Source organism: Pseudomonas sp. 3B-A001-10F, from assembly GCF_056313565.1.
In genome coordinates this window covers 1-57,671 of record NZ_JBQYFW010000009.1, presented here as the reverse complement: position 1 = coordinate 57,671, position 57,671 = coordinate 1, and the positions used below count along the sequence as shown (strand labels likewise).

The window sequence follows — 57,671 nt, the reverse complement described above, 5'->3', positions numbered from 1 at the left end:
CGACACCGATGCCTCGACCCCGTCAACAGCGGTGATGCGTATCGTCCGTGCGCAAGACCCGGTGGCCAGCGACAGCACCAATACCTACATCGCTACACGCCCCGGGCGCTCGGAGCCGATCATTTACGATGCTCGCGAAGGCTGGCTGGGAACGGCGGTCGGGGGTGCCGGCGGCATGTTCCGCAGCGAGCCAGGCAGCCCCGCGCATCCTGGCCTGCTGCAACGGTTTGCCAGCGCGATCAATCATTTGCGCACGCCAGAGTCCCGCGCTCGAAAGCTCTTCCCGGCCCTCGACAGCGATGAGATCACCCGGCTTCTGCATTCGCACGGGGATGACGTCCGCGGCTATCTGTCCCAACGCGAGGCCAGTTACAGGGCGCTCAAGGCGGATCTCGCTTCCTGGATCAGGAAGACATCCTCACAGGCCCCCAACGAAGCTGCACATCCCGCGGTGGAGCGTGCTGTAGAAGAAATAAAACGTTGCTGGAAACGGCAGACGGGGACGACGCTGAAACTTGATTTGGGAGAGGCAATCCTTGCGCCGCTGACGGCTGATTTCAGCCATGTAAGAACTCTGGAGCTGAAAGCGGTCGCCTGGTCGGACACCGCCGATACCTTCCTTGGCAGTTTTCCCAACCTTGAGAAACTGTCGGTGACTCACTCCACCCTGGATAAGCTGCCGCCCGATATCGCGCCGATGACCGTTCTCAAGGCTCTGGAGCTGAGCTCGAACCGAATCCAGCTCAATGAGCAGGCAGCAGTAAAACTGGGCGCACTCAAGCAGCTTGAACACCTCGACCTGTCGAGCAACCCGCTTGGCAGAATCCCGGACTTTCGCGGCATGTCGCAACTTCGGTCATTGAACCTGAGCAACACCGGACTGGATCACTGGCCCAGCGGTTTACGCGATCAGGTGGCACTGGACGTGGTCGACTTGCGCCATAACCAACTGCGCGAAATTCCACAGCCGATCCTTGACCCGTCAAACAATGAACTACTGGCGATTGCCCGTATCAACTCGGTCACCCTGATTGAAGGCAACCCCTTCCCGACCGGTTACTGGCGAACGCTTGAGGTTTATTGGCGCCGCGTAGTGGCCGACTACCCGGCGATGCGCACGGGCTCCCGCGCAGACGCGTTCAGACTGGATGGCGACATTCCCGAAGTGGCGATGGTGCGGCGTATGTATCCAGACAAGAATCCGCAAGCCGCCAGGGAATATTTGCTCGCCCTGGGGGATGGCGCCGAAGAGCAGATCGCGCGACGCATTGCCGGTTTCGAGTTACTGGAAACGCAACTGCAGGCCTACATCGCCGACAGCCAACCCGGACCGGCCCACGCCGTGGGCCCGGAAAGAGTCAACGCTACCCGCCTGGCAAGAATCATCAGAGGCTGCTGGCTGGGCGATTCGGACGGCGAACTGAAACTGCCAGCGCTGTACGGTCCATTACCCCTGCTGACCGTGGATTTCAGTCACATCAAATCCCTCAGTCTCGACTCGGTAATCTGGTCGGACACCGCCAATACGCTTCTGTCCAATTGCCCCAATCTGGAAAGCCTGACCATCGTTAACTCCGGCATCGATAAACTGCCGCAAAAAATCGCCGAGATGGACAAACTCAACTATCTGGATCTGAGTTCAAACCAGATAAAACTGGATGAACAAAGCGCTTTGGCACTCGGTGCATTGCACCAGTTGAAACAGATCGATCTGTCCAACAATCAACTGCGGGCAGTGCCCGACTTCAGCGCCATGTCCGGGTTGCAGGCATTGAACCTGAAAAACACGGGCCTCAGTCAGTGGCCTGCCGGGCTGCTCGACAAAACCGCTTTAAACCACCTGGACCTGCGCGACAATCGCTTGAGCGAGGTTCCCCAGGCCAATCTCAACCCGACACCCGAGACACTGGCTGTCGTCGCGCGGATCAACAATGTCACGCGCCTTGAAGGCAACGACTTCCCCTCCGCGTACTGGCGAAAATTCGACGGCTACTGGCGACGCCTTAAACAGTCTCACCCCGAGCTGATGGAGCCGGCCCATCCCGCCGTATTCGATAGCGAAGACTCCAGGGCGCAGCGTTATCGAAACCTGTTCCCGAGCAAAACCATCAAGGAGTGCAGGGAGTTCATCTGGAATCATGACAAAGGCACCGTGGCACCACGCTTGCTCGCACTGGAACAAGAATTCGATCTTCTGAAAACCCAGCTCGACGACTGGGTCTTTTCCGGGGGCGGCAACCGCCTGCGTTATGTGCGTGCCAATCAGCTGCAAATCAACGCCACCACCCGTAATGACCGCACTGCAGCGCGGGATCGGATCATCAGTTGCTGGCGCCGCGAGACGGCGCAAAAACATGCTTTCGACGGCACACCGATCGGTCTGGAACTGGACTTGAGCGGCCTGACCTTGCCGACCCTGCCGGATCTGAGCATCGATTTCAGCCATGTGGGTTCACTCAGATTGAGCGGCATGAACCTGACGGAGTCACCGGAAGGCTTCCTCACCCGTTTTCGTCATGTGCGCTGGCTGGACATGTCGAACAATCGCCTCAGGGACTTGCCCCCGGCAGTAGGAGAAATGCACGGGATGACGCGCCTCTTCCTGCAGCACAACCAACTTGAACTCAATGCAGAAACGGCGCGGATACTGGCCGGACGCACAACGCTCAGAGCACTTTGGATCGACAACAATCCCCGGCTCGGTGTGATCCCGGATTTCAGCCTGATCACCGATATGCGCGAGGTCACCCTGGCGAACACCGGCATCACGCAGTGGCCAACCGGGCTGTTTGATCAACCCCTGCTGACCCGGATCGATCTGAGCAACAATCAGATCACCACGATTCCTGACTTTGTCACTGCTCCGCCCCCGGAGCGCTTGGCGCATTCGGTCCAGGTGAACAGTGGCACGTTACTGACGAATAATCCGATTACCGATGAGACGCGGATACAAATGGGCGTCTATCGCAGGCAACTGGACGAAGCCCAAACCGGGCTTCACAACAGATCCAACCTGTTCACAACGTCATTCACCTTGGCACAACGTCCCAGTGCAAGGGCAGCCGCGGACCCTGCCCCGATCTGGACCACCGGACTACCCGCTGATCAAGCGATCGCCAGAAACACTCAATGGCGCACGTTGCGCGAGCAGCAAGGCTCGGACGGCTTCTTCAACATCCTCGCGAGCCGTGCGCACCATGCCGACTTCCGGCGCCAGGTCTGGGACGTGATCGATGTCATCAGCCAGGACAATCCACAGTCGCGAACCTTGCGTCGAGAACTATTCGATCGCGCGTGCGAAGCCGGCTGCACTGACCTTGCCGCAGCCACCTTCACTGATCTGCAAGTCCTGGTCATGACTCACAAGGCGCGCATACAGGCCAGGCTGGATATGAATGGCGCCCCCTTGGTGGCGCTGTCCAAAGGATTGTTCCGGCTAAAACAGGTCGACGACATCGCGGCGGCAGAGATCGCTTCAAGCAGGGCAATCATTGACGATCCGGCAACCTCCCGGGAGCTGCGAAACAGCCACAACCTGCGCATACGCGATCCCCATGAAATGACCATGGCCTACCGCTTTGGTCTCAGGGATCGGCTGCAATTGCCGTTTCAGCCACAGACACTCTCGTTTATCGGCATGGCCGGCGTTACCCCGGCAATGCTGGATGCGGCATATCGCAAAGTCTCGACGCTGAATGGTTCGCCTGAAGAGTTTCAGGCATTGGTGTCGATGAATTTCTGGCAGGACTTCATCATTCACAAATACCAGGCGCAATTCGATGCGAGTCGCCAGCCGTTCCAGGATCGCCAGGAAATTCTCGACAGCCAGTCATCACAAAGACTGCTGAGCGAAGCTCAATACAAATCGCAAACCGATGATGTGACGGCGCAGTTGGCGATTGTCGAAGCGACATTGATCCAGACGCTGACGCGGCAGGAATTGCAGCCTCGAACAACGATCGAGGCGCCTCCTGCCAACGTCACGCCTGCGCAGGAAACCCAGGGGGCGAGTGGCGCAACGCTGTAATCGATACAGCGTCGCAGCAGGCCGATGAACTTCGGCCTGCTGTCACTCGTCGTCGTCGAAGTTGTAACTGCCCGGCGCGAGGTTTTCAAAGCGCGTGTATTTGCCGATAAAGGCCAGACGGATAAAACCGATCGGGCCGTTACGTTGCTTGCCGATGATGATTTCGGCGATGCCTTTGTGTTCGGTTTCCGGGTGATAGACCTCGTCGCGGTACACGAACATGATCACGTCGGCGTCCTGCTCGATCGCTCCGGATTCGCGCAAGTCGGAGTTCACCGGGCGCTTGTTGGGACGCTGTTCGAGGGAGCGGTTGAGCTGCGACAGCGCCACCACCGGGCAGTTGAATTCCTTGGCCAGCGCTTTCAGGGATCGCGAGATTTCGGAAATTTCGTTGGTGCGGTTGTCACCGCTGGAACCGGGGATCTGCATCAGTTGCAGGTAGTCGATCATGATCAGGCCGACGTCACCGTGTTCACGCACCAGACGTCGGGTCCGCGCACGCATTTCCGACGGACTGATGCCGGCAGTGTCATCGATGAACAGCTTGCGGTCGTTGAGCAGGTTGACCGCCGAAGTCAGGCGCGGCCAGTCATCGTCTTCCAGTTGGCCAGAACGCACCTTGGTCTGGTCGATGCGCCCAAGCGAGGAGAGCATACGCATGATCAGCGATTCGCCTGGCATCTCGAGGGAGTACACCAGAACCGCCTTCTCGCTGCGCAACACGGCGTTTTCCACCAGGTTCATTGCGAAGGTGGTTTTACCCATCGACGGACGGCCGGCGACGATGATCAAGTCGGACGGCTGCAGGCCGCTGGTCTTCTCGTCGAGGTCGGTGTAGCCGGTGGACAGGCCTGTGATGGCGTTGTCGGTGTTGAACAGGGTGTCGATGCGATCAATGGCCTTGGTCAGCAAATCGTTCACACCTACCGGGCCGCCGGTTTTTGGCCGGGCCTCGGCAATCTGGAAGATCTGGCGTTCGGCTTCGTCGAGAATCTCGGCGGCGGTGCGGCCTTCGGGGTTGAAGGCGCTGTCGGCGATTTCGGTGCTGATGCCGATCAACTGGCGCAACGTCGCTCGCTCACGAACGATCTGCGCATAGGCCTTGATGTTGGCGACGGACGGCGTGTTTTTCGCCAGTTCACCGAGGTAACCGAGGCCACCGACCTGCGAGGTCTGGCCTTCCTTGTCCAGTTGTTCAGACAGGGTCACCACGTCGATCGGCATGTTCTGATCGGCCAGTTTGGCGATCGCACGGAAGATCAGACGGTGGTCATGTCGATAGAAATCGCCGTCGGAGACTTGATCGAGCACGCGTTCCCAGGCGTTGTTGTCCAGCATCAGACCACCGAGTACAGCCTGTTCGGCCTCGATGGAATGCGGCGGCACCTTCAGGGCAGCGGTTTGCAGATCGTATTGCTCGGGAGCGGAGATATCGTTCATGGCCACTTGTGTAATTTGGAAAAACAGGGAGTTCAGAAAGACAAAGGGCACGACCTGTAAACAGGATCGTGCCCGATGTTAACCGTCTGACGGACAAGCCGCCAGCCGATCAGGTGTTACTTAAGCTGCTACCACGACAACGCGTACGGTGGCTTCAACTTCGGCGTGCAGGTGCACAGCCACGTCGAATTCACCCACGTTGCGGATGGTGCCGTTCGGCAGACGAACTTCGCTTTTCGCAACTTCAACGCCGGAGGCGGTCAGTGCGTCAGCGATGTCGTGAGTACCGATCGAACCGAACAGCTTGCCTTCGTCGCCAGCGGTGGCAGTGATGGTCACTTCCAGCTCGGCCAGTTGGGCAGCACGGCTTTCAGCCGATGCTTTACGGTCTGCGGCAGCTTTTTCCAGCTCAGCACGACGCTCTTCAAACGCAGCCAGGTTGGCAGCAGTTGCAGCGGTAGCTTTGCCGAAAGGCAGCAGGTAGTTACGGCCGTAACCGGCCTTAACGTTTACTTTGTCGCCCAGGTTGCCCAGGTTGGCGATTTTTTCCAGAAGGATCAGTTGCATGTGGAAATCCTCTTAACTTTTAACCTTCACCGTTCGCGTTATCGGTGTCTTTCGACACGTGACGACCGCGAAAATCAATCAGGCTGTCGACAATGGCCAGGACCACGAGCAACGGATAGATCAGCTGCATGAACAACAACAGCGTGACGTACAACCCCACCAGCCAGAAACCGGCCAGTCGCTTCTGCCCGACCAGCCCGTGAATCAGGGCAAGTCCGGCGAACACCAGCGGTACACTGCACAACGGCGTCAACATGGCCATCTGTGCACCGAGATTCGGGCCCAGAAGCATCAACGCCAGCAGCAACATCGCCGGCCCCAGCGGGATCCGGATGGCGCGAAACTCGCGACCAAAACCACCCGGGTTGTACAACAACGCCTGCCAATGCCGCCCGACAATCAGGCTCAGCACGCTGACGATCTGCAACAGCGCCGCAATCAGTCCGGTCAGGACCGGTGCAATCAGGGACGCGAAACGCGCTTGCTCATCGACCGACAATTGCTTGTAGGTTTCACCAAGAAGCGCCGGCATGACCTTTATCAAGGCCTGCGCGAGCATCTCGATCTGGGCCGCAAACGCCGCCCCGAGCACCACCGAAAACACCACTCCAATCACTACGCTGACCAGCAGCGTGCGGACCCAGGATTCACTTGCGCGCAAAACCAACGCAAGCCCCGAAGACCCCAGCAGCACCAGAAGTGCCCGTGGGTCATCGGCATACAGCCACCAGATCAACGCCGGCAGCAGCCCCAGAGACAGAACACCCAGGGCGTCCGTCAGTCCGCGCCGCAGCAGCACAAGGCTCCCCGCGGCAGCACCCAACCAATACAACAACGGCAATGTTGCACATCCGGCCACCACGAGAGTGGCCTGCATACGGCCTCGCATGATGAACTCAGCTAAGGCACGCATGCATTCAATCCTTTGCTACTTGTCGACTGCCCGGTCTCAGCGGCCGTGGCTGTCGGTGTAGGCCAGCAGGGCCAGGAAGCGGGCGCGCTTGATAGCGGTGGCCAGCTGACGCTGATAACGAGCTTTGGTACCGGTGATGCGGCTTGGAACGATTTTGCCGGTCTCGGATACGTAGGCTTTCAGAGTGTTGAGATCTTTGTAATCGATCTCTTTCACGTCTTCAGCGGTGAAGCGGCAGAATTTACGACGACGGAAGAAACGTGCCATTTGATAGGCTCCTTAATAAGGTCCGTGGATTACTCGTCAGCGTTATCGCTGTTGTCGCTGTCATCACTATCGGTGCCTTCGGCGCCTTCGTGCTCAGGACGGTCGCGACGCTCACGGCGCTCACTGCGGTTTTCTTCAGCCTTGAGCATCTCGGACTGGCCAGTTACGGCTTCGTCGCGACGGATGACCAGGTTACGGATCACTGCATCGTTGTAGCGGAAGTTGTCTTCCAGCTCGGCCAGGGCCTTGCCAGTGCACTCAACGTTCAGCATCACGTAGTGAGCCTTGTGAACATTGTTGATTGCGTAGGCCAGTTGACGACGGCCCCAATCTTCCAGACGGTGGATTTTGCCGCCGTCTTCTTCGATCAGCTTGGTGTAACGCTCAACCATGCCGCCGACTTGCTCGCTTTGATCCGGGTGGACCAAAAAGATGATTTCGTAATGACGCATGAATGCTCCTTACGGGTTGTAGCCTGCCGCTCAAAAACGGTCAGACAAGGAGTGAATGACACTTATGGACTTGCTGGCGCGGGGCACATGCGTGCCTGCCGTCACAGCAAGGGGCGCAATTGTAGAGAAGGGACAGAGGAGGTGCAAGGCAATTGGTGATTATTTGAACAATCACTCAGTTATGCCACACCACAAAACAATGTGGGAGCGAGCTTGCTCGCGAATGCAGTTTGTCAGGCAACTTTTATGTCGACTGATACTCCGCTATCGCGAGCAAGCTCGCTCCCACATTTGAATCGAGTACGACTCAGGATTTCTTTGTGGCGGCCTTGGCTTTTGCACCGCGCTGACGCTGCGCTTCGAACAGGCACACGCCCGTCGCAACCGAGACGTTGAGGCTGCTGACGCTACCGGCCATCGGCAGCTTCACCAGATAGTCGCAGTGCTCGCGGGTCAGGCGACGCATGCCTTTGCCTTCAGCGCCCATGATCAGAATGGTCGGGCCAGTCAGATCCTGGTCGTAGATGCTGACCTCAGCCTCCCCCGCAGTACCGACAATCCACAGACCGCGCTGCTGAAGCTTTTCCAGCGTACGAGCGAGGTTAGTCACGGCAACCAATGGAATCACTTCTGCCGCGCCGCAAGCGACTTTACGCACGACCGGCGTCAGGGTCGCCGACTTGTCTTTCGGCACTATCACCGCGAGTGCACCGGCCGCATCCGCCGAACGCAGGCAAGCACCAAGGTTGTGCGGATCGGTCACGCCGTCGAGCACCAGTAGCAGCGGCGCACCTTCAGTGCGATCGAGCAGCTCGTCGAGCATGGCTTCGCCCCAGACCTGACTCGGGCTTACTTCCGCGACCACGCCCTGGTGCACGCCTTCAACCCAAGCGTCCATTTCGCGACGCTCGGCCTGACCGACCTGAACACGGTTTTCGTTGGCCAGCTCAACCAGGGTCTGCACGCGCGGATCGTTGCGGCTTTCCGCCAGCCAGATCTGCTTGACGCGTTTCGGGTGGTGACGCAGCAACGCTTCTACCGCGTGAACGCCGTAGATTTTTTCCAACTGACTCATGACTTCGCCTTCGGTTTACGTGCCCCGCCACTTTTGGCTGGAGCGGAGCCCGCTTTGGGCGGCCCCTTACGGTGTTTGCTCGGTTTCGCTGGCTTGCCGCCGGAGGCCTTTTCAGGCGCCGACCGTCCGGTCTTTCCCCCGGACGCCGCTTTACCACCGTTTTTAGCGTCGGAAAGCAGAGCCTTCTTCATTTCACGGCTTTTGCGCAGCTCGGCGTTTTTCGCCACGGCGTCGCTTGGGCGATAGGCTTCTGCCGCTTTTTCCTTGGCCGGACGACGGCTGGCGGATTTAGCTGGAGCCTTTTCTTCCGCAACCTTGGCCGCCGGAGCAGCGGTTTCAGCGCCACGTTTTTTGCGACCGATCGGTGCGCTGATGGTTTTTTCGGCCATCTCGAAGTCGATCTTGCGCTCGTCGAGGTCAACGCGCATGACGCGCACTTCAACGGTATCGCCAAGACGGAAGCTGCGACCGGTGCGCTCGCCCGCCAGGCGGTGATGCACAGGATCGAAGTGGTAGTAATCGCCCGGCAGCGCCGTGACGTGGACCAGACCTTCGACGTAGATATCGGTCAGCTCGACGAACAGGCCAAAACCGGTTACCGCTGTGATCACACCCGGGAACGACTCGCCCACGCGATCCTTCATGAACTCGCACTTGAGCCAGTTGACCACGTCGCGGGTGGCTTCATCGGCACGGCGCTCGCTCATCGAGCACTGTTCGCCGAGCTGCTCCAGCGCCGCCTCGTCGTACGGATAGATGCGCGCCTTCGGAATGGTCATCGCCCCGGCACGGCGAACGTGCGGAGTGTCCTGCTTCGAATGGATCACGCTGCGGATCGCGCGGTGCGTCAGCAGGTCCGGGTAACGACGGATCGGCGAAGTGAAGTGGGTATAGGCTTCATAATTCAGGCCGAAGTGGCCCTGGTTGTCAGCGCTGTACACCGCTTGACTGAGCGAGCGCAGCATCACGGTCTGGATCAGGTGGAAATCCGGACGATCCTTGATGCTTGCCAGCAACGCCTGATAATCCTTCGGCGATGGACCGTCCTTGCCTTTGTGCAGGGACAGGCCGAGCTCGCCAAGGAAGGCGCGCAGTTTTTCCAGACGCTCCGGTGGCGGGCCGTCGTGGACACGGTACAACGCAGGGATTTCGTGCTTCTTGAGGAATTCGGCGGTGGCCACGTTGGCCGCCAGCATGCATTCCTCGATCAGCTTGTGCGCGTCGTTACGGGTGGTCGGACGGATTTCGGCAATCTTGCGCTCGGAACCGAAGATGATCCGGGTTTCCTGGGTCTCGAAATCGATCGCGCCGCGCACGTGACGGGCAGCCAGCAACACTTTGTACAGCGAATAAAGCTGCTTGAGGTGCGGCACGACGTCGGTGTACTCACCACGCAGTTTGCGTGCTTCGGCCACTTTCGGCGTTTCCAGCATCGCGCTGACTTTGTTGTAGGTCAGACGCGCGTGGGAATGGATCACCGCTTCGTAGAAGCAGTAGTCGGTCATTTCGCCGGACTTGGAGATGGTCATCTCGCAAACCATGGCCAGACGATCGACGTGCGGATTCAGCGAGCACAGGCCGTTGGACAGCTGCTCAGGCAGCATTGGCACCACGCGCTCAGGGAAGTACACCGAGTTGCCGCGCACCTGCGCTTCGTTGTCCAGCGCCGAGCCGATCTTCACGTAGCTGGAAACGTCAGCAATCGCCACGTACAACTTCCAGCCGCCGGAGAACAGGCGCAGCTTGCCCGGCTTGGCTTCGCAATAAACAGCATCGTCGAAGTCGCGGGCATCTTCACCGTCAATGGTGACGAACGGCAAATGGCGCAGGTCGACGCGCTTCTCTTTGTCTTTTTCTTCGACTTCCGGCTTGAGCTTGGCCGCTTCTTTCAGAACGGCTTCGGGCCAGACGTGCGGAATGTCGTAGGTGCGCAGAGCGACATCGATTTCCATGCCCGGCGCCATATAGTTGCCGACCACTTCAACCACGTCGCCTTGCGGCTGGAAGCGCGGCGTCGGCCAGTGGGTGATTTTCACCTCGACGAACTGACCGATCTGCGCGTTGGCGTTGCGGCCCGGGGTGACCAGCACTTCCTGCTGGATCTTCGGGTTGTCCGCGACGACGAAGCCGATGCCGCCTTCTTCAAAGTAGCGACCGACGATGGTTTCGTGAGCACGCGAGACCACTTCAACGATCACGCCTTCGCGGCGACCGCGACGGTCGAGACCGGACACACGCGCCAGCGCACGGTCGCCATCGAACACCAGACGCATTTGCGCGGGGCTCATGAACAGGTCGTCGCTGCCGTCGTCCGGCACCAGGAAGCCGAAACCGTCACGGTGACCGCTGATGCGACCGAGGATCAGGTCGAGTTTGTCGACCGGCGCATAAGTGCCGCGGCGGGTGTAGATCAGTTGGGCGTCGCGCTCCATGGCGCGAAGGCGGCGGCGCAGGGCTTCGATCTGGTCTTCTGTGGTCAGACCAAACTCTTCCACCAGTTGCTCGCGGGCAGCCGGCGAGCCCCGATCGGCGAGATGCGCCAGGATCAGTTCGCGGCTAGGAATAGGGTTTTCATATTTTTCCGCTTCACGAGCGGCCTCGGGATCGAGGGACTGCCAATCGGCCATTAGAGAGTTTTCACCTTGTCTATATGCGGGTTAGTTTGGCATAGGCGCCATGAAACGGGAAATTTCCGACTATATAAGGCCCTTATGAGGGTCTGTATCGTCGCTTGAAAGCCGTTTTGAACACCGCCGGTAAAAAAAATCATATTTTTTGCTGACAGGGGTTTACAGTTAAAAAGACGCTCCGTATAGTGCGCGCCATCGACGACGCACAAGCGTTAACGATACTGCCCAGATGGTGAAATTGGTAGACACGCCAGCTTCAGGTGCTGGTGACCTTACGGTCGTGGAAGTTCGAGTCTTCTTCTGGGCACCAATTTCGAGTTTGAGACTAGATCAGTTTCAAGACTCACACAAAACCCGCGAAAGCGGGTTTTTTGCATTCTAAGCCCGGCTTTTCTTAAAACTGATTTATTAAAATTAAATCAGGGGTTTACAGATCAAAACGCGCTCCGTATAGTGCGCCACATCAACAGCGGCAACGCTAGCGATGATTGCCCAGATGGTGAAATTGGTAGACACGCCAGCTTCAGGTGCTGGTGACCTTACGGTCGTGGAAGTTCGAGTCTTCTTCTGGGCACCAATTCAAATTCAAGGTTACGACCTTGGATTTCACAAAAACCCGCGAAAGCGGGTTTTTGCGTTTCTGGCTTCCAGAAATTTATCACTACCCCGCCTATCAAAATGCCAGCCCCGCCGCAAGGCGCACTTGAGAAACAATATCGTTTATCATTGTTGCAAGTTTTTGCAATGCGACAGTGAGGAACCCTGCGAATGACGTTTCGAAATACCCTGCGCCGAGGCTTGACCTTCACCCTCCTCGGCCTGGCGCTCGCCACTCCCCTCACCCAGGCTGCCGATGCGGTTTCCCTGACTCTCTACAACGGCCAGCACAAGGAAGTCGGCGACGCGATCGCCAAAGCCTTCGAATCCAAGACCGGCATTCACGTCAACGTGCGCAAGGGCAGCAGCAATCAGTTGGCCAGCCAGATCATCGAAGAAGGCGACCGCTCCCCTGCCGACGTGATCTACACCGAAGAGTCGCCACCGCTCAATAATCTCGGCGAGCTGGGCTTGCTGGCCAAAACCGATGACGCCACGCTGGCTGTTCTTCCGGAAAAATATGTGGCCGGCAACGGCACCTGGATCGGCGTGACAGCGCGGGTTCGTGTGGTCGCCTACAACCCGAAACTGGTCGACGAAAAAGACCTGCCGAAATCGGTGATGGAGTTCTCCGATCCGCAGTGGCAGGGCAAAGTCGGCTTCGTACCGACCAGCGGCGCCTTCCAGGAACAAGCCGTAGCGATCATCAAGATGCACGGTCGCGACGCCGCCGAAGAATGGCTGACCGGTCTGCGCGCATTCGGCAAGACCTACAGCAACAACATGGTCGCCCTCAAAGCCGTGGAAAACGGCGAAGTCGCCACCGTGCTGGTGAACAACTACTACTGGTTCGCCCTGCAACGCGAGAAAGGCAAACTGGATTCGAAGCTGCATTACTTCACCGGCGGTGACGTCGGCGGCTTGATCACTGTGTCCAGCGCGGCCGTGCTGAAATCCAGCAAACATCCAAAAGAAGCCCAGCAGTTTCTTGCCTACATGGCCAGCGAAGAAGGCCAGCGCGTGATCACTCAGACGACCGCCGAGTATCCGCTGCACAAAGGCATGGAATCGGATCGCGGGCTCAAGCCGTTCAGCGAACTGGAAGCGCCGAACGTGACCCCGGCCGATCTGGGCAATGCTGAAGAAGCGCTGGAGCTGGAACGCGAAGTTGGCTTGAACTGATGACCGCATCGTTATCCGCCCCTGCCGCGCGCGGGGGTTACGTACCAAAGCGCAAGCGGCCATCGATCTGGCTGGTATTGCCAGTTTTGTTGCTTGTGGTACTGAGCCTGTTGCCGCTAGCCTATGTCGGACTCAAAGCCTGGCAGGCCGGCTGGGCCGAGGCACTGCATTTGTTGTGGCGCCCGTATGTATTCGGCCTGCTGCGCAACACCTTGTCTTTGATGGTTGGCGTAACCCTCACCTGCGGCGTGATAGGTCTGTCGCTGGCATGGCTGTTGGAACGCAGCAATTTGCCAGGGCGACGCCTGTGGGGTGTGATTCTGTGCCTGCCGTTCGCGGTGCCCGCATTCGTCAGCAGCTTCACTTGGGTGTCGTTGAGCGCGCAGTTCGAAGGCCTTGGCGGGGCGATTCTGGTGATGAGCCTGTCGAAGTATCCGCTGATCTTTCTGCCGGTGGCGGCGACGCTGCGCAATCTTGACCCTTCACTTGAGGAGTCGGCTCGCACCCTTGGGCAGAATCGCTGGGGCGTATTTTTCCGCGTCACGCTGCCGCTGCTCTGGCCATCACTGCTGGCCGGTTCGCTGTTGATTGCCTTGCACATGCTGGTGGAGTTCGGCGCACTGTCGATCATCGGCCTGCAAACCTTCACCACAGCGATCTATCAGCAATTCGAACTGGAATTCAGCAACGCCAACGCAGCGATGCTTTCGGCCGTATTGCTGGCGCTGTGCCTGGTGCTGTTGTGGCTGGAGTTGCGCGTGCGCGGCAAGGGCCGGCATGTGCGCACCGGTCAAGGTGCAGCGCGCCAGGCTGAACAGGTTCGGCTAGGGCCATGGGCCACGGTCGGTCAGTTGTATTGCCTGATGCTGGCAGTTGTCGGCAGCGGCATTCCGCTGGGGATGTTGGCCTATTGGCTGGCGGTAGGTACGTCGGCGGCATTCCCGGTCGCGGCAATTACTGAAGCGCTGCTTTCTTCTTTGGCGCTTTCTCTAGGCGGCGCTGCGTTGTGCCTGGTGCTGGCTGTGCCGGTCGGTTTGTTGGTGGTGCGTTACAAAGGCCAATTGGCAATCTGGGCCGAGCGTTTGCCGTATCTGCTGCATGCGCTGCCGGGCCTGGTCATTGCGTTGACGCTGGTGTATTTCGCCCTGCACTACGTGCCGGCGCTGTACCAGACTTCGGGGTTGCTGCTGATCGCTTATGCGCTGCTGTTTCTGCCATTGGCGCAGGCGCCGATTCGCACGGCACTGAACAAGGCTGCGCCGCAACTGGAAGAGGCTGCGCGCACACTGGGGGCTTCGTCGTTCACGGCGTTTTGCCGGGTGACGCTGCCGATCATCTTCCCGGCATTGGGCGCGGCGTTTGCACTGGTGTTTCTGGATGCGATGAAGGAATTGACCGCGACACTGCTGTTAAGTCCGACAGGGCTTAACACGTTGGCGACTGAGGTGTGGGCGCATACCGCGAATGTCGAGTTTGCGGCAGCGGCGCCTTATGCGGCGTTGTTGATTTTGGTATCGGGGTTGCCGGTTTATCTGCTGACGACGCGGATGTATTTGAGCCGTTGAAATAGCTATCGCGAGCAGGCTCACTCCTACATTGGAATGCGTTCCCCCTGTAGGAGTGAGCCTGCTCGCGAAGAGGCCCGACCAGACAACATCAAGCCCTGAACTGCCCCAGACTCGCCTTGAGCTGCGCAGCCAATCCATCCAGCACCTTGCCACTAGCCGTGGTTTCCACCACCGCCTGCGCCGCTTTCTCAGCCTGCGCGTGAATCGTTTCGACTCGTCCACGCACCGCCTGCGCACCTTGCGCCTGATGTGCAGCGGCCTGCGTTGCCAAGCCAATCGCCGCATGCACTTGCTCGACCGACGCCTGCACTGATTGCTGCAACCGCGCACTGTCACGCAACACCAGCAACCCTTCGCTGGCCTGACGCCCGGCCTGGCCGATCGCCTCGACCGCCTCACGCGCGCCCTGCTGCAACGCGACGATATGCGCCTGAATATCGCCAGTAGAACTTTGTGTCTTGCTCGCCAGTGCACGTACTTCGTCGGCCACCACGGCAAAGCCACGCCCGGTTTCGCCAGCGCGCGCCGCTTCAATGGCAGCGTTGAGCGCCAGCAGATTGGTCTGCTCGGCAATCCCGTGAATCACCGTCAGCACCACCTCAATCTGCTCACTCTGCTGAGCCAGCCGCTCGATGACTTTCGCGCCGGTATCGACTTGCCCCGCCAGCGCCTCGATCAGGCTGCCGACCTTGGCGGACGTCCGGGTGTTTTCGTCGGTGGCCTGGCGAATATCCACAACCTGTTTCAAAGCCGCTTGCATCGCATGGCTTTCCGACTGCGCCTCATCAGCCATTTGCGACAGTGCGCGCAGGCTTTCCGCCACTTCATCACGCTGCATGCCCGCCGCCGCATCGGCACCGGCATTGCGCAGGGTCATCGCGCCGATTTCTACGCCGGTACGCTGCGCAACATCGCCCGCCTCGCGCACGATCGGCTGCAACTTATCCACAAAGCGATTGACCGCCGAAGCCATGTCGCCGATTTCGTCCTTGCTGTTGATCTGCACACGCTTGGTCAGGTCGCCCTCGCCCGCCGCCAGGTCATCCATCGCGGCGTTGAGCATCTTCAGCCGATTGACCACGCGATGACCCAACACTACCGCCAGCAACAGCAGCACACCGCAACCGACCAGCGCCAGACCCAGGCCAATGCGCCAGCGCAAGGTTGCCGCTGCTTCCTGAACGGTATTGGCGGTATTGGATTTCATCTCGGTCGCAGTGGACTGCGCCGACTGCAGGCGCGACTGCATGGCTTTGGCGCTGTCTGCGGCGGCGCCCTTGAGACTGTCGCCGACCAACTGATCACTGCTGGCGATCAACGCCGAGAAGCGCTTGTCCAGCGCCGCCAGATCGGTTTCCACCGACGCAGTGGATACACCCATCAGCACTTTGCCGATTTCCACGCCGTTGGGGTTGATCGAAGCTTCGAGGTAGTAAACCGACGGATCGTTCTTGGCCGCATCCAGCACTTTATCCAGCGCACGCTCGCCCTGGCCTTTTTCCAACAGGGCCTTGTTGATCGGGTTTTCGCGATTGAGATAGCGGGTCAGGTGCTGGCCGGTGGCGTCATCGTAGACCACGAACAACACATTGGGATTGCGCTGGGCACGGCGAGCGAACTCGGACAGGGTCGGTACGTCGCTGTCCCACATGGCACGCGGGGCTACGGAGGCCAGTAACTGCGCCATGTCATTGGCCGAATCTTTCAGATCCTTTTCCAGCGTCGCACGCAGTTGCGCCTGCTCTTCTTTCAGGCGCGAAGACAGGCCGGCGGTAAGCCGCTGACGAGTACTGGCGGACAAGGCATCGAGGCTCGAGGTGACTTCACGCCCGGCCTGCTCCAGTTCACCGGAGAGCTTCTGGCTGTCGGCGCCGAGGCGCACCGCCAAGTCAGCTTCCAGCGCCGTGACGGTGCTCCGCGTCAGGGCAACGGCCACCAACACTTGCACCAAAAGGGCGATACCAAGGGTAACGAACACGGGGCGCAACAAACGGCTTTGTAACAGTGAGAGAACGGCCGACACTGTGAATACCTCTACTTCTGACGCCATTAATTTGCTGGCACTCTTGTAGACAGATTCACAGCAAAGGTCATGCCGTCCAACAGGCATAAACGACAAAGGCCCCGATGAAGGGGCCTTTGTGTTTTTACATCAACGACTTATCAAGCAAACGGATGACGCAGAACGATGGTTTCGTTGCGGTCCGGGCCCGTCGAAATAATGTCGATCGGCGCGCCGATCAGCTCTTCAACGCGTTTGATGTAGGCGCGAGCGTTAGCCGGCAGCTCTTCCAGGGTTTTTGCACCCACGGTCGATTCGGTCCAGCCCGGCACTTCTTCGTACACAGGCTGCAGGCCTACGTAGCTGTCAGCGTCGGTCGGAGCAACGGCATTGCCTTCGGCGTCTTTATAGCCAACGCAGATGTTGATGGTTTCCAGACCGTCGAGCACGTCCAGCTTGGTCAGGCAGATACCCGAAATGCTGTTCACATCGATAGCGCGACGCAGGATAACGGCGTCGAACCAGCCACAACGACGGGCACGGCCGGTGGTCGCACCGAACTCGTGACCTTGTTTGGCCAGGTGAGCGCCGACGTCGTCGAACAGCTCAGTCGGGAATGGACCCGAACCGACACGAGTGGTGTAAGCCTTGGTGATGCCCAGGATGTAGTCGAGGAACATCGGGCCAACGCCGGAACCGGTCGCTACGCCACCGGCGGTGGTGTTGGAGCTGGTCACGTACGGGTAGGTACCGTGGTCGATGTCGAGCAACGAACCCTGGGCGCCTTCGAACATGATGTCTTTGCCGGCGCGACGCAGGTCGTGCAGCTCGGCAGTGACGTCCAGCATCAGCGGCTTCAGCAGCTCAGCGTATTCCTTGCACTCGGCCAGGGTCTTTTCGAACTCGATGGCCGGCTCTTTGTAGTAACCAACCAGCATGAAGTTGTGGTAATCCACCAATTCACGCAGTTTGTCCTCGAAGCGCGGCATGTTCAGCAGGTCGCCAACACGCAGGCCACGACGAGCAACCTTGTCTTCGTAAGCCGGGCCGATGCCGCGACCGGTGGTACCGATCTTCAGCTCGCCACGGGCCTTTTCACGGGCTTGGTCCAGCGCCACGTGGAAGGACAGGATCAGCGGGCAGGACGGGCTGATACGCAGACGCTCACGCACCGGTACGCCTTTCTCTTCCAGCTTGGTGATCTCGCGCAGCAGGGCGTCAGGTGCAACCACCACGCCGTTGCCGATCAGGCACTGCACGCCTTCGCGCAGCACGCCCGACGGGATCAGGTGCAGGACGGTTTTCTCGCCGTCGATCACCAGTGTGTGGCCAGCGTTGTGGCCACCTTGGTAGCGCACTACGGCGGCAGCATGTTCGGTCAGCAGATCAACGATCTTGCCTTTGCCCTCATCACCCCACTGGGTGCCCAGGACTACGACATTCTTACCCATAACACTTGTCCTCATTCGCGCAAACTTGGTGCCGGCGATGGCCGGCAGGAAAACTCAAGAAGCCAGTGGCGATACTTGCCAAAGCCCGTTCTGCTGAATCAATTGCCGGTCGCAGTCCGCATCACGGGCGGCGGCCAAAGGTTGCCCAGGCAAAGCCTGAACGACACGCTGACCCTCACTGCGCAACTGGCAAACCTGCTGCCAGAGTGCCGCATCCGTACTGTCAGGCATCCAGATACCGCCAGACGGTAGCTCGATCTCAGCACGCCCCAGGGTCACCAGGGTTTTCAAATCGGTGGAGAAGCCTGTCGCTGGACGGGCGCGGCCAAAGTCCGCGCCGATGTCGTCGTAGCGACCGCCCTGAGCGATGGACTGGCCAACGCCCGGCACGAACACCGCGAACACCACACCGGTGTGGTAGTGGTAGCCACGCAGCTCGCCCAGGTCGAAGTACAACGGCAGGTCCGGGAAACGCGCCGAGAGGCGCTCGGCGATCGCCAGCAAATCTTCCAGTGCCGCCAGAACCGGCGCCGGCGCATTGGCCAGACGCTCACGGGCAGCGCTTAAGACTTCACGGCCGCCGCACAGATCAACCAGCGCACGCAGCATGCCGGACAAATCGGCCGGCAGGCCTTCGGTCAAGGTAATGACCTCGTCGATGGCTTTGCGTTGCAGCGCATCGAACAACTGCTGTTCGACTTCACCGGACAGACCGGCGGCACGCGCCAGACCACGGTAGATGCCGACATGACCAAGGTCCATGTGCACATCCGGCACATCGGCCAGTTGCAGCATGGCCAGCATCAGGCTGATCACTTCAACGTCGCTGCTCGGGCTGGCGTCGCCGTACAACTCGGCGCCCAACTGGATCGGGCTGCGCGAGGACGACAGTGCACGCGGCTGAGCATGCAGCACACTGCCGGCGTAGCACAGACGGCTCGGACCTTCGCGACGCAGGGTGTGCGCATCGATGCGCGCCACTTGCGGCGTGATGTCGGCACGGAAACCCATCTGCCGGCCCGATTGCGGGTCGATGACCTTGAAGGTACGCAGATCCAGGTCCTGGCCCGCGCCGGTCAGCAGGGATTCCAGGTACTCGATATGGGGAGTCACGACAAACTCGTAACCCCAGCTCTGGAACAGATCCAACACCTGACGACGCGCGACTTCAATGCGCGCCGCTTCCGGTGGCAGTACTTCTTCGATGCCATCTGGCAGCAGCCAGCGGTCTACCGTTGCCATTACGCCATTCCCCTTTGATCCGGGCGGCCAGCCTGCGGGCGAGCCTTGAGTGAAGCAGAAAATGACCGAACCGTTCAAAACGCACGCGCATGAACGACGCGGCGAAAGGCCTGTTAGCGGCTTCGCCCATCACTTTCCTCGAAATACTCTCGGGCCATTCAACCCGATGCCTGCAACAAAAAACAGCAATCAAACGTGCAGACGCAAAAAAGCCGGGAATTTCCCGGCTGCCGCATCATACACACGTTTTCCCAAAGGATCACCCCGCCCGAGGTTTTAGCCGCCGGGCGGAATGATTCAGGTCAACGGCGTATCAAGGCTTGGCCTTTTCCAGGTAGTGGAAAAAGTCGCTGCTTGGGTCGAGGACCAATACGTCGGATTTGTTCGCGAAGCTTTCACGGTAGGCGCGCAGGCTACGATAGAAACTGTAGAACTCCTGATCCTGACCGTAGGCCTTGGAGTAGATCGCAGCGGCCTGGGCATCACCATCACCGCGAACCTCTTCGGATTCACGATAGGCTTCAGCCAGCAGCACGCGGCGTTGACGATCGGCGTCGGCACGGATGCCTTCCGCTAGCTCGTTACCCTTGGCGCGGTGCTCGCGAGCTTCACGCTCACGCTCGGTGCTCATACGTTCGAACACACTGCGGTTCACTTCTTTCGGCAGGTCGATGGTCTTGACCCGGACATCGACAACTTCGATACCCAGCTCCTTTTCCGCCATTTTGTTCAGGGATGCGGTGATGTCAGCCATCAACGCGTCACGCTCACCCGACACTACTTCGTGCAGAGTGCGCTTACCGAACTGGTCACGCAGACCGGATTCAAGACGACGGGAAAGACGCTCGTCGGCGATTTGCTTGAGGCCGGAAGTTGCGGTGTAGAAGCGCTCGGCATCTTTCACGCGCCACTTGGCGTAGGCATCGACCATCACGGCTTTCTTTTCCAGGGTCAGGAAACGCTGTGTCGGTGCATCCAGCGTCATCAGACGTGCGTCGAATTTACGCACCTGGTTAACGTAAGGCACTTTCACATGCAGGCCTGGCTGAACATCGGCCTGAACCACGCGACCGAATTGCAGCAGCACCGCACGCTCGGTCTGAGCCACGATGTAGAAGCAGTTCCAGCCCACCAGTACCACAACAACGCCAACGATCAGGGCGATCAGCGATTTATTGCTCATCAGCGGGTCTCCCTTGTGCGCGACTGCGGCAGGTCAGTGACATGCGGCGTGACGTCCGTGTTGTTGCTGGCGGCAGCCGAACCGGTGACCGGTGCATTGCTGCCCGAACTGTTCTGAATCATTTTGTCCAACGGCAGGTAAAGCAGGTTGCTCTGGCCGTTCTTGTTGCCGGTCACGAGTACCTTGCTGGTATTGCTGAAGACTTCCTGCATGGTGTCCAGGTACAGACGCTGGCGGGTAACCTCAGGTGCCTTGCGGTACTCGGCGACCAGCTTGGTAAAGCGATCGGCTTCACCCTTGGCGCGCGAGACCGTTTCGTCGCGGTAACCGTTGGCATCCTCGAGGATGCGCTGGGCCTGACCACGGGCTTCCGGCACGACGCCGTTGGCGTAGGTTTCAGCCTGGTTGCGCGAACGCTGCTCGTCTTCACGGGCGCGGATCACGTCATCGAAGGCTTCCTGCACTTCACGCGGTGCCGCTGCGCTCTGTACGTTGACCTGAGTGACGGTGATACCGGTGCGATAGGTATCGAGGAAGCGTTGCAGACGCTCCTTGATTTCGCTGGCCATCAATTCACGACCTTCGGTCAGCACCTGGTCCATGGCGGTGGAACCCACCACGTGGCGCAGGGCACTGTCAGTCGCATGCTGCAGACTGATTTCCGGCTGATCGACGTTAAGCACGAAGTCCTGCAGGTTGCTGATCTTGTACTGCACGGTCAGCGGCACTTCGACGATGTTCTCGTCTTCGGTCAGCATCTGGCCCTGCTTGGTGTACGCACGCTCACGCGTGACGTTTTCCATGTACTTTTTATCGATCGGCGGAAAGTAGATATTCAGGCCCGGGCCAACGGTCTCGTAGTACTTGCCGAAGCGCAGCACCACGGCTTGCTCCTGCTCGTCCACCACGTAGACCGCGCTGTACAGCCAGACAGCCGCCAGCACGACGAGGCCGATGCCGAGCAGACCGCCGAAGCCGCCACCGCTCCTGCCCGAACCACCGCCATCATCACCACCGCGTTTCTTACCACCACCGAACAACCCGTTCAGGCTTTCCTGCAGCTTTCGGAAGGCCTCGTCGAGATCCGGTGGCCCCTTGCGGTCGCCGTTATTGCGGCGTTTGCCACCCCAAGGATCCTGATTATTCGAGTTGCCACCCGGCTCATTCCAAGCCATAGCGCTCTCCATCTGATAAAGCAAAGACGCACCCACGGCGCGCCGACCAATGCTACAGAATGCCTGCCGTTACGGCACAACCGCTTCTTCAGGCTTTTATTGCAAAGTGTGTTGCTCGATGAATTCCATCGGCTGCAATCCTTCGCGGCTTACCAGTCGATTCAGCTCGACCCGGGGCAAACGAACGGCCAGCAGGCTGATGCCTTCTTCGTCATGCTCTTCTTTCTGCACCGCACCGAGTTCGAAAAACTGCGCACGCAGTCGGGCGAATCGTTGCGGCAAACGCAGTGTGCCGATGAACAAATCACTGCCGAGCAATTCGGCAATGGCTTGTTCAAGCAATTCCAGACCACTGCCATCACGTGCCGAAAGCCAGACCCGCTGGGGCTTGCCGTTTTCGTCGCGCTGGATTTGTGGCTCAACGCCTTCAAGCAAATCGAGTTTGTTATAGACCTCGAGTATCGGCAAGTCCTGGGCACCAATCTCGCCCAGCACCACCATCACCTGCTCGATCTGCAACATGCGATCCGGTTCGGCCGCATCGATCACGTGCAACAACAGGTCGGAGTTGGCCGACTCTTCGAGGGTAGACCGAAATGCTTCGACCAGCTTGTGCGGCAGGTGACGAATGAAGCCTACCGTATCCGCCAGAACAATCGGCCCCAGGTCGTCCAGATCCAGACGGCGCAGGGTCGGGTCCAGCGTGGCGAACAACTGGTCGGCCGCGTACACGTCGGATTTCGTCACATTATTGAAGAGTGTCGATTTGCCGGCGTTGGTATATCCCACCAAAGACACGGTAGGGATATCCGCACGGGAGCGGCCACGTCGCGATTGCTCGCGCTGGCTGCGCACCTTCTCCAGCCGACCCTTGATCTGGCGCAGGCGGACCCGCAGCAAACGGCGGTCGGTTTCCAGCTGGGTCTCACCCGGGCCGCGCATGCCGATGCCGCCACCCTGACGCTCAAGGTGAGTCCAGCCGCGAACCAGCCGCGTGCTCATGTGGTCAAGCTGGGCCAGTTCGACCTGGAGCTTGCCTTCATGGGTACGGGCGCGTTGGGCGAAAATATCGAGAATCAGACCGGTACGGTCGATCACGCGACACTCGAAAACACGTTCGAGGTTACGTTCCTGACTAGGCGTGAGGATGTGATTGAAAATCACCAGATCGGCTTCTTCAGCCTTGACCAGGTCGCGCAGTTCCTCGACCTTGCCGCTGCCGATCAGAAATTTGGCGGTTGGCCGATGACGCGGCACGTTAAAAAACGCAACGGTCTCGGCGCCGGCCGAATTAGCCAATTCCTGAAACTCCTGCGGATCTTCGCGCGCCTCAGGGTCCTGTCCATCCAAGTGAACGAGGATCACTCGTTCACCACCACCGTGGCGCTCAAAGAACAAAGGAGACTCCTATCAGGCGTTACCTGGCTCAGCGTCACCTGCTTCGGATTCGGTTGCGCTAGGCAGACGAATTGGACGAACCGGCACTACTGTCGAGATAGCGTGTTTGTAAACCATCTGGCTTACGGTGTTTTTCAGCAGGATCACGAATTGGTCGAACGACTCGATCGTGCCTTGCAGTTTGATACCGTTGACCAGGTAGATGGAAACCCCAACTTTCTCTTTACGTAAAGTATTCAAGTAAGGGTCTTGTAGCGAATGCCCTTTTGACATGTGCCGCACTCCTTTAAGGATTCAATAATAAAAAATAGGTAATTCAGATGGCTTTGGCCGCCACACCCCCAAGGATAGACGGCAATTGCAAGGACTCAGCTCAATATGGAGATGGTCCCAAGGTATTTCAAGGCGCGTGGCAGATTGTCGCAATCAAGACTGTCCAGCCAGTGTATATCTTCCCAGCTGCGCAGCCAGGTGAACTGGCGTTTGGCCAATTGGCGCGTGGCGATGATGCCGCGCTCCTGCATTTCGGCCAACGTCAGCTTGCCATCCAGGTAGTCCCAGACTTGGCGGTAGCCTACCGCACGTATAGACGGCAACCCCGAATGCAGGTCACTTCTTTTACGCAGGGCTACGACCTCGTCGAGGAACCCCTGTTCCAACATATTTGTGAATCTTTGTTTAATGCGCTCGTGCAATACCTGACGATTCGCCGGGGCAATGGCCAAGTTCGCGACAGTATAGGGCAATTGTTGCAGTCCCGAAGCGGCTGCTTCAGTACTTTGCGCAGATTGTTGCTGACGCAGCTCGGTCATGCTCTGACCGCTGACTCGATAAACTTCCAGCGCGCGACTCAAGCGCTGCGGATCGTTCGGGTGAATGCGCGCCGCTGACACCGGGTCAATGCTCGCCAATTGATCGTGCAAGGCTTGCCAACCGAGGCGTGCAGCCTCTTCTTCGATCTGCGCGCGAACATCGGCATCGGCCGCTGGCATATCCGCCAGACCTTCGACCAAAGCCTTGTAATAGAGCATCGTACCGCCGACCAGCAGCGGAATTTTTCCGCGCGCGGTGATCTCGGCCATGGCTTGCAGGGCATCGCGACGGAAATCCGCAGCCGAATAAGCCTCAGCCGGGTCGAGAATATCGATCAAGCGGTGCGGATATTCGGCCAGCAGTTCTTTCGAAGGCTTGGCCGTGCCAATGTCCATGCCGCGATAGACCAGCGCTGAATCGACACTGATCAACTCGCACGGCAGCACCTTGGTCAGCTCGATGGCTAGATCGGTCTTGCCCGCAGCGGTCGGGCCCATCAGGAAAATCGCTGGAGGAAGCTGGCTCATCAACGACCGCGCAGAAACAGTTTGTCCAGATCGTCCAGGCCCAATTGGGTCCAAGTCGGTCGGCCATGGTTGCATTGACCGCTGCGCTCGGTGTTTTCCATGTCACGCAGCAGGCCGTTCATTTCCGGCAGGGCCAGGCGCCGATTGGCACGGATCGCGCCGTGGCAGGCCATGGTGCCGAGCAATTCGTTGAGGTGTGCCTGAATCCGGTCGCTGGTGCCGTACTCCATCAAGTCCGACAGGACATCGCCGACCAGACGGTTGGCTTCGGCCTGTTTCAACAACGCCGGGATTTGGCGGATCGCCAGGGTTTCCGGGCCCAGACGCTGCAGCTCGAACCCCAGACGCTGGAACCATGCCGCGTGCTCTTCAGCGCAATCGGCCTCGCGCTGGCTAACGGCCAAGGATTCCGGCACCAATAACGGCTGACCGCTCAGACCCTCGCTGGCCATGGCGATTTTCAGGCGTTCGTACATGATCCGCTCGTGAGCAGCGTGCATGTCCACCAGCACCAGCCCTTGGGCGTTTTCGGAAAGAATGTAGATACCTTTCAATTGCGCCAAGGCATATCCGAGCGGAGGAATATCCTCCTGACCGGCCGGCAATGCGTTGGCATTAGCCTCAGGCAGCGGCGCGAAAAACTCGCGATACGCAGCCTGAGCCTCGGCAGCCGGCGGTACCGCTGATTGTGGGCGTGGCGTGTATTGATACTGGTAAGCCCCGCCAGCGCTGGCACCGGACGAGGTATTGAACGCCGGCTGCGCCTGCGGTTGCTCCAGCAGCGCATTGGCCGCAAGACGCATTTCGCCCTGCGGGCCGAACTCACCGGCATCGAGGCCCGTTGGCCGCACGACAGCTGTGGTCACGGAACCGGCAAGCTGATCTTCCGGACGCACGTCGCCCAAAGCACGGTGCAACGTGCCATAAAGGAAGTCATGCACCATGCGCCCGTCACGGAAGCGCACTTCGTGTTTGGTCGGGTGCACGTTGACGTCGACTGCCGCCGGATCGACTTCAAAAAACAGCGCAAACGTCGGGTGACGGCCGTTGAACAGCACGTCGCGATAGGCCTGACGCACGGCGTGAGCCACAAGTTTGTCGCGCACCGCCCGGCCATTCACAAAGAAATACTGCAGATCCGCCTGACTGCGGTTAAAGGTCGGCAAACCAACCCAGCCCCACAGGTGCAAGCCGTTGCGCTCAATCTCGATCGGCAGCGCCTGCTCGAGGAAACCCGAACCGCAGATCGCCGCCACACGCCGGGCACGGGCCGCGTCATCGTGGGCTTCGTGCAGGCTGAGAATGGTCTTGCCGTTATGCCGCAGATGGAAAGCCACGTCGAAACGCGCCAACGCCAGACGCTTGATCACTTCTTGCAGGTGATCGAACTCGGTTTTTTCGGTCTTGAGGAATTTGCGTCGCGCCGGGGTGTTGAAGAACAGGTCGCGAACTTCCACGGAAGTGCCGACCGGATGCGCTGCCGGTTGCACCCGAGGTGCCATGTCGCGGCCTTCGGTTTCGACTTGCCACGCTTGATCGGCATCGCGAGTACGCGAGGTCAGCGTCAGGCGCGCCACGGAGCTGATCGAGGCCAGCGCCTCACCCCGGAAACCGAGGCTCATCACCTGCTCAAGGTCTTCCAGGTTGCGAATCTTGCTGGTGGCGTGACGGGCCAGGGCCAGCGGCAGGTCATCGGCAGAGATGCCGCTGCCATCGTCACGCACCCGCAGCAACTTGACCCCGCCCTGCTCGACATCGACATCAATACGCTTGGCGCCAGAATCGAGGCTGTTTTCCAGCAGTTCCTTGATCACCGAGGCCGGACGTTCAACCACCTCACCGGCGGCGATCTGGTTCGCCAGCCGTGGGCTGAGCAGTTCGATACGGGCAGCAGCGTTCAGCACTTCGTTCATTCTTTGGACGCCAGTTCGGTGCCAGGAATGGTCAAGTGCTGACCGACTTTCAACTCATCGCTTTTCAGGTTGTTGGCAGCGCGCAGCGTGGCCGGCGACACCTGATAGCGCACGCCGATCATCGCCAGCGTTTCACCCGGACCGACGCGATGATCGCGCGGGCCTTGAGCGATCTTGCCGGAATCACGCAGCCAGGCGATGTAAGTGCCCGGTGGCGGGTTCTGCTGGAAGAACTGGCGCACGCCGCTGCTGATCGAGCGGGCCAATGCTTGCTGGTGGCTCGATGCCGAGAGTTTGTTCGCTTCGTTGGCGTTGGAGATAAACCCGGTTTCAACCAGAATCGACGGGATGTCCGGCGACTTCAACACCATGAACCCGGCCTGTTCCACACGCTGTTTGTGCAGCGGCGTGACGCGGCCGATGTTGGTCAGGACTTTCTGGCCGACGTTGAGGCTGGAAGTCAGCGAAGCGGTCATCGACAGGTCGAGCAATACGCCGGCGAGCATGCGGTCCTTGTCGTCGAGGCTGACGTTGCCGGCACCACCGATCAAGTCGGAACGGTTTTCGCTGTCGGCCAGCCAACGCGCGGTCTCGGAAGTTGCGCCGCGATCAGACAGGGCAAACACCGAAGCGCCGAAAGCGGCGGCAGATGGCGCCGCATCGGCGTGGATCGACACGAACAGGTCGGCGCCCTTCTTGCGGGCAATCTCGGTACGACCGCGCAACGGGATGAAGTAGTCGCCGGTACGGGTCAATTCGGCACGGAAGCCTTTCATGCCGTTGACCTGACGCTGCAGTTCGCGAGCGATCTGCAGCACTACGTCTTTCTCACGCTGACCGCGCGAACCGGATGCGCCCGGGTCTTCGCCACCGTGGCCGGCGTCGATCACCACAATAATGTCGCGCTTGCCGGCCGGGGCTGGCGGCAACTTGATTGCCGGTTCGGTCGGGGTTACCGGCACCGCTGGCACAGTCGCGACCTGCGGCGTCGGCGCAGGCGGCGGTGCGGCGTCGGCCGGGTTATCGAACAGGTCGACCACCAGGCGGTTGCCGTACTGCGCGTTCGGCGCCAGCGAGAAGCTTTTCGGGGTGACGGCTTTTTTCAGGTCGATGACCACGCGCAGATCAGTCGGCGTACGCTGGGCCGAGCGCATTGCGGTGATCGGCGTGTTTGCGGTCTGCACATTCAGCGGTGCACCGAGGGTGGCACCGTTGATGTCGATCACCAGACGATCCGGCGCGGTCAGGGTAAACACGCTGTGCTGCACCGGACCGCTCAGGTCGAAGACCAGTCGCGTGTTGTCCGGCGCCCGCCACAGGCGCACGCTGTTGACCTTTGAATCGGCCACAGCGTTGACGGTTACTGCCATCAACAACAGTCCAGCGGCAGCCACCAACGCGCGAAAGCGCATACCTAACCCCATCATTTAATTGGATTCCAATGCCAAAGCGGCACACCAGGCCTCGCCACGCGAGCCCTGGGATAAAATTTTCAGCGAACGCCCGCTGTCTTGCGGGCTAATGGTAATGGTCAGGTCAGGCTTTGGCAAAAAGCCTGCACCTTTATCGGGCCATTCGATCAGGCACAGGGCATCGTCTTCGAAGTAGTCGCGGATGCCGAGAAACTCCAGCTCTTCCGGATCGACCAGGCGATACAGGTCAAAGTGGAAGGCGCGTATGTCACCGATCTCGTAGGGTTCGACCAAGGTGAAGGTCGGACTTTTTACCGCGCCGACATGGCCCAAGCCGCGAATGATGCCCCGAGACAGGGTGGTTTTGCCCATGCCCAGGTTGCCTTCGAGAAAAATCAGGCCATGGCCCTGGGTCACGCGGGCGATCCGTGCGCCAAAGTCGCTCATGGCCTGTTCATCGGCCAGGTACAGGGTTACTTCAGACACGGTGCTTGCTCCTCCAACAACTGACGAATGGCTGGAATCAGATCACTGGCCGCCAGCCCACGGCCGAATTTTCCTTGTTGCTGACCGGCATTGGCGTGCAGCCAGACCGCCAGACACGCCGCATCAAAACCGGCCATGCCCTGCGCCAGCAGCGCACCGGTCAACCCGGCCAGTACGTCGCCGAGGCCAGCAGTGGCCATGGCCGGATGACCTTGGTGACAAAGCGCCAAACGGCCATCGGGATGCGCAATCAGGCTGCCTGCGCCTTTCAACACCACCACTGCTGTATATTTTTTGCTCAGCGCCAACGCTGCTGCCGGACGATCCGCCTGCACGTCGGCGGTGCTGATGCCCAGCAAACGCGCTGCTTCGCCCGGATGCGGGGTGATCACGCAATCCTTGGGCAATTGAACGAAATCACTCGCCAGCAAGTTCAGTGCGTCGGCATCCCACACTTGCGGCAATGCCGCGTTGGCCGCCGCCGACAGTAATGCGCGGCCCCAACTGGCCTGGCCGAGGCCAGGACCGACGACCAGCGTCGAGACTTTTTCCAGCAAACCCATCAACTGATTGGCCGATGAGGTGCCAAGAACCATAGCTTCCGGCACACGGGTCAGGGCTGCTGGCACATGCTCGGGACGGGTCGCCAGCGAAACCATGCCCGCGCCGCTGCGCAACGCCGTTTCGGTACTGAGCAGGATCGCCCCGCCAAATCCGTGATCGCCACCGATCAGCAGCACATGGCCAAAACGCCCCTTGTGCGACGCCGGCGCGCGCGGCGCCAATCGAGGAAGATTAGCGGCATTGAGTCGCTGGGCGCGGACAGGAATGTCACGGTAAGTTTCCGCTGGCGCCTGCAAATCGTTGAACAGCAGCGCGCCGACATGATCCGCCGCGTCACCGGTGAAAAGCCCAAGCTTCAGACCAATAAAGGTCACCGTGAGATCGGCACAGACCGCGACACCCAGCGCTCGCCCAGTGTCGGCACACAATCCGGAAGGGATATCGACCGCAGCAACCGGCAAACCACTGACGTTGATCGCATTGATCGCGGCGGCATACGGCTCACGCACGTCGCCGCTCAGGCCGGTGCCGAGCAGGGCATCGAGGATGACCCCGCGCAACTCGCTGTGAGCGCTCCAGCCCTGAATCGCCACACCGTGCGTCGAGGCCTCGGCATGGGCTGACGCCGCGTCGCCCTGCAATTGCCGGGGATCACCGACCGCCAACACCCGCACGAGCAACCCGGCTCGCTGGGCCATGGCCGCAACCAGATAACCGTCTCCCGCATTGTTGCCATGCCCGGCCAGCACCGTCAGTTCAGTCGCTGAAGGCCACTGTCGCACCAATGCGCGCCACGTCGCATGGGCCGCGCGCTGCATCAATTCGAAGCCCGGCGTACCGGCGGCAATCAGCCGTGCATCGAGTTCGCGCACCTGTGCGGCGCCATACAGCGCGTCGGGTAATTCATCTTTCGTGTGCGGCATGCGTATTCAGGCTCCGATGTCTGGCAGAATTATACGCACCTCAGCTCCGGTTTCTCTCGCCTCATGTCCGCCATCACCACAGACCTGCCCGCCCTCGCCCAATCGATCAAGGATTGGGGCCGCGAGCTGGGCTTCCAGCAAGTCGGCATCAGCGGCCTGGATCTGGCCGAGCATGAGCAGCACCTCGCGCGCTGGCTCGAGGCCGGTTACCACGGCGAAATGGACTACATGGGCGCCCATGGCAGCAAACGCTCGCACCCCGAAGAACTGGTGCCGGGCACGTTGCGCGTGGTCTCGCTGCGCATGGACTACCTGCCCGGCGACACACAAATGGCGCAAATGCTCGCGCAACCGGAAAAAGCCTACGTGTCGCGTTATGCCTTGGGCCGCGATTACCACAAATTGATCCGTAAACGTGTGCAGCAATTGGCCGACAAGATTCAAGCGCAGATCGGCCCGTTCGGTTTCCGCGCGTTTGTCGACAGCGCCCCGGTGCTGGAAAAAGCCATCGCCGAACAGGCCGGACTGGGCTGGATCGGCAAAAACACTCTGGTGCTGAATCGCAAGGCCGGCAGTTATTTCTTCCTGAGCGAACTGTTCGTCGATCTGCCGTTGCCGGTGGACGAACCGCACAGCAGCGAACACTGCGGCCGCTGCACCGCGTGCCTCGACATTTGCCCGACCAATGCTTTCGTGGGTCCCTACGTGCTGGACGCGCGGCGCTGCATTTCCTATCTGACCATCGAACTGAAAAGCGCCATTCCCGAGGATTTGCGATCGTTGATCGGCAATCGCGTGTTCGGCTGTGATGACTGTCAGATTTGCTGCCCGTGGAACCGTTTCGCCAAGCCTTCCGGGGAAAGCGATTTCAAGCCGCGGCACAACCTCGATAACGCCGAGTTGGCCGAGTTGTTTTTGTGGGATGAGGAGAAGTTCTTGAGCAGCACTGAAGGTTCGCCGTTGCGGCGTGCCGGGTATGAGCGCTGGTTGCGGAATCTGGCGGTCGGTCTGGGCAATGCGCCTTCAACGATTCCGGTGCTGGAAGCGTTGAAGGCGCGACGGGATTATCCGTCAGAGCTGGTCAGGGAGCATGTGGAGTGGGCACTGGAACGGCACTCCAGACCTTCAACCCCGTAAACGGCAGGCAAAGTACTCAGGCTGCTCATATGCGCGCTGCCTTCATACTTTTGGCCGCACTCATAATTGTGTTGGTCTGTCCGTCGTCCCAATGGCCGCCCGCCTGCAGGACTTTGCAAACTCTCGTATTACTGTCCTCTAGAAGGTAAATACGTTCCCCACGTCCTCCATGGCTCGAAAAAAAGACATGCGATACTTTTCTTCCATTGCCCGCGGGTCCGAATTCCTCGTACTTCATGGCGAGACCCACCGCTGCTTGCCTGGGGGACTTATTGCTTTCCACGCCTTTGTAGAATGCTTCAGCCATATCCTTCCTGGCGTCAGTCGAGATTTTGTTTTCCTTGGCCCTGACCAATTGCCAAGGTTCATCCGGCACTGTTTCCACGGGTGCCTTGGCTTTTTTGGCCGCAGCCTTAGCGCCTTTTCCACCCTTCTTTAAATATTGCCCCGCTTTGCCTGCCCCCTTGCCACTGAGCCCTTGGCTAAAGGCTGAAGCCATCTTCCTGCCCGCATTCACTGCAGCTTTTGCACCCGCTGCCATACCTGCACCCAGCGAAGCCAGCCCAAGACCAAAACTGATCCAGCCCAATATCTCGCCTGCTTGAGAACCCGGTGCCAGCTCATTGGCCAGCTCGCTGGCGATACCCGCCAAACCTGAAGCAACCGCCAGCCCCAATGCCGCCACTGCCCATGGCGTCGCCGCGCCCATCGTCAGTACGCTGGCCACAACCCCGAGAATACTGAGTCCGATACCCAGGATCGTTTGCCAGGATATATGTCCGGTAGGGTCAACACGATTGACAGGGTCGCCCAGGCAATAACTGTAGGCATTCAATCCGCCCGCGCCGAACGGACTCATGCTGTCGGGGGCGAGAAAACGCATCAGTGTCGGACTATAGGCTCTGTAACCGTTACCCAGCAGATACAACCCGGTCACCGGATCCAGTTGCTCGCCGTTGAACCCTGCCAGGCTGAACAATCCACCTTCGGCAGGGCGATGCCCGTAAGGGCTGTAGGCGCAATCGGTGAGCTGTTCCTTGCCCAGCGTTGCCAGCACACTTTGCTGCTGATCGGTACCAAACAGCTGCGCGCCGGCGTTCGAACCGAGCTGCTGTTGCCCCACAAGCGCTCCACCGTGACGCACAACACTGGACGAATTTTCACCACTCACCTCATTGGCGACCCGGCCCGCATGGTAGTAACGCTGCGTAATCACCTTGTCGGGTTGCGACAGTTCGACCAGATCGTCGAAGCCGTCGTAATGGTAGCCACGAATGACTGATCCCCCTGCGCTGGACAACTGCTCAAGACGTCCGAATGCGTCATAGGCCAGGGTTCGCGCCTGGTCGTCCTTGATCATCCTGCCGTTGGCGTCGTATTCCAGTGTCACTGCCGGTGGATAGTCGGCATGGGAATGTCTGACTGCACTGAGCTGTACAGGATCAGGATTGTCATAACTGAAGGTGGTCAGATTCATGCCCAGCGGGAACTTCGTCTGCACGGTCAGAATGTTATCCAGCGCATCGAAGGTGAACGTCTGCTGGACAATTTCCTTGCCATACGGATCGCGGGGCTTTTGGGTGCCAGCACAGTCGTACTGGATCAGTCGCCCGCGCACATCGTAGGTGAATTGTTCGTCGCGCAATAGTTGCGTGCCGCGCCTGGAGACTTTCTGCGCCAGTTTGCCGGCAAGCGTGTAAGTCGATTCCAGCGTCTGGTCGGGCTGGCCCTGAATCTCGAACGTACGGCGGGTTTCACGACCGATATCGTCATAGGCAAACCGGGTGATCATCTGCCGCTTGATCGACGTTTCTTCGGTTTTCGTCCAGTCCAGCATCCCCGTCTGGATGGCGTAGTGGAATTCGGTTTTCAACGAACCCTGAGAGGTGGATAGCAGGCGGCCGTGCTTATCGTATTCGGATCTGCTTTCGGCTCCGAGTACATCGACATGGGTGATCGGTCGTCCCTGCAGGGACCAGGTACTGGACGTTGATTTTGTGATAGCGCCGAAGGTCGTCGTTTCGGATTTGAGGCGTCCGGAAGGGTAATAGGTGAAGCTGCGCTCCCTGCCGTTTTCGGTACAGGCCAAGGGATTGCCACTGGCGGGGTCGTAAGTCAGAGTCGTGAGCAATGCACCTGACTTGCGCTCCGTCAGTAAACCGCCCAGATCGCGCAAATAAGTGAATTCGGTTTTTTTGCCATCAGCACTCTTGTACCACTGCGGCTGAGTGAAGCCCGCTTCATAACCCGCCTCGGACTTTCGTCCGCCTACGGTACTGTGTATCAAACGATCCAAACCATCATAAGTTTGCTGCCCCAACACCGTGTCGCCGACCTTGATGCCGATCGGTAGCCCGGCATCGCTATGTTCGGCGTAGTCGGTCACTACCGCACTCGCATCAGGCAGGACACTGCGGATTATCCGGTCAAAAACGTCGTATTCATATCGAGTGATATTGCCGACAGGATCTGTCTCGCTGGTTGTGCGCCCTAACCCGTCATAGGTGTAAACGATTTTGCCGAGACTCTTGTTCTTCAGATTGAAGCTCTCGACACTGAGCGGTTTACCGAAATCATTGATGAGGGTGAGTGTCTTGCCCATCCCCTGGAGCCAATGGGTTTGCTGGCGAAGGACAGGATCCGTCTCGCTGTGTTCGATACGCCCATCGGCATGCAGCGTCTTGTTGACCTGACCCCAGGAATCGAATTCGTAGCGGGTGCTGAGCGGATAGGGCTTGCCATCACGCCAATCGGTCAGCGTCACTTTCACCTTGTGACCGACCGAATCATGCAGGGCGGAATAAAGCATGCGAGTCGGGATGAGTCCGTCCTTGTCGGGATGGTCGCAGTCCTTTTCCTGAACGGTGATCACACGTTCGAGACCGTCATAGGTCACTCGTTGCTCGCCTCCGGCGTGATCGGTGGTCACCATTGTGGCCGGCTGCTGTTTGCTGGCGGCCAGATAGACCCACCGGGTAGCAGCCGCATAAGGTGTGCCGGCCGCAACCGTTTTGCACACTGCCCGGCCGATTGCGTCGTATTCATGTTCGATGTGCTCGCCATCGACACCGACCTCCGACATCGGTAATCCGGTCAGTGTCGAAAGCACCTTCTCACTGCTCTGCAACGCGCCGTCAAATCCCCGTGTGCTGGACTTGACCCGCAACCGGTCACCCGCAAGTTCATAGGAAAACTCGGTAGAGGTTTTTTTATCATTGAGAATGATACTTTGCTGCTGTGTGGCCCCGTGTTTGAGCGGGTCCTTGGGCGTATTCAGGTAGCTGCGCTCGGTTTTCGAGCGCAAGACCTCAACACCTTCCACAACTTCGTAAAAACGCTCCTCAACCGGTAACATAAATGCCAGTTCCGTACCTTCCAGTGCGGCATGTAGCGCATAGTCGTAATACGTGACAGTCGAAGCACCATCCGCCGCGGCAGCGGTGACCGTCCTCTTTTTCGCGAACCTGGAGAAACCCAGCGGATCCTCCGGGCAATTATCTCCACCACTTGCCGGATAAAACTCCGTCTCAGTCGTCACCCCACTTGGCTCGACGTGCTTGAGCAAGTTGCCTTCGTGATCGAATTCGGTGGTTGTGGTTTCCACACGCTGCTGTCGGGTGCGCCGATCAAGGTGAGTCACTGTCTGGACCTTCGGCATGCGGAACTGAGCCACCTGCTCATTGAAGGGTTTGATGACGGAACAGTGATACTCCGTGGCGGTGGCGATCTGGGCGTCGCCACAGGTTGTAACCTCAGCCACCAACAGATGGAACTTGTTGTAGGTGCGTTTAATACGGGTATGTACTCTGCCGCTTACCAACAACTGTTCGTCCGAGGTGTAGACATAATCGCCGGGCGCCAGATAAAGAGGATCCAGGTCATTGTCCGTGGCCGGGAGAAGGCCTTGCCCAAGGAAGTTGCGGTCGGAGTAAGTGTATGTCTTGCAGAGTCTGGGCTGGCCGCGCCCAGGGTAGGTATCGTGAGCGATAACAAACGGCAGTGTTCGTTCCACACCACTTTCGAAGCCATGACCCTGCCGCTTGTATCGAATGATCTCGACGCCGCGTAATGGATTGACGACGCGGTGCAAATAGCTGGCGTCATCAATCACTTCATATTCCAACTCCCAACCTTTACCGACCGGAAGCTCGATTGCCGTTACCCGACTGTTTTTCAAGATCAACCTGGAGTCGGACCCGGACGAGGTGTCGGGATATCGGGTCAACGTTACCTGACCTGCACTGCGTGTGATTTTCAGCAGGCATCGTTTGCTGTCACGGACTTCGCTCAACCTGGGAAACTGGTTGAACAACTCGTGCTTCAAAGCGATGCTCACACCGTTCGCCGCGATTATTTTTTCTGCTACAGCGACCTGAGTGCCAGCCAGGACCTTGAGCAGTTCACGTCGACCATCCTTGTAGCGAACTTCATAGCGCCCTGCTCCGGTCACCAGCACCTTTGCCGTTTGCAACTTCATTTCCTTGAACTTCAGACCGGTGGACGTTTCTACAGCCTTGTAGCGCTCACCGTTGGACAGCGTCATGACTTTGCTGCGCAAGTCGTAATTGGTCAGGGTCAAAGACCAACCAATGCCAAAACCAAAGTCCGTCTGATTAAGCGGATTGAAGCTCAGTGAAAGTGCGAACTCAGGGCCGTTAAGATCCGACGAGTGCAACTTTCCCAACGAAAAGGCGCACGTGTACATACCCGTACGAGGATCAACACCTCCGGAAACAAACTCACCGAAATTGAAAGCGCTTGAATGAACAGCGGAAGATGAATTACTTTCCATAGAAAAAATCTCCTTTATTCCAGATGCAGATGGGCCGATCAAGTTGGTCAGCGAACATTCGCTGACCCTATAAATAAAGTCAGGAAAATTGTTTTGTTGACCGTTTCGATTCACTCAGAATAAAAGTTCGTTTTTCTTTATCGCCATCAATACCAAGCCAATGTTCGGTACCAAACTCATCAATTACTGCGAGTTCAAACGCACCTTCGTTTGCCGGCTTTTCCTGCGTCTGGAGAGTCGTGCGCTGCACAAGAGTCAGCACCCCAGGCACATCGTTAATCCGAAAAGTGATAAACCCGAGAGGAGTATTGACCGAGGCCGATCGCCCATAGATCGGCGCCAGGTAACCATAAAAACTTCTGCCGCCGCCACTGTAGTGATTTATCGTACCTGACGAATAGACCATTACCGCATCTTCAGCATCATAAGGATTAAGCGCTATGTCGTTGCTGTACCAGTCGAGCAGGTTAATCTGACGACCGTCAGCGTGCAGCCCGAGATGAAAGTATTGAATTCGCTCCTCGTATACTCGCTCAATGAACGCGCCATACTTATGAAGAGAAAAACTGCTCTGACCGTATTTTTTCGGCGGGATCGCCTCCAGCGTAACACTGCTATCGAAACCAATTCCGTTACTTCGCAATATCACGCCATCCATGGAAATTTCGGCAGCCACCTCCATGACCCCAGGTCGGGAAGCCGAAACCCAGAATTGAAAAATCTGTACCGGATCAGACTCGTCACTTATCCGATTGTGCGTGGCACGTGGAACTTCGGTAACTCGCGGCGCACCACCCGACATTTCGTGAGCATAACGATTTTCCTGCTGCGATACGCTCCAGTCTCCCTCCAGAGGCCGCGCGCCGTTATAGGCGATCAACCGCAGTGATTGCAGGGCGGGATGCCCATACAGAGATGCGCCATCGCCATTGTTATCGATCCCGTGCAGAAGCACCAAAACACGCACCTGCATGCGCCCGTTGGCATAAAGCACTTTATGCTGGCCCGACCTTGTGGCATCGAGTTTAACTTCGATACGGGAAATACCAATTTGCTCATCAAACATTTATCAATACCTTGCTGATTAATACACTTCGCCCTCTAAGGACTCAGCAAACTATTGACAATCGATTTAAATAAGAACAGCCGCGACATTCGACAAATTATGAGAAAGTAATATTTCAACATCAACCCCAACAACTCTCACAAATGCTAATACATTCAACAATCGCAGACCACATCAAGCAAACTTCAACCACACTCCGCCTGCCCCTTTGATTTCAGCACTCAACAATCTGCCCCCCTCCTGATCTCAACTGCACAGAATCAAAAGAGGAGCCAACGGGCAGTTTATTCTTGTCAGGTTATGTTAGAAAAACAAAGGAGCGGTTACTTCCACCAATATTCAGTCACTGTCTGAGCCTGTCGAGAATCCGCTTTCCGAGGACTCGCTATCGGAGTCAGATTCGAAAACCACCTCCTCCGTCTGGATTTCCACCTTCCGATCCATACTGGAGTTTTCAAGATACTGACTAATCCGTTGCCTTGACGCGTCACTCAGCGGATTATTCAATAAACCAATGAATAGATTCTGCGTATCGGGAATCTCGAACAATTCATATCCCACGTCAGAAATATTATTATCATGCAATGCCGCGACCCCCAGCTTCCTGAGCGAATCTATGCCTGAAGGAACGCTGGAAAGATGTGCGTTGCTCAGCATCAATCCGGTTAAACCGGCCATGTAGCCTACATGCGGAGCAACTGTCAGAGGATTGTTTGCCAGATTCAATCGGGTCAGCGTTTCGATTCTGGACAATCCTTCAGCTGTGACCTCGGATAGTTTTAGCGAACACCCGTCCAGCGTAAGCTCGCTTAACTGGCGCATTTGAAATATTCCTGACGGGAATCCCTCCATTTTTATGCCAACGACTCCCAAATATTGAATATTCGGAAAGCTGTCGAGAAACGCACCTATCCGTGCACCCGGTTCATTTGCGGTCAATAGCAACTCTGCTACATATTCAAATCGGGCGGACAACCTTGGTAACTCACCCGAAAAATCAACATAGTGAGAAAAATAATAATCCCCCTCGCCCCATCTCGAAACCGACTTGCGCTGCCAGATATCTTGCAGCTTTGCGCTGAACTTCTCGCGAGCCTGGCGTCGTTCGGCAAGCGTCGACGCGCCCTCTGGTTCCGACGTCCGCGTATGAGGTGATGCCCCTTCGGCAGTCCATATCGCCAATTCATTACGCAATGTCGCAAATTCTTTTTCCAGGCGCAGCAATACGCCGGAGGGATCACTCTTCAAGCGCTCTGTGATAAATGCCGTCACCTCCTCATCTGGAAGATGCGGATAAAGATCACGCACACGGTCGGCAACGGACCTGGTCGATGTCGGGTTGTTGTCGCCGCCGCCACGCAACTGCCCCGTTTGCCGGTGTTGTGCAGTGGCAGGATCAACGGTGACCGCAGGCCGCGCCATCCCCAACAACTCACTCACGGTTTGGCGTGATGGCAACGGCTGCGCACGGACCCACTGTTGCAACGCCGCACCACCACCTTCTGTCACACCCAGCAACTGACGATGCCCGGGCGACAACAGAAACCAGATGGTTGAATACAGGTCCTTCGATTTCCGAGGTGATTGGGCGTCGCTGCTCTGGAGGACATAGCCATCATCCTGACGAATCAGTATGTGACGAAACGGTGATCGGGCATCGCCGATAGCGCTCAGGACATGCCCGTCCATCGTCCCTTGGCGAATCTCGACACGCGTCTGCCGCGGCCAATTCGCCAGATTTCCGAGCATATGCAGCACTAACCGATCACTGTCCGGGTTGGCTACGGCCTCTAAGTGAATGCCTTCCACGGCCCTTGCCAGGCGAATCTCTCGCAGCGCCACCAGTGCCTCTTTCGCCACTCGCTGAGGCATGCCTGGCCGGTTGTGCATATGTAAACGTTCGGCAGCGCTCATATTGCGCCATATCGCCTGCGCAGCGGTTTTCGGTAGATGTGGAAACACCCGGCGCATCCGTAAAGTGTTTTCATCGCAATCGGATTCGAAGGCATCTTCCAGATTCTTGAACCGCCTAAATCGCTCAGGGGCGGCCCCGCGTCCCTGCGCCTGAATCGTCTGATCAAGTTCGAATCGCCTGATGGTGTCCTCCAGTAAAAAAGGCGCAGGGCGATCGTTCATGAGCACATCGCGCAGCACTGGTTCATTGACCCCGCTCACTGCCAGCACACGTGCAACCATGGCGGCGGAAAATTGCGCCACGGAACGGCCCATCCGCCGAAAAAGTTCTGCGGTTTGTACTGAGATTGAGTCAGTGAAGGGGGTGACATCGCTGTCCAGCGGCCCCCAGAACCGGCCTTCGTTGTCCGGCTTCAATAGCGGGCCGGAGGGCTCGAGTTCACTGGCCAGCGTGGCGCGAAACAGCCCGCTCTCAGCGTCCAGCACCACTTGCACGACATGGTCATCGGCCACGGCCACGTACTGGCGCTGCTTCACAAGCCTGATGCCTTGCGCATCGGCTTCACCGAAGATTTTGGGTGCGGGTATCCAGTAATCTGCCAGTGAGTACTCCGCGACACGCATCGCGAACTCATCGATCGCAGATGACCTCGGGTTCACGCTCACTCTGATCGCTGGCGTCACTGCGATCGAGTCAGGCCCGAAGGAAACGGCCAGCGTTTCGAGGTGATGGGGTATAGACAGGTGCGGCATTGCTGAAGAGCCGGGCGGTGGCCGATGAGTACCGTCTACGCTGAATTCGGGGATTTTGATTGGGGCAGGTACAGGTTTGACCTTTGGCGGTTTGCCAGTCATGGCTGCTCATCCTTGAGATATGGCTGCGTTGGCCCCGCATTACAGAAGGGGCCAACACTCGATATAAGCAAAAGCACTTTGAATGCAATTACCTGATAATTGAACACCACAGCTTATCGGTAGTTACCATGCCAAAAAGCATATATATCTACTACATCCACTGGCATTGCATCAGCGAAGGTGAGTCTTAGCCTCGTTCCAGATATAAATTTCGCTCGTAAAAGTTTACGCGAATCGCCAGCCTATGCTCCGTACCGTGTTCATCAATGGCAAGAAAGTGAAGCTTGTTTCCGTACTTGGAACCTTTACCGGCTTCCGAGTATTCGGACAGGGCTTGCACGACGGTTAGCTCTCCATCGCTCTGAATCTTCACATCATAATGCTCTCGACCCCATGTATGGGCGTCAGGAAAAAAGGTGTATACAAAAGGATCTCCGTTAGCCGGCAAGATCACAGTCACACTTTGTTTTTCAGGGCGAACAAGAATGACCTCCATATAATTGGTTTTTATTTCATTAAGTCTGTTACCCCCCGCAAACTTATGGTCAACGCCTTCTCCTACTCCGTCTACAACCCAATCGACCAGCTTGATCTGCTGCCCTCGCGGATAGAGCCCAAGACGATGGCTCCAGATTCGATTGCCGGGCAATTCATCGCCGCGCCGGGTTTGATACCAGCGAAATTCTTCGATGGAGTACGCCGATGGAGGTTGTGCTTCGATGGTTACACTACTGTCATGAACACTGGAGAGTGTCGTTCCATTACTGAGAATCCTCTCACCGTTCAGCGACAGGCGCGCACCAATCTGGGTCGTCCCGGCGCTCGATGAGGATACCCAAAACGTGCGGACCTGAGGATGGACGCTGTCATTTTCCGGATCGTTGTCGGGAGCGTCTCCGGCGGAGGTTGAAGGTCGCGCCTCAATCGTAAACCGCCCTTGATCGGTGCTTGCGGCCCAGCCGTCGCGCAACGTTTTGCCAGTGCTGTAATGAATCAGTTCGATGCTTTCCATTACATCTGCAGGCACGTGCATGGCATTGCCGTTGGCGTCTATCCCGGAAACCAAAACTTGTACTTTCACCTGCATCCGGCCATTACCAAACAGCGACTTGGTGCGAGTATTGTCGCTCGCATCAAACTTGACCTTCATAATGGCAAGGCCTGCGAGTATGGGCGCAGTGGTTTGCTGATCGTGTGTAGCATCCATGCTTTCACTCATGATGTGTTCCTTCGAAGAGTAATATTTAAATGTCGACATCGAAAATATGCCAACAAAAAAATTACAGACCTTTCAAATAAACAGCAAAGCGAAAAATGTAAGAAACATACGCTTGCAAACCTCTAGTGGCTTACAGACTTTTATCTGGCAAACAACTATTTTCCGGCGACAACCATCAAGGCTCGTCGTTATAAACAAACTTGGGCATTTCCCAATGAAAACGGATGGCCAGCAGACGTAACAAGAACCCGCCGAACAGCGTAATCAAAATGGCTTGTTCACCGGGCACATTCAGATAAAGACACAGCATGTAGCACCACGCTGCAGCGAAGGAGACGCTCGCATACAGTTCGCGGCGAAAGATCAGCGGAATGTCGTTGCAGAAAATATCGCGCAAGATGCCACCAAACACCCCCGTGATCACGCCGCTGACCGACGCCACCAGCATGCCGTGGCCCATTTCCAGTGCGGTCATGCAGCCAATCAAGGTGAACGCCACCAGACCGACGGCGTCGAGCACCAGGAACAGCGAACGCAAGTGGCGCATCCAGCGCGCGGTGAACACGGTGAACATTGCCGCTACCGAAGTCAGCACCAGGTATTCCGGGTGTTTTACCCAGGTCAGCGGATAATGCCCGAGCAGCACATCGCGCACCGAGCCACCGCCCAAGGCTGTTACGCAGGCGATCAGTACCACGCCAAACCAGTCCATGCCGCGCCGCCCGGCAGACAGGGCGCCAGTCATGGCTTCAGCGGTGATGGCGATCAGATAGAGCATCAGCAACATGGTGGCGATCCAGGCAGGAAGGCGCGCAGTCTAGCCATTTCAGTGCGGCACCAAAAGGGGGCAATCGCAATGCCCGCCCCCATCGCCAGGCATCAGAACTTGATGAAATGCTTGCGGTAGTGCTGCAACTCGGCGATCGACTCACGGATATCGTCCAGCGCGAGGTGGGTGCTGCCCTTCTTGAAGCTGTCGCGCACGTCCGGTGCCCAGCGCGCGGCCAGTTCCTTGAGCGTGGAGACGTCGAGGTTGCGATAGTGGAAATAGCTTTCCAGCGCTTTCATGTGGGTATAAAGGAAGCGGCGATCCTGACAGATGCTGTTGCCACAGATCGGCGACTTGCCCTTCGGTACCCATTTTTCCAGGAAGGCGATGGTTTCAGCTTCGGCTTCGGCCATGCTGATTCGGCTGTCACGCACGCGCTGGGTCAGGCCGGAGTTGCCGTGGGTGCGGGTGTTCCACTCGTCCATACGCGCGAGCACTTCGTCACTGTGGTGGATAGCGATCACCGGGCCTTCGGCCAAGGTGTTCAGATCACTGTCGGTGACGATGGTGGCCATCTCGATGATGACGTCGTTTTCCGGATCCAGACCGGTCATTTCCAGGTCGATCCAGATCAGGTTCTGCGGGTTTTGCATATGTCGGCTCCTAGGCAATGCTGCGCAGTTTAGCCTAGGCCGGTGGCCGGGCGTGCTAAACTCGCGGCCGTTTTACCTAATCGCTGCATTCTTCAGACGGAACACCCATGGCCAAACGCCAACTCAATCGTCGTCAAAACTGGCGCATCGAAAAGATTCAAGGCGAGCGCGCTGCACGCGCCGCCAAACGCGAGTCCTCGGCTGTCGAAGCCCTTGAGGGCGGCGACCTGGGCCCGGAACAGACCGGCCTGGTGATTGCCCACTTCGGTGTACAGGTCGAGGTCGAGGCCGTTGACGGTGATCAGGCCGGCCAGGTGTTCCGCTGCCACTTGCGCGCCAACCTGCCTGCGCTGGTAACCGGCGACACAGTCGTCTGGCGTGCCGGCAATCAGGGCATCGGGGTGATTGTTGCGCAACTGCCGCGCACCACCGAACTGTGCCGCCCGGACAGCCGTGGCCAGCTCAAACCGGTAGCCGCCAACGTCGACATGATCGTCATCGTCTTCGCGCCGCTGCCCGAGCCGCATGCCAACCTGATCGACCGCTATCTGGTTGCCGCCGAACACGCTGGCATCCGGCCGCTGCTGCTGTTGAACAAATTCGACTTGATCGACGAGCAGAACGCCCCAGCACTGAATGCGCTGCTGGCGGTGTACCGCACACTCGGTTATCCGGTGCTGGAAGTGTCGGCGCACCACGGCAACGGCATGGAACAACTGCAACAGCAGCTCGACGGCCGCATCAGCGTGTTCGTCGGCCAGTCCGGTGTCGGCAAGTCATCGCTGGTCAACAGCTTGCTGCCTGAAGTGGAAACCCGTGTCGGGCCGTTGTCCGAGTTGTCCGGTCAGGGTACGCACACGACGACTACTGCGCGCCTGTTCCACTTCCCTGGCGGCGGTGAGTTGATCGACTCCCCGGGTATCCGCGAATTCGGCTTGGGTCACGTCAGCCGCGCCGATGTTGAAGCCGGTTTCATCGAGTTCAATGACCTACTCGGCACCTGCCGCTTTCGCGACTGCAAACACGACCGCGAACCCGGTTGTGCACTGCTCAAGGCGCTGGAAGATGGCCGCGTGCAGCAGCAGCGGATGAACAGCTACCGCTCGATCATCGCCAGCCTGCCGGAAAACGGCTACTAAACATCTGCACCGGCAGTACCTCGCCCGAGGGCTGCCGGATGTCGGACTGCGCCTGACAAACCCTCGATTCCGTTAAACGCCAGACTTTTCTTACAGGCCCGCACACGCCTGCCTGCAGGACATTTCTCTTTCACCGCCCAACCCTTGTAGGCAAGCTCCAGATGCCTAGATTGGGGTCCTCCTTCGCACCTTCGCGACCTTCGAGGAACCCCATGCAGACCTATCACCTGTTCATCAGCCATTCGTGGAACTACGCCCACGCTCACGACAATCTGGTACGCCTGCTCGGCGCCAGGCCGGATTTCAGTTTCAAGAATTTTTCCGTGCCGCCACATAACCCGATCATGGGCGCGCAGACCGACAAGCAGCTCGAAGAAGCCATCGAAAACAAGATTCGCCCCTGCTCGGCGGTACTAATCATGGCCGGGATGTATTCGACCTACAGCAAGTGGATCAACAAGGAAATCGAGATCGCCAAACGCATGGGCAAGGTGATCATCGCGATCAAGCCATTCGGCGCCGAGCGCATTTCCGCCGTGGTACGTGACGCGGCACACGCCGAATGCGCGTGGAACACCAATAGCATCGTCAGCGCGATTCGCCTGCATACGGCGGTGTGATCATGCGCAAGGGACTGTTTATCGGCATCAACCACTACGACTACGTCTCACCGTTGAGCGGTTGTAACAACGACGCAATGGCCATGGCTTCGGTATTGGAGCGTCACGCCAACGGGCGCCCGAACTTCAGCAGCAAAGTGCTGACGTCGGCCGAAGAACAACTAACGCTCAAACTCATGAAACAGCAGATCCAGAGCCTGTTCTCAGGCGACTGTGACGTGGCACTGCTGTACTTCGCCGGTCATGGGCAGTTCGACACCAGCATCGACGAAGGACTACTGATTCCCCAGGACTATCAGCCTGGCGGAGACGGTATTCGCATCAGCGACATTCTGGAATGGGCGGACAAAGCCCCGCACATCAAGAATAAAATCATCATTCTCGATTGCTGCCAGGCCGGTGCAGCAGGCGCCCTGCGCAACCTGCGCGGCGGCAGCAGTGTGATCGGCGAAGGCGTGACCATTCTCACCGCCTGCAAAAAAGAACAGTACGCCCTGGAAAGCCGCGGTCACGGGGTATTTACGGATCTGTTGCTGCAAGCGCTGCATGGTGGCGCTGCCAACGTACTCGGCAAGGTCACCCCCGGTAGCGTCTATTCGTTTGTCGACAATGCGCTGGGAGCCTGGGAACAGCGTCCGGTATTCAAGACCAATGTCTCGCAGTTTGTGCCGCTACGCGAGGTCGCGCCGCTGATCGCCGAAGAAACCCTGCGCAAACTCAAGGACTGGTTCCCGGAACCGAGCTTCGTTTTCAGACTCGACCCCAGCTACGAGCCCACCGAAGCGCTGTTCAACCCCGAGCACGGCGACATCTTCAAGCAACTGCAAATGTGCAATCGCCACAGCCTGATCGAGCCCGTGGACGCCGAACACATGTACTACGCCGCCATCAACTCCACCGGCTGCCGCCTCACCGCCCTCGGCGCCTACTACCGCGAACTCGCCATAAAAGGACACTTCTGATGCCCGTATTCATCAGCTACCGCCACATGGATCGCGCCCACGCCATCGCCATCAATAGCCGCCTGATCCAGGCCAACATCAAAACCTACCTCGACGTGCTCGACCCCGAGTCGCAGACCACCGACGACATCACTGGGGTCATCACCCGCAACATCACCGAATGCACGCACCTGCTGGCAGTGGTCTCGGAAAAGACTGCGTTATCGTGGTGGGTGCCGTTCGAAATTGGCGAAGCGACCATCAGCAACCGGCGGATCTGCTCGTTCAAGACCGGGCCGACGGAGCTGCCGTTGTATCTGGATAAGTGGCCGAAGCTGAGCACGGACAGTGATCTGAATTTTTTTATCGACGCGTATCGCGAGGAAGTGTCGAATAAACGCTCGATGACGCTGGATTCGAGCAATGAATCCTTTAGCGGCACCTATAAGCGCAACGCCGAGATTTTCCACGAACAACTGAAGAACCGGATTCGGCGCGGGTTCTGACAGACGTAAAAAAGCCGCGATCATCTCGCGGCTTTTTTTGCCTCACACGCTGGCCGGCGGTTTTGGCACAACTACTTTTGGCTCAGGCTTGCGAAACGCATACAGGTGCTGACGCACAATCCCGCCTGGCAGCTCCTTGCCAAACACGCCATAACGCACCGGCCATTCCTTTGGCGGCAGCTTGAACGTACCGAAGAGCATATCCACCAGCGGCGTGTGGATCGCGTAGTTTTTGTAGATGTAGTCCTTGTGCCGGGCGTGGTGCCAATGGTGATAGCGCGGCAGCACGATCAAGTAGTTCAGCCAGCCGCCGTTGATTCGCACGTTGGCGTGGGCCAGTACCGCTTGAACACCGACCAGGATTACATAGGCATTCAACGCTTGCGGCGCGAAGCCCAGCAGCATCAATGGCACCAGCACGCCAGTGCGGGTCAGCAGGATTTCAATGAAGTGCACGCGGGAGCCGGCGAGCCAGTCCATGTGCGTACTGGAGTGATGCACCGCGTGAATGCGCCACAGCCATGGCACTACATGGTAGAGCCGGTGCAGCCAGTACTGACCGAGATCGGCGACCAGTATCGCCAGCAGAAACTGCACAACGAGCGGCAGGCTTTGCACGCTCGCTTGCAAGCCCGGCGACACCGCCCAGCCGGCGATGTAACTCGACGAGGCGGTGATGAAGATCAGGATGAACTGCACCAGCATGTGGCTGACGAAAAAGTAGGTCAGGTCGGTGCGCCAGTGCGGGCGCAGGATGTTTTGCTCGGGATCCTTGGAATAGAGTTTTTCCAGCGGAATGAACACGATCGCCGACACCAGCAGCGCCAGCACGAACCAGTCCAGACCGAGCGAGTACGGGGTCTGCCCGATCGAGCTGACTTGTACGTTGGTGCCCCCAAGGAACACCGCCAGGCCCGATGCAACCAGACCGGTAATCCCCAGACGCTTGCGTTTGTTGAGCAGGATATTCAGGGTGCCGAGGCTGAACGAAACCACCAGACCGAGCAATAGCGTGGTGCGCGCGAACTGCTCGTCATAGACCTTGCGCAGTTCGGCTGTGGTCAGCCACTCGGGAAACAGGAAGCAGAACACCGCCAACAGGCTCAACAGCCCGAGGGTGGCTGATATATAGCCACTGACCCGGCCCTCGCCAAATTTGAAGGGAGCGTTGCCGTGCCGTTGAAAATAGGCTTTGAGTCTTTCCATTTACTGATCTTCCGTGATTGCGAAAACTGCGACTGGTCATTGCGACGCAGGCAGATACAAAAAAGCCACGGTAACCGTGGCTTTTTGTCGGTCACTGTTTCGGCGCGGGGGCCGGCACAGTGGCTGGCGGGGCAGCAGGCGCGGGCGCCGCACTCCCCGGCTCAACCGGTTTCGGCGCAGCGTCGTCGAACAGGTTCAGGCGTTCGCGCAGTTCGTGCGCCGGCACCGGTTGCTGATCGGCCGGCAGTGCATTCGGGTCGACTGGGGCTGCCGGAGCGGCACCATTCTGACCTTGATCCGCCGGTTTCGCCGGATCCGCACCTTGCGAACCTTCGATGGCCGCCTGGGCTTTTTTGGTCAACACCACAATGTCGATGCGACGGTTGACCGGGTTGAACGGGTTTTCCTTGTCGAACAGCGCTGACGAGGCATAACCGACAACCCGCGCCACTTGCGCATCCGGATAGCTACCGGCGATCAAGGCACGACGGGCCGCGTTGGCCCGGTTGGCCGACAGCTCCCAGTTACCGAAATCGCCGGTGCCAGTGTACGGCTTGGCGTCAGTGTGACCACTGATGCTGATCTTGTTCGGCACCGCTTTGATGGTGTCGGCCATGGCCAGCAGGATGTCTTCGAAGTACGGCTTCAGGCGTGCAGAACCGGAGTCGAACATCGGCCGGTTCTCGGCGTCCATGATCTGGATGCGCAAGCCGTTCGGCGTGATTTCGAAGAGAATCTGGTCCTTGAACTTCTGCAGTTGCGGGTTCTCGTCGACCTTGTTCTGCAGTTCTTGCAGGAGCAGTTCGAGGCGTTCCTTCTCGACCTGTTCGGCCATGCCTTCAACCTGCTCGGTGTCGACCGTGACCTTGTCCGGTTGCGGCTGCGACTTCACTTCCGGGTTGAGGGTGTTTTCCGGCGCCAGGGTCGGCGTGCCGCCCAGATCGATGATGTACGGCGTGCCGCTTTCGGAGAAGCCGACCGGGTCTTTGAAGTAACCGGCGATAGCGATCTTCTGCTCGGGCGTGGCGGTGGACAGCAGCCACAACACCAGGAAGAACGCCATCATCGCCGTGGCGAAGTCGGCGAAGGCGATTTTCCACGCCCCGCCGTGATGCCCGCCGGCTATGCGCTTGACGCGCTTGATGATAATCGGCTGATTATTTTCCATGACTTAGCGACCGCGAACCGCTTGTTCCAGCTCGGCGAAGCTTGGACGGTGCGCCGGGTACAAAACCTTGCGACCGAACTCGACCGCCAGCGAAGGCGGCATGCCGGAAGCCGAAGCCACCAGCGAGGCCTTGATGGCTTCGTAGACGTTCAGCTCTTCCTTGGCATCATGAGCCAGGGAATGCGCCAATGGGCCGAAGAAACCGTACGCCGCGAGAATACCGAAGAAGGTACCGACCAGTGCCGCACCAACGTGCAGACCGATGGACTTCTGATCGCCTTCACCCAGCGAGGCCATGGTCACCACGATACCGAGTACCGCCGCGACGATACCGAAACCGGGCATGGCATCGGCGATGCCGTTCACCGCATGAGATGGATGCTCGAGGTCTTCTTTCAGGCTGTACAGCTCCATGTCGAACAAGCCTTCCAGCTCGTGCGGCGCCATGTTGCCGGACGACATGATGCGCAGGTAATCGCAGATGAACGCGGTCATGCGTTCGTCTTTGAGCACTGCCGGGTACTTGGCGAAGATCGGGCTCGCGGCGGCATCTTCGATGTCGCCTTCGATGGCCATCATGCCTTCGCGGCGGCTCTTGTTGAGGATCTCGTAGATCAGCCCGAGCACTTCCAGATAGAACGTGTGGCTGAAGCGCGAACTGAACATGCTCAGGGATTTCTTGAGCACGTGCATCGTCATGTAACCGGGGTTGGCCTGGAGGAATGCACCCAGTGCCGCACCACCGATGATCATCACCTCGAAGGGCTGGATCAGGGCGGCAATCTTGCCGTGGGAGAGCACGTATCCGCCGAGCACGCTCGCGAATACGACGATGATGCCGATAATTTTAGCCATAGGTAGAAAGTACTTATTTAAGTCGGGTTCAAGGTCATATTCGGAAGTTAAAAAATCTCTTCTTCTACTTATCGGCAAAACTGCGCCAGACTATAGCCAGTTCAGGCGAAAAGCCAATTTAGCCCATGCCGGGCGCGTCTACAGTCAGTGAAGATCCCGTCCAGACATGGCTAATGAAACGAACGTCCCACACGCAAAACCGACCACGCTCGACGGCTGGGTCAAGCTGCTCGACAGCGTCCGGCTGCCCGTGCCGCAAGAGGCTCACGACAAAGTCTGTCGGGCGATCCGCGACAATCGCAGCTCGCTGCGCGACATCGCCGATCTGATGCAGGACAGCCCGGCACTGGCCTTGAGCATCATCCGTGAGGCGAATCGTCACACCCACGGCACCATGGCCGCACCGGCGGAAAATCTCGAGGTGGCGATCAACCGTCTCGGCCTGGCGCGGACTGAAGAATTGCTCGCGCGCCTGCCGGCTGAACCGCAGATGCAAATCCCCAAGGCCCTGCGCCAATTGCAGATGATCAGCCAGCACGCGACGCAACAGGCCAACGGTTTTTTCGCCAGTCGCCTGGCGCGGCTGTGGCAGGACATTCATTGGGGCAGCCTGTTGTTTTTGTCGCCGCTGTGGCCATTGGCGCTGACTTATCCGCAATTGCTCGAAGAATGGGAACTGCGGGTTATCCACAAGGGCGAATCGGCGCGCGTGGTCGAGAAGCAATTGTTCGGCGTACGCCTGCTGAAAATCGCTGAAGCGTTGGTGCAGGCCTGGCATCTGCCGATCTGGGTGCAGCAGGGTTATAAGCTGCTGCTCAGCGAGCAACGCGAACTGGTCAAAGTGCTGCGCATCGCCCGCGACAGCGAACATCCGTTGCGCCAGCAAAACCGCCTCGATGACGACCCGACCCTGCGCCGCTGGCTCAACCAGCCGGCCAACACCGTGCTGCTGGCCAATGGTCTGGCGCTGTCGGCGCAACAGGCCTGGGACAGTCCGCACAGCGAACGCTGGCAGTACCTGACCAGCCTTTATCTGCAGATTTCCATGGATGAAGTGCAACAACAGTTGCACCAGCAAGCCGCCAACAGCGCGCGCCATCATGCGATGCCCGACCTGTGGCATCCGGCGGTTTCGTTGCTGTGGCCGTGGGGCACCCGTCGTTTGCCAGCCGGCATGCTGCCCGCCGCTGCGCCAACCTCGGAAGATCTGACGCAATGGCGCCAGCAATGCGCCGAGCTATTGGCCGAGCCAAGCCGCTTCACCAATGCCATGAGCCTGACCGTCGCCGCTCGCGATGCGCTGGTCGCCAGCGGCATGCGCCGGGTGATGATCCTGATGGCCGATCGCACACAGTCCAATCTGCGCGTGAATCAAACCGCCGGGCTACCGAAAGAAGCGGCGGCGCTGAATTTCGTCGTCAGCCAGAGCAAGGTCTTGCAACGGCTGCTCGCGCAACAGGCGCAGGTGCGGATCAATCCCGAGAACAACGCTCAGTTCTCCGCTCTGCTGCCAGCGAGCCTGCGCACCCTGTTTCGTGGCGAGCATCTGTTTCTGCGTTCCCTGGTCAATAACGGCCGGGTGATCATGATTGTCGTCGCCGATCAGGGCGGCGGGCCGTTCGCCGATATCACCGTGCAAGCCTTTGGCAAAACCGCACAGTGCATCGAAAAAGCCCTGCACAGCTTTAGCAGCCGCGGCCGATGAGGCTGCGCTACAATCGTCCCCTTTGTGCTCTGGAGACCTCACATGTCTGACTTCTCTGGCTTGCCGCTCGTCATCGAGGCGAGCGACCTGCTCCCGCGTCTCGACTCCCCTGAACTGATTCTGGTGGACCTGACCAGCCCTGTCCGTTATGCCGAAGGTCACTTTCCCGGCGCACGCTTTGTCGATCCCAAGCGCACCCAGCTCGGCCAGCCGCCGGCGCCGGGACTGCTGCCGGCGAAAGCCGATCTCGAAGCGTTATTCGGTGAGCTGGGCCATCGCAAAGATGCGGTCTACGTGGTCTATGACGACGAAGGCGGCGGTTGGGCCGGGCGTTTCATCTGGCTGCTCGACGTGATCGGTCACGACAAATATCACTACGTCGACGGCGGTCTGCCGGCGTGGCTGGCGGCCGGCATGCCGATGTCGATCCAGGTTCCGCCTGCAGTGGGCCGCCCTGTGCCATTGACCCTGCATGAAGAACCGACCGCGACCCGTGAATACCTGCAAAGCCGCCTCGGTGCTGCCGATCTGGCGATCTGGGATGCGCGCGGGCCGCTGGAGTATTCCGGTGAGAAAGTGCTGGCCGCCAAGGCTGGGCACATCCCCGGTGCGGTCAATTTCGAATGGACGGCCGGCATGGACAAGGCCCGTCAGTTGCGCATTCGCACAGACATGCCGCAGATCCTCGAAGACCTCGGGATCACCAAGGACAAAGAAATCATTACCCACTGCCAGACCCATCACCGGTCGGGCTTCACTTATCTGGTGGCCAAATCCCTCGGTTATCCGCGGGTCAAGGGCTACGCCGGTTCCTGGGGCGAATGGGGCAACCACCCTGACACGCCAGTCGAGATTTAAGGTTTTTAAGGACAACTAATGAAAGAGCGTCTGTTTATCCTCAGCCAGTACCTGCTGCCTCATCACCTGCTATCGCGTCTGGCCGGCTGCATTGCCGAATGCCGCGTGCGCTGGTTCAAGAATGCCTTCACCCAATGGTTCGCCAAGCGCTACCAGGTGGACATGTCGCAAGCGCTGGTCGAAGACCTCACTGCCTACGAGCACTTCAACGCCTTCTTCACCCGGGCCTTGAAAGACGGTGCGCGTCCACTGGACGAAACCCCGGGCGCGATCCTCAGCCCGGCCGACGGTGCGGTCAGCCAGCTTGGCCCGATCGAACACGGTCGCGTGTTCCAGGCCAAGGGCCACAGCTTCAGCGTGCTGGAACTGCTCGGCGGTGATGCGGCTAACGCTGCACCATTCATGGGCGGCGACTTCGCCACCATTTACCTGTCGCCGAAGGACTACCACCGCGTGCACATGCCGCTGGCCGGCACCCTGCGCGAAATGGTCTACATCCCGGGCCGGATCTTCTCGGTCAACCAGACCACCGCAGAAAACGTTCCGGAACTGTTCGCCCGCAACGAGCGCGTGGCGTGCATTTTCGACACCGAGCGCGGGCCGATGGCCGTGGTGCTGGTGGGTGCGATGATCGTCGCTTCGATCGAAACCGTATGGGCCGGTCTGGTCACGCCGCCGAAGCGCGAGCTGAAAACCTTCCGCTACGACGAAGCCGCCCGCGCGCCGATTCATCTGGAAAAAGGCGCCGAACTGGGTCGCTTCAAACTGGGTTCGACCGCGATCGTGCTGTTCGGGCCGGATCAGGTGACATGGGCGCAAGAGCTGGTGGCGGGTTCGCCAGTGCAGATGGGGCAAGGCCTGGCGCTGCCAAAAGCCTGAACATGATGTGAGCCACTGATCCGCCTTTTCACACGTCTGCGAAAAGGCGGATACGACTCGGTGGTGCCGTTACTCTATTTGCCCACGAAAGCCGATCGGGCCTTCGTTGGCATAGGTATTGGTGCCACTGAGGTTTTTCCCTCCGTCACTGGACGTGACGCTCAACGCGATAACGTTCTGATTGTCCCGGCCGCCAATCACCCACTTGCCGCCCGGATGCCACGGGGCATCATTGCCACCCCACTGATTCTCGACGTTGTACTGGTTCTGACCGGTGCGTTGCGCTTTGAAGCCAATGGGACCTTCCCCGGCATAGGTCATGGTGCCGGTGAACGTTTTACCGTCATCGCGCGACTTGATCTCGATAGCGACGACATTCTGGTTGTCCCGCCCGCCGAGTACCCAGGTTCCACCCGGATGCCACGGCGCCGAACTGCCACCCCATTGATTTGCCACTGCATATTTAGACATGAACCTCATCTCCTTGAAGTTTCGGGAGACCTGCCCGAGGTTGACGGCAGGCCGTGCAACCGTGCGTTTCCGATCGCACGCCTGAGAGACTAGTAGGGCTTGGGGAATGGCATCCGGCCAGCAGACCAGCGGTCAAAAAGTCTGACGCTACCCAGCGAAACAGACCACAGCTGCTAGAGTTTTGGGCATTGCCCCTTCCGCCGCCGGAGCCCGTCAAGGCATGAGTGAGTCTCGTCCCCACCCCTCCCTGAGCGCCCCGACCCCGACGCAAACGCGTCTGTCGTTTTGCGAAGCAACGCCACGCGACCTCAAGCGCTGGATCGCCGGCCTGCCCAAGGCCAACATCGGTGAAACCGCCCGCCTGCTGTATCAAGGCCTGGGCGAACTCAATCAATTGCTCACCCCCAGTGACAATCGCCTCAACCTGCTGGAGCTGCTGCGACCCGAAGTGTATTTCGTCTGCCAGCATCTGGAACGGCACTTCCTGCATCAGGCGATCATGCTCGACGAGCGTTCGCGCAAGATCAGTAATCTGTGCCAGGCGCTGCAAAGCCATCTGGTGGTCGGCTACAAACAGATCGTGTTGCGGATTGCGCCGAAGTACAGCAAGGATCGCGCGATATTGGTCAGCACGGCCCTGCAACGGGCGACCCATACACTCAAGGGTCAACTGCTGCGTGCGACGCAGCTGTACAGCGCGGCACCGGAGCAGGTGTGGTTCGAACTGCATCAGCTGTATCGCATCGCCTGCGAACTGCAACTGCAACAGCGCCGGGTCCACGACGATCTCGCCAGCCTCACCACCGAACTCACGCTTGAACAGACTTACATCGCCGCCCTGCTCCTGGGCAGTGCCCGCTGCAATCAATTGCGGCAGAACCAGATCGCCCGATTGGCTGAAGTACTCGAACCGTGGAGCGCCCTGCTCAAATTGCATCCCGGTCGTTCAAGCGAAGGCCTGTTTGCGATCAGCCCGGCGATCGATGCCGGCCCGCGCTACCGCAACATGTTTCGCAGCGAAGAACAGGCCGGATTGCTCGGCTTCGATCCGCAGCCACTGGTGAACGCCATCGAAGCGCATTTGCAGCACCAGCCCGCATCGACGCCGCTGCCCGTTCCGCCCGGGCTCAGCTTCGACACCCTGCAACACCTGCATGCCACCTGGGGACAAGCCGCCGAGCGCAGCTTTCAGCGCACCGTCGGCCAAGGCCATCTGACCGTGTGCGTGGGCATGAGCGCGCTGCACTTTTATCTGGGTGGCGAGCGCAGTTTCAGCGAGCTGCTCAAACACCCCGGAACGCGCTCGGCGAATTTCAGCAGTGCCGTCGCCAAAGGTGAAAAAGACAGTTGGAGCCAGGCTTTCGACGCCGCACCGCAGAGCAAAACTGATGAGTTTTTGCCTTACGAGGAAATCCAGTACGACCATTTGCTCGAGGATGAAAGCGGCACGGACAGTACGCCGCACTACCCGACCCATGCCCTGCCGGTGATCAATCACAGCCCCGGTGGATATTGCCTGGCGTGGCCAAATGAAGTGCCCGCCGAGCTGCAGGCCGGGGAAATGCTCGGCATTCAGGACAGTGTCAGTCTGGGCTGGAGCATTGCGGTCATTCGCTGGATCCGCCAGGTGCGCGGCGGCGGCACGCAAATGGGCATTGAGCTGGTGGCGCCACATGCCCAGCCTTGCGGCCTGCAACTGGTGCGTTCACGGGACGATCACAGTCAGTATCTGCGCGGATTATTGTTACCGGAGATCAGTGCGATAGATTTGCCGGCAACCTTGCTGGCACCGCGCTTGCCGTTTCAGGAAGGCAGTAAAGTGCTGATCAACACCCAAGGCGAAGAACACCGCGCCGGGCTGGATCGACGGGTGGCGAGTACGCACAGTTTCAATCAGTTCGCCTATCGTTCGCTGGAAACCGCGCGCAATGCCGGGAGCGAAGAGGATTTTGATTCGTTGTGGAAATTGCTTTAAAGCAAAAGATCGCAGCCTTCGGCAGCTCCTACAGGAAAATGCATATTCCTCTGTAGGAGCTGCCGAAGGCTGCGATCTTTTGATCTTTAATTACAACTGCCCGTCGCGATCACGGAAACCCAGCAGGTACAGCACGCCATCCAGCCCCAACGTCGAAATCGCCTGCTTCGCCGACTGCTTCACCAACGGCTTGGCACGGAACGCTACGCCCAAACCGGCAATCGCCAGCATCGGCAGGTCATTCGCACCGTCGCCGACCGCGATGGTCTGCTCCAGACGCAAACCTTCCTTGTGTGCCAGCTCTTTGAGCAAATCAGCCTTGCGCTGGGCATCGACGATCGGCTCGATCGCCACGCCAGTACACTTGCCATCGACCACTTCCAGTTCGTTGGCAAACACATAGTCGATGCCGAGTTTGGCCTGCAATTGCTTGGCGAAATAAGTGAAGCCACCGGACAGGATCGCGGTCTTGTAGCCCAGTCGCTTGAGTTCAGCGAACAGCGTTTCGGCGCCTTCGGTCAGACGCAGCGAAGCGCCGATCGAGTCCAGCACGCTGACATCCAGACCTTTGAGCAAGGCCAGACGTTCTTTGAAACTGGCGCGGAAATCCAGCTCGCCGGCCATTGCCCGCTCTGTGATTTCGGACACCTGCTCGCCCACGCCGGCAGCCTTGGCCAGCTCGTCAATGACCTCGGCCTCGATCAGCGTCGAGTCCATATCGAACACCGCCAGACGACGGTTGCGCCGGAACAGCGAATCTTCCTGGAAGGCGATATCGACGTTCAGCGCTTGGGCAACGCTGAGGAATTCGGCACGCAGCGCCTGTGGATCGGCGGCTTCGCCACGCACGGAGAACTCGATGCAGCCCTTGCCCTTGTCCGCTGGCGTGTCCAGTGGCATGCGACCCGACAGACGGTCGATGTGATCGATATTCAGGCCATATTTGGCGGTGATCGAGCTGACAGCCTGTAATTGGCCAGCGGTCACTTTGCGGGTCAACAGGGTGACGATGTGACGCTTCTTGCCCTGATTACCCACCCATTGCTGGTAATCCTCTTCGGACACCGGCGTAAAGCGTACCTGCTGATCGAGCTCGTAGCCCTTGAACAGGATGTCCTTGAGCACCGACTTGCCTTGCTCGGAATCGGGGATTTCAACCAGGATGCCGAACGACAGGGTGTCGTGGATCACCGCCTGACCGATGTCGAGAATGTTCACACCACCTTGTGCCAGAACGCCGGTAATGGCCGCCGTCAGACCCGGACGGTCGACTCCCGTGATGTTAATCAGGACGATTTCGCGCAACGCGCACCCCCGCAACTGGAAAAAAACCGCATTCTACCCACTTTCAGTGACCATCGGGCACCGCGAGCGCTTTGCCGGTCTAGGGCCTGTCGCTATACTGCGCGTCAACTTCACGGACAAAAGAGCCGAGCTCAGTGAACCGGCCCACGCCAGTTAAAACCGATAACTTCTTCCTGCTGATCTTCCGTGCACTGCGCCACCGCCGTGTACCGATTGCATTACGCATTGCCAGCCATAACGTGATCCTGGTCGCTCTGGCCCTGGTGATCTATGCCGGCGTGATGGGTTTGCAATTCAAGCAGGCCATGCACCAGCAGGCCGATGCGCTGGGCGAAAGCCTGACCACGCAGACCGCGACCTCGGCCACGGAGCTGTTGGTGTCCAACGACATCCTCAGCCTCAACGTGCTGCTCAATAATCTGACCAAGAACAAACTGGTGGCCCACGCGGCGATCTACAGCGTGGATAACCGCATCCTCGCCGAGTCCGGTCAGCGGCCCAAGCACAGCCTGCTGGGCGAAGCCGAGGGCATGTACGAGAGCAAGATCACCTTCCAGGACGTGACTGCCGGGCAACTGCGCATCAGCCTGGACATGGATCAGTTCCAGCAGCCGATGACCATCAGCCTGCAAAGCATGGGCATTCTCAGCGGGATCCTGTTGGCGCTGTCGCTGGCCCTGAGCCTGCGCATGGGCCGCTATCTGTCGACGCCGTTGCTGCAATTGCGTGTCTGGTTGCGACGCATCGACGAACACACGCCGGGCATTGATCGTCAGGATGAAATCGGCGATCTGGCGCGTCAGCTGCACGCCAACTACGCGCCAGAGCCTGCACCGGAACCGGAGCCTGAGTTCGAGGACGAAGAAGACGAGCCGGAGTTCGAGGTGCGCAACTTGCGCGATCCGAGTTTCGACGAAACCCGTCCGATGGCCGCGCAGAAGCCTGCACCGCGACATCTGGTCAGCACCGTCGAAGACGATGATGACGATGACGCGTTCGCTGATCTGCGCGATGAATCGCTGGACGTTGCTCCACAACCGGTCGCCCGCAAGGCGACCCCGAGCGTGCCACAACACAGCGCTGTGCTGGCGGTACAACTGGGCTCACAGGAACAACTGCGCCGCTTGCCGCGGGCACGTCTGGAAGAATTGCAGGAGCGTTATCGTGACTGCCTCGATCAGGCTGCTTCGCTGTATCAGGGTGAAATCGAAACCCTCAACGACGGCAGCACGCTGATGCTCTTCCACACCGAAGACAGCGGTGACGATTACCTGACCAACGCAATCTGCTGCGGCGAGTTGCTGCGGGCCTTGGGTCATCAGTTGCAGATTGAAGTCGCGGACAGCGGCATCACCCTGCAACTGCAGCTGGGCCTGACCCTGGGCGATGAGTTGTTCGGCTTGAGTCAGATTGATCTGCTGCTGACCGATTCGGCGCAGGATGCCCTGGCCTTGTCGCAACACAGCCGTAATCTGCTGCTGGTTGAGCGCAAGATCAGTGACGATGCGCTGATTCGCCAACGCGCGCGGATCCGGCCGATTGCCAGCCCTGAAGGCGCTTGCTGCGTGGAGCGGTTGATGGAGCCGTATCCGTCGATGCTCGAGCGGCAACTGGCGCGGATGCATGAGCGCCGGGCTTAAGCCTTAGGCCTGAAACACAGAAGCCCGCAGACGAGTGATTGTCTGCGGGCTTTTTTGTGGCCGGTGTCTCGTCCTGAATAAGGTTTACACCTTCTGGCTTCTTATCAGGAGGGTGCAATGGAGACGGGCGAAAAGCGCAGTCAGCGCGATTACACGCTGACTTTTAAATTGTCGGTTGTCGATCAGGTCGA

At 58.7% G+C, this 57,671-nt stretch carries 43 protein-coding genes and 2 tRNA genes (1 of these 45 running past the window's edge); 15 read left to right on the top strand and 30 right to left on the bottom strand.

Translation table 11 applies throughout. The features are described from left to right. Positions 1 to 4,027 carry the 3' portion of an NEL-type E3 ubiquitin ligase domain-containing protein gene (locus AC0ZWN_RS11245; RefSeq protein WP_476335060.1) on the top strand. The gene continues 569 nt to the left of window position 1, outside the view, so only the last 4,027 of its 4,596 coding nucleotides appear in the window; the start codon falls outside the window, past its left edge; its stop codon occupies positions 4,025 to 4,027. A 42-nt stretch (positions 4,028 to 4,069) separates the two neighbouring features. On the opposite strand, the gene dnaB is transcribed toward AC0ZWN_RS11245, so the two are convergent. From dnaB to rnr, 7 genes are all read right to left on the bottom strand, one after another. Beyond that, on the bottom strand, positions 4,070 to 5,467 hold the full coding sequence (dnaB, locus tag AC0ZWN_RS11240; RefSeq protein WP_007915846.1) for a replicative DNA helicase: 1,398 nt from the start codon (positions 5,465 to 5,467) through the stop codon (positions 4,070 to 4,072). Between the two features lie 120 nt (positions 5,468 to 5,587). Continuing rightward, positions 5,588 to 6,034: a 50S ribosomal protein L9 gene (gene rplI / locus AC0ZWN_RS11235; RefSeq protein ID WP_003186385.1), complete on the bottom strand. Its 447-nt coding sequence runs from the start codon at positions 6,032 to 6,034 to the stop codon at positions 5,588 to 5,590. 19 nt (positions 6,035 to 6,053) lie between these two features. Continuing rightward, positions 6,054 to 6,947, bottom strand: coding sequence for a hypothetical protein (locus AC0ZWN_RS11230; protein ID WP_016983782.1), 894 nt, complete (start codon positions 6,945 to 6,947; stop codon positions 6,054 to 6,056). A gap of 36 nt (positions 6,948 to 6,983) precedes the next feature. Then, on the bottom strand, positions 6,984 to 7,214 hold the full coding sequence (gene rpsR, locus AC0ZWN_RS11225) for a 30S ribosomal protein S18 (protein ID WP_002551829.1): 231 nt from the start codon (positions 7,212 to 7,214) through the stop codon (positions 6,984 to 6,986). 29 nt (positions 7,215 to 7,243) lie between these two features. Beyond that, the gene (rpsF, locus tag AC0ZWN_RS11220) at positions 7,244 to 7,666 is read right to left on the bottom strand and encodes a 30S ribosomal protein S6 (RefSeq protein ID WP_016771938.1); all 423 of its coding nucleotides are present in this window, start codon (positions 7,664 to 7,666) and stop codon (positions 7,244 to 7,246) included. Between the two features lie 307 nt (positions 7,667 to 7,973). After that, on the bottom strand, positions 7,974 to 8,741 hold the full coding sequence (gene rlmB, locus AC0ZWN_RS11215; protein WP_007915843.1) for a 23S rRNA (guanosine(2251)-2'-O)-methyltransferase RlmB: 768 nt from the start codon (positions 8,739 to 8,741) through the stop codon (positions 7,974 to 7,976). Continuing rightward, on the bottom strand, positions 8,738 to 11,368 hold the full coding sequence (gene rnr / locus AC0ZWN_RS11210; RefSeq protein ID WP_093430184.1) for a ribonuclease R: 2,631 nt from the start codon (positions 11,366 to 11,368) through the stop codon (positions 8,738 to 8,740). Before rnr ends, rlmB begins: the two co-directional genes overlap by 4 nt. 226 nt (positions 11,369 to 11,594) lie before the next feature. Here rnr and AC0ZWN_RS11205 point away from each other — a divergent pair. The 4 genes from AC0ZWN_RS11205 to AC0ZWN_RS11190 all read left to right on the top strand — a co-directional run bounded on the left by AC0ZWN_RS11205 (position 11,595) and on the right by AC0ZWN_RS11190 (position 14,715). Further along, positions 11,595 to 11,681: transfer RNA gene (locus AC0ZWN_RS11205), tRNA-Leu, on the top strand. 180 nt (positions 11,682 to 11,861) lie between these two features. Next, a tRNA-Leu gene (locus AC0ZWN_RS11200) sits at positions 11,862 to 11,948 on the top strand. A gap of 191 nt (positions 11,949 to 12,139) precedes the next feature. Then, the gene (locus AC0ZWN_RS11195) at positions 12,140 to 13,150 is read left to right on the top strand and encodes an extracellular solute-binding protein (RefSeq protein ID WP_476335058.1); all 1,011 of its coding nucleotides are present in this window, start codon (positions 12,140 to 12,142) and stop codon (positions 13,148 to 13,150) included. Next, entirely contained in the window at positions 13,150 to 14,715 is a 1,566-nt protein-coding gene (locus AC0ZWN_RS11190; RefSeq protein WP_476335056.1) for an ABC transporter permease, read from the top strand. Before AC0ZWN_RS11195 ends, AC0ZWN_RS11190 begins: the two co-directional genes overlap by 1 nt. 91 nt (positions 14,716 to 14,806) lie before the next feature. Here AC0ZWN_RS11190 and AC0ZWN_RS11185 read toward each other — a convergent pair whose 3' ends face one another. The 12 genes from AC0ZWN_RS11185 to AC0ZWN_RS11130 all read right to left on the bottom strand — a co-directional run bounded on the left by AC0ZWN_RS11185 (position 14,807) and on the right by AC0ZWN_RS11130 (position 29,807). Then, the gene (locus AC0ZWN_RS11185) at positions 14,807 to 16,741 is read right to left on the bottom strand and encodes a methyl-accepting chemotaxis protein (protein ID WP_476335055.1); all 1,935 of its coding nucleotides are present in this window, start codon (positions 16,739 to 16,741) and stop codon (positions 14,807 to 14,809) included. Positions 16,742 to 16,881: 140 nt separating this feature from the next. Continuing rightward, positions 16,882 to 18,171, bottom strand: a complete 1,290-nt coding sequence (locus tag AC0ZWN_RS11180; protein WP_007915835.1) for an adenylosuccinate synthase — start codon at positions 18,169 to 18,171, stop codon at positions 16,882 to 16,884. A gap of 54 nt (positions 18,172 to 18,225) precedes the next feature. Then, positions 18,226 to 19,413 carry an ATP phosphoribosyltransferase regulatory subunit gene (locus AC0ZWN_RS11175; RefSeq protein WP_038360371.1) on the bottom strand — a complete coding sequence of 396 codons (1,188 nt, stop codon included), beginning with the start codon at positions 19,411 to 19,413 and terminating at the stop codon, positions 18,226 to 18,228. Positions 19,414 to 19,726: 313 nt separating this feature from the next. Next, on the bottom strand, positions 19,727 to 20,596 hold the full coding sequence (hflC, locus tag AC0ZWN_RS11170; RefSeq protein WP_007915830.1) for a protease modulator HflC: 870 nt from the start codon (positions 20,594 to 20,596) through the stop codon (positions 19,727 to 19,729). Then, on the bottom strand, positions 20,596 to 21,771 hold the full coding sequence (gene hflK, locus AC0ZWN_RS11165) for an FtsH protease activity modulator HflK (RefSeq protein ID WP_016984785.1): 1,176 nt from the start codon (positions 21,769 to 21,771) through the stop codon (positions 20,596 to 20,598). The genes hflC and hflK overlap by 1 nt, the downstream gene beginning before the upstream one ends. 96 nt (positions 21,772 to 21,867) lie before the next feature. Continuing rightward, positions 21,868 to 23,169 (bottom strand): ribosome rescue GTPase HflX, encoded by a 1,302-nt coding sequence (gene hflX / locus AC0ZWN_RS11160; RefSeq protein ID WP_093430181.1) that lies wholly within the window; start codon positions 23,167 to 23,169, stop codon positions 21,868 to 21,870. A 12-nt stretch (positions 23,170 to 23,181) separates the two neighbouring features. After that, positions 23,182 to 23,442: an RNA chaperone Hfq gene (hfq, locus tag AC0ZWN_RS11155; protein WP_007902656.1), complete on the bottom strand. Its 261-nt coding sequence runs from the start codon at positions 23,440 to 23,442 to the stop codon at positions 23,182 to 23,184. 95 nt (positions 23,443 to 23,537) lie between these two features. Beyond that, a complete protein-coding gene (miaA, locus tag AC0ZWN_RS11150; RefSeq protein WP_093430180.1) occupies positions 23,538 to 24,509 on the bottom strand; it encodes a tRNA (adenosine(37)-N6)-dimethylallyltransferase MiaA in 972 nt (323 codons plus the stop codon). Beyond that, positions 24,509 to 26,410 carry a DNA mismatch repair endonuclease MutL gene (mutL, locus tag AC0ZWN_RS11145; RefSeq protein WP_175559558.1) on the bottom strand — a complete coding sequence of 634 codons (1,902 nt, stop codon included), beginning with the start codon at positions 26,408 to 26,410 and terminating at the stop codon, positions 24,509 to 24,511. The genes miaA and mutL overlap by 1 nt, the downstream gene beginning before the upstream one ends. 8 nt (positions 26,411 to 26,418) lie before the next feature. Then, a complete protein-coding gene (locus AC0ZWN_RS11140; RefSeq protein WP_371748301.1) occupies positions 26,419 to 27,792 on the bottom strand; it encodes an N-acetylmuramoyl-L-alanine amidase in 1,374 nt (457 codons plus the stop codon). 57 nt (positions 27,793 to 27,849) lie between these two features. Next, positions 27,850 to 28,320: a tRNA (adenosine(37)-N6)-threonylcarbamoyltransferase complex ATPase subunit type 1 TsaE gene (gene tsaE, locus AC0ZWN_RS11135; protein ID WP_016985707.1), complete on the bottom strand. Its 471-nt coding sequence runs from the start codon at positions 28,318 to 28,320 to the stop codon at positions 27,850 to 27,852. Continuing rightward, positions 28,308 to 29,807: an NAD(P)H-hydrate dehydratase gene (locus AC0ZWN_RS11130; RefSeq protein ID WP_476335053.1), complete on the bottom strand. Its 1,500-nt coding sequence runs from the start codon at positions 29,805 to 29,807 to the stop codon at positions 28,308 to 28,310. The genes tsaE and AC0ZWN_RS11130 overlap by 13 nt, the downstream gene beginning before the upstream one ends. Before the next feature lie 63 nt (positions 29,808 to 29,870). Between AC0ZWN_RS11130 and queG the strand changes: the two genes are divergently transcribed. After that, positions 29,871 to 30,944 carry a tRNA epoxyqueuosine(34) reductase QueG gene (gene queG, locus AC0ZWN_RS11125; protein ID WP_476335051.1) on the top strand — a complete coding sequence of 358 codons (1,074 nt, stop codon included), beginning with the start codon at positions 29,871 to 29,873 and terminating at the stop codon, positions 30,942 to 30,944. Positions 30,945 to 30,969: 25 nt separating this feature from the next. Here queG and AC0ZWN_RS11120 read toward each other — a convergent pair whose 3' ends face one another. The 6 genes from AC0ZWN_RS11120 to orn form a co-directional block, all read right to left on the bottom strand. After that, complete coding sequence (locus AC0ZWN_RS11120; protein ID WP_476335050.1) at positions 30,970 to 35,736, bottom strand: RHS repeat domain-containing protein; 4,767 nt, start codon at positions 35,734 to 35,736, stop codon at positions 30,970 to 30,972. A gap of 79 nt (positions 35,737 to 35,815) precedes the next feature. After that, positions 35,816 to 36,802 (bottom strand): hypothetical protein, encoded by a 987-nt coding sequence (locus AC0ZWN_RS11115; RefSeq protein ID WP_476335048.1) that lies wholly within the window; start codon positions 36,800 to 36,802, stop codon positions 35,816 to 35,818. A gap of 339 nt (positions 36,803 to 37,141) precedes the next feature. Then, on the bottom strand, positions 37,142 to 39,571 hold the full coding sequence (locus AC0ZWN_RS11110) for a leucine-rich repeat domain-containing protein (RefSeq protein WP_476335046.1): 2,430 nt from the start codon (positions 39,569 to 39,571) through the stop codon (positions 37,142 to 37,144). A gap of 187 nt (positions 39,572 to 39,758) precedes the next feature. Beyond that, complete coding sequence (locus tag AC0ZWN_RS11105; protein ID WP_257356900.1) at positions 39,759 to 40,790, bottom strand: hypothetical protein; 1,032 nt, start codon at positions 40,788 to 40,790, stop codon at positions 39,759 to 39,761. Between the two features lie 175 nt (positions 40,791 to 40,965). Further along, entirely contained in the window at positions 40,966 to 41,577 is a 612-nt protein-coding gene (locus AC0ZWN_RS11100; protein WP_093430171.1) for a trimeric intracellular cation channel family protein, read from the bottom strand. Positions 41,578 to 41,669: 92 nt separating this feature from the next. Continuing rightward, positions 41,670 to 42,212, bottom strand: coding sequence for an oligoribonuclease (gene orn, locus AC0ZWN_RS11095; RefSeq protein WP_003221098.1), 543 nt, complete (start codon positions 42,210 to 42,212; stop codon positions 41,670 to 41,672). A 107-nt stretch (positions 42,213 to 42,319) separates the two neighbouring features. Between orn and rsgA the strand changes: the two genes are divergently transcribed. The 4 genes from rsgA to AC0ZWN_RS11075 all read left to right on the top strand — a co-directional run bounded on the left by rsgA (position 42,320) and on the right by AC0ZWN_RS11075 (position 45,418). Further along, entirely contained in the window at positions 42,320 to 43,351 is a 1,032-nt protein-coding gene (gene rsgA / locus AC0ZWN_RS11090; protein WP_016985702.1) for a small ribosomal subunit biogenesis GTPase RsgA, read from the top strand. 212 nt (positions 43,352 to 43,563) lie between these two features. After that, positions 43,564 to 43,971: a TIR domain-containing protein gene (locus tag AC0ZWN_RS11085; protein WP_093430170.1), complete on the top strand. Its 408-nt coding sequence runs from the start codon at positions 43,564 to 43,566 to the stop codon at positions 43,969 to 43,971. A gap of 2 nt (positions 43,972 to 43,973) precedes the next feature. Then, on the top strand, positions 43,974 to 44,933 hold the full coding sequence (locus AC0ZWN_RS11080; protein WP_099757835.1) for a caspase family protein: 960 nt from the start codon (positions 43,974 to 43,976) through the stop codon (positions 44,931 to 44,933). Then, positions 44,933 to 45,418, top strand: coding sequence for a toll/interleukin-1 receptor domain-containing protein (locus AC0ZWN_RS11075; RefSeq protein WP_093430168.1), 486 nt, complete (start codon positions 44,933 to 44,935; stop codon positions 45,416 to 45,418). Before AC0ZWN_RS11080 ends, AC0ZWN_RS11075 begins: the two co-directional genes overlap by 1 nt. Positions 45,419 to 45,460: 42 nt before the next feature. On the opposite strand, the gene AC0ZWN_RS11070 is transcribed toward AC0ZWN_RS11075, so the two are convergent. The 3 genes from AC0ZWN_RS11070 to motA all read right to left on the bottom strand — a co-directional run bounded on the left by AC0ZWN_RS11070 (position 45,461) and on the right by motA (position 48,647). Beyond that, complete coding sequence (locus AC0ZWN_RS11070) at positions 45,461 to 46,624, bottom strand: sterol desaturase family protein (RefSeq protein WP_093430167.1); 1,164 nt, start codon at positions 46,622 to 46,624, stop codon at positions 45,461 to 45,463. Between the two features lie 91 nt (positions 46,625 to 46,715). Beyond that, positions 46,716 to 47,792: a flagellar motor protein MotB gene (gene motB / locus AC0ZWN_RS11065; protein ID WP_476335045.1), complete on the bottom strand. Its 1,077-nt coding sequence runs from the start codon at positions 47,790 to 47,792 to the stop codon at positions 46,716 to 46,718. 3 nt (positions 47,793 to 47,795) lie between these two features. Continuing rightward, positions 47,796 to 48,647, bottom strand: coding sequence for a flagellar motor stator protein MotA (motA, locus tag AC0ZWN_RS11060; RefSeq protein WP_007952169.1), 852 nt, complete (start codon positions 48,645 to 48,647; stop codon positions 47,796 to 47,798). Positions 48,648 to 48,813: 166 nt separating this feature from the next. On the opposite strand from motA, the gene AC0ZWN_RS11055 reads away from it, so the two are divergent. The 3 genes from AC0ZWN_RS11055 to asd are packed head-to-tail and all read left to right on the top strand — an operon-like array spanning position 48,814 to position 52,089. Beyond that, on the top strand, positions 48,814 to 50,352 hold the full coding sequence (locus AC0ZWN_RS11055) for an HDOD domain-containing protein (RefSeq protein ID WP_414925566.1): 1,539 nt from the start codon (positions 48,814 to 48,816) through the stop codon (positions 50,350 to 50,352). 42 nt (positions 50,353 to 50,394) lie between these two features. Further along, positions 50,395 to 51,210, top strand: coding sequence for a thiosulfate sulfurtransferase (gene rhdA / locus AC0ZWN_RS11050; RefSeq protein ID WP_476335044.1), 816 nt, complete (start codon positions 50,395 to 50,397; stop codon positions 51,208 to 51,210). 18 nt (positions 51,211 to 51,228) lie between these two features. After that, the gene (asd, locus tag AC0ZWN_RS11045) at positions 51,229 to 52,089 is read left to right on the top strand and encodes an archaetidylserine decarboxylase (RefSeq protein ID WP_093430163.1); all 861 of its coding nucleotides are present in this window, start codon (positions 51,229 to 51,231) and stop codon (positions 52,087 to 52,089) included. 69 nt (positions 52,090 to 52,158) lie between these two features. Here the strand turns inward: asd and AC0ZWN_RS11040 are convergent, their stop codons facing one another. Beyond that, positions 52,159 to 52,560 carry a lectin OAA family protein gene (locus AC0ZWN_RS11040; RefSeq protein WP_093430162.1) on the bottom strand — a complete coding sequence of 134 codons (402 nt, stop codon included), beginning with the start codon at positions 52,558 to 52,560 and terminating at the stop codon, positions 52,159 to 52,161. Positions 52,561 to 52,780: 220 nt separating this feature from the next. Between AC0ZWN_RS11040 and AC0ZWN_RS11035 the strand changes: the two genes are divergently transcribed. After that, the gene (locus AC0ZWN_RS11035; protein WP_476335042.1) at positions 52,781 to 54,535 is read left to right on the top strand and encodes a molecular chaperone; all 1,755 of its coding nucleotides are present in this window, start codon (positions 52,781 to 52,783) and stop codon (positions 54,533 to 54,535) included. A gap of 90 nt (positions 54,536 to 54,625) precedes the next feature. Here the strand turns inward: AC0ZWN_RS11035 and serB are convergent, their stop codons facing one another. After that, positions 54,626 to 55,840, bottom strand: coding sequence for a phosphoserine phosphatase SerB (gene serB / locus AC0ZWN_RS11030; protein ID WP_093430160.1), 1,215 nt, complete (start codon positions 55,838 to 55,840; stop codon positions 54,626 to 54,628). Between the two features lie 134 nt (positions 55,841 to 55,974). On the opposite strand from serB, the gene AC0ZWN_RS11025 reads away from it, so the two are divergent. Beyond that, positions 55,975 to 57,480, top strand: a complete 1,506-nt coding sequence (locus AC0ZWN_RS11025) for an AhpA/YtjB family protein (RefSeq protein ID WP_186621169.1) — start codon at positions 55,975 to 55,977, stop codon at positions 57,478 to 57,480. Positions 57,481 to 57,671: the final 191 nt, after the last annotated feature.

Bases quoted from the DNA above. Each gene is read 5' to 3' on its own strand.
- dnaB (WP_007915846.1), bottom strand. From the start codon at position 5,467: ATGAACGATATCTCCGCTCCCGAGCAATACGATCTGCAAACCGCTGCC.
- rplI (WP_003186385.1), bottom strand. From the start codon at position 6,034: ATGCAACTGATCCTTCTGGAAAAAATCGCCAACCTGGGCAACCTGGGC.
- AC0ZWN_RS11230 (WP_016983782.1), bottom strand. From the start codon at position 6,947: ATGCGTGCCTTAGCTGAGTTCATCATGCGAGGCCGTATGCAGGCCACT.
- rpsR (WP_002551829.1), bottom strand. From the start codon at position 7,214: ATGGCACGTTTCTTCCGTCGTCGTAAATTCTGCCGCTTCACCGCTGAA.
- rpsF (WP_016771938.1), bottom strand. From the start codon at position 7,666: ATGCGTCATTACGAAATCATCTTTTTGGTCCACCCGGATCAAAGCGAG.
- rlmB (WP_007915843.1), bottom strand. From the start codon at position 8,741: ATGAGTCAGTTGGAAAAAATCTACGGCGTTCACGCGGTAGAAGCGTTG.
- rnr (WP_093430184.1), bottom strand. From the start codon at position 11,368: ATGGCCGATTGGCAGTCCCTCGATCCCGAGGCCGCTCGTGAAGCGGAA.
- AC0ZWN_RS11195 (WP_476335058.1), top strand. From the start codon at position 12,140: ATGACGTTTCGAAATACCCTGCGCCGAGGCTTGACCTTCACCCTCCTC.
- AC0ZWN_RS11190 (WP_476335056.1), top strand. From the start codon at position 13,150: ATGACCGCATCGTTATCCGCCCCTGCCGCGCGCGGGGGTTACGTACCA.
- AC0ZWN_RS11180 (WP_007915835.1), bottom strand. From the start codon at position 18,171: ATGGGTAAGAATGTCGTAGTCCTGGGCACCCAGTGGGGTGATGAGGGC.
- AC0ZWN_RS11175 (WP_038360371.1), bottom strand. From the start codon at position 19,413: ATGGCAACGGTAGACCGCTGGCTGCTGCCAGATGGCATCGAAGAAGTA.
- hflC (WP_007915830.1), bottom strand. From the start codon at position 20,596: ATGAGCAATAAATCGCTGATCGCCCTGATCGTTGGCGTTGTTGTGGTA.
- hflK (WP_016984785.1), bottom strand. From the start codon at position 21,771: ATGGCTTGGAATGAGCCGGGTGGCAACTCGAATAATCAGGATCCTTGG.
- hfq (WP_007902656.1), bottom strand. From the start codon at position 23,442: ATGTCAAAAGGGCATTCGCTACAAGACCCTTACTTGAATACTTTACGT.
- miaA (WP_093430180.1), bottom strand. From the start codon at position 24,509: ATGAGCCAGCTTCCTCCAGCGATTTTCCTGATGGGCCCGACCGCTGCG.
- AC0ZWN_RS11140 (WP_371748301.1), bottom strand. From the start codon at position 27,792: ATGGCAGTAACCGTCAACGCTGTGGCCGATTCAAAGGTCAACAGCGTG.
- AC0ZWN_RS11130 (WP_476335053.1), bottom strand. From the start codon at position 29,807: ATGCCGCACACGAAAGATGAATTACCCGACGCGCTGTATGGCGCCGCA.
- queG (WP_476335051.1), top strand. From the start codon at position 29,871: ATGTCCGCCATCACCACAGACCTGCCCGCCCTCGCCCAATCGATCAAG.
- AC0ZWN_RS11120 (WP_476335050.1), bottom strand. From the start codon at position 35,736: ATGGAAAGTAATTCATCTTCCGCTGTTCATTCAAGCGCTTTCAATTTC.
- AC0ZWN_RS11115 (WP_476335048.1), bottom strand. From the start codon at position 36,802: ATGTTTGATGAGCAAATTGGTATTTCCCGTATCGAAGTTAAACTCGAT.
- AC0ZWN_RS11110 (WP_476335046.1), bottom strand. From the start codon at position 39,571: ATGACTGGCAAACCGCCAAAGGTCAAACCTGTACCTGCCCCAATCAAA.
- AC0ZWN_RS11105 (WP_257356900.1), bottom strand. From the start codon at position 40,790: ATGAGTGAAAGCATGGATGCTACACACGATCAGCAAACCACTGCGCCC.
- AC0ZWN_RS11100 (WP_093430171.1), bottom strand. From the start codon at position 41,577: ATGTTGCTGATGCTCTATCTGATCGCCATCACCGCTGAAGCCATGACT.
- orn (WP_003221098.1), bottom strand. From the start codon at position 42,212: ATGCAAAACCCGCAGAACCTGATCTGGATCGACCTGGAAATGACCGGT.
- rsgA (WP_016985702.1), top strand. From the start codon at position 42,320: ATGGCCAAACGCCAACTCAATCGTCGTCAAAACTGGCGCATCGAAAAG.
- AC0ZWN_RS11085 (WP_093430170.1), top strand. From the start codon at position 43,564: ATGCAGACCTATCACCTGTTCATCAGCCATTCGTGGAACTACGCCCAC.
- AC0ZWN_RS11080 (WP_099757835.1), top strand. From the start codon at position 43,974: ATGCGCAAGGGACTGTTTATCGGCATCAACCACTACGACTACGTCTCA.
- AC0ZWN_RS11075 (WP_093430168.1), top strand. From the start codon at position 44,933: ATGCCCGTATTCATCAGCTACCGCCACATGGATCGCGCCCACGCCATC.
- AC0ZWN_RS11070 (WP_093430167.1), bottom strand. From the start codon at position 46,624: ATGGAAAGACTCAAAGCCTATTTTCAACGGCACGGCAACGCTCCCTTC.
- motB (WP_476335045.1), bottom strand. From the start codon at position 47,792: ATGGAAAATAATCAGCCGATTATCATCAAGCGCGTCAAGCGCATAGCC.
- motA (WP_007952169.1), bottom strand. From the start codon at position 48,647: ATGGCTAAAATTATCGGCATCATCGTCGTATTCGCGAGCGTGCTCGGC.
- AC0ZWN_RS11055 (WP_414925566.1), top strand. From the start codon at position 48,814: ATGGCTAATGAAACGAACGTCCCACACGCAAAACCGACCACGCTCGAC.
- rhdA (WP_476335044.1), top strand. From the start codon at position 50,395: ATGTCTGACTTCTCTGGCTTGCCGCTCGTCATCGAGGCGAGCGACCTG.
- asd (WP_093430163.1), top strand. From the start codon at position 51,229: ATGAAAGAGCGTCTGTTTATCCTCAGCCAGTACCTGCTGCCTCATCAC.
- AC0ZWN_RS11040 (WP_093430162.1), bottom strand. From the start codon at position 52,560: ATGTCTAAATATGCAGTGGCAAATCAATGGGGTGGCAGTTCGGCGCCG.
- AC0ZWN_RS11035 (WP_476335042.1), top strand. From the start codon at position 52,781: ATGAGTGAGTCTCGTCCCCACCCCTCCCTGAGCGCCCCGACCCCGACG.